55 protein-coding genes (2 of these 55 cut by a window edge) are annotated in these 57,671 nt (G+C 68.5%); 24 read left to right on the forward strand and 31 right to left on the reverse strand.

What is annotated here, in order from left to right; translation table 11 throughout:
• A protein-coding gene (locus G7043_RS30950) for a TetR/AcrR family transcriptional regulator (RefSeq protein ID WP_313888162.1) crosses the window boundary here: on the reverse strand, positions 1-206 show its 5' portion. Its footprint begins 361 nt before the window's first position; 206 of the gene's 567 nt are visible here — the first part of the coding sequence; its start codon is at positions 204-206; its stop codon lies off the left edge, out of view.
• Between the two features lie 38 nt (positions 207-244).
• On the opposite strand from G7043_RS30950, the gene G7043_RS30955 reads away from it, so the two are divergent.
• Positions 245-1,294, forward strand: a complete 1,050-nt coding sequence (locus tag G7043_RS30955; protein ID WP_166051622.1) for a DUF2855 family protein — start codon at positions 245-247, stop codon at positions 1,292-1,294.
• 144 nt (positions 1,295-1,438) lie between these two features.
• Here G7043_RS30955 and G7043_RS30960 read toward each other — a convergent pair whose 3' ends face one another.
• Genes G7043_RS30960 through G7043_RS30990 form a run of 7 tightly spaced genes read right to left on the reverse strand, consistent with a single transcriptional unit; the run spans position 1,439 to position 10,708 of the window.
• Entirely contained in the window at positions 1,439-6,151 is a 4,713-nt protein-coding gene (locus G7043_RS30960; protein WP_166051624.1) for an RHS repeat-associated core domain-containing protein, read from the reverse strand.
• A complete protein-coding gene (locus G7043_RS30965; protein WP_166051626.1) occupies positions 6,148-6,459 on the reverse strand; it encodes a type VII secretion target in 312 nt (103 codons plus the stop codon). Before G7043_RS30965 ends, G7043_RS30960 begins: the two co-directional genes overlap by 4 nt.
• A 20-nt stretch (positions 6,460-6,479) precedes the next feature.
• On the reverse strand, positions 6,480-6,935 hold the full coding sequence (locus tag G7043_RS30970; RefSeq protein WP_166051628.1) for a hypothetical protein: 456 nt from the start codon (positions 6,933-6,935) through the stop codon (positions 6,480-6,482).
• A gap of 50 nt (positions 6,936-6,985) precedes the next feature.
• On the reverse strand, positions 6,986-7,540 hold the full coding sequence (locus tag G7043_RS30975; RefSeq protein ID WP_166051631.1) for a 3'-5' exonuclease: 555 nt from the start codon (positions 7,538-7,540) through the stop codon (positions 6,986-6,988).
• A gap of 57 nt (positions 7,541-7,597) precedes the next feature.
• Positions 7,598-8,356 (reverse strand): SDR family NAD(P)-dependent oxidoreductase, encoded by a 759-nt coding sequence (locus tag G7043_RS30980; RefSeq protein ID WP_166051633.1) that lies wholly within the window; start codon positions 8,354-8,356, stop codon positions 7,598-7,600.
• The gene (locus G7043_RS30985) at positions 8,356-9,552 is read right to left on the reverse strand and encodes an acetyl-CoA C-acetyltransferase (protein ID WP_166051634.1); all 1,197 of its coding nucleotides are present in this window, start codon (positions 9,550-9,552) and stop codon (positions 8,356-8,358) included. The genes G7043_RS30980 and G7043_RS30985 overlap by 1 nt, the downstream gene beginning before the upstream one ends.
• Positions 9,553-9,562: 10 nt before the next feature.
• Positions 9,563-10,708, reverse strand: coding sequence for an acyl-CoA dehydrogenase family protein (locus tag G7043_RS30990; protein WP_166051636.1), 1,146 nt, complete (start codon positions 10,706-10,708; stop codon positions 9,563-9,565).
• A gap of 92 nt (positions 10,709-10,800) precedes the next feature.
• Between G7043_RS30990 and G7043_RS30995 the strand changes: the two genes are divergently transcribed.
• A complete protein-coding gene (locus G7043_RS30995) occupies positions 10,801-11,424 on the forward strand; it encodes a TetR/AcrR family transcriptional regulator (protein ID WP_166051638.1) in 624 nt (207 codons plus the stop codon).
• Between the two features lie 7 nt (positions 11,425-11,431).
• Here G7043_RS30995 and G7043_RS31000 read toward each other — a convergent pair whose 3' ends face one another.
• Positions 11,432-11,707, reverse strand: coding sequence for a GlsB/YeaQ/YmgE family stress response membrane protein (locus G7043_RS31000; RefSeq protein ID WP_166051640.1), 276 nt, complete (start codon positions 11,705-11,707; stop codon positions 11,432-11,434).
• An 85-nt stretch (positions 11,708-11,792) separates the two neighbouring features.
• Positions 11,793-12,572, reverse strand: coding sequence for a sporulation protein (locus G7043_RS31005; protein WP_166051642.1), 780 nt, complete (start codon positions 12,570-12,572; stop codon positions 11,793-11,795).
• Positions 12,573-12,753: 181 nt separating this feature from the next.
• Here G7043_RS31005 and G7043_RS31010 point away from each other — a divergent pair, with 181 nt between their 5' ends.
• From G7043_RS31010 to secA2, 8 genes are all read left to right on the forward strand, one after another.
• Positions 12,754-15,678: a carboxyl transferase domain-containing protein gene (locus tag G7043_RS31010; RefSeq protein WP_313888163.1), complete on the forward strand. Its 2,925-nt coding sequence runs from the start codon at positions 12,754-12,756 to the stop codon at positions 15,676-15,678.
• Positions 15,679-15,733: 55 nt separating this feature from the next.
• Complete coding sequence (locus G7043_RS31015; RefSeq protein ID WP_166051645.1) at positions 15,734-16,990, forward strand: MFS transporter; 1,257 nt, start codon at positions 15,734-15,736, stop codon at positions 16,988-16,990.
• Between the two features lie 59 nt (positions 16,991-17,049).
• Entirely contained in the window at positions 17,050-17,370 is a 321-nt protein-coding gene (locus G7043_RS31020; RefSeq protein ID WP_166051647.1) for a hypothetical protein, read from the forward strand.
• A complete protein-coding gene (locus tag G7043_RS31025; protein ID WP_166051649.1) occupies positions 17,367-17,759 on the forward strand; it encodes a PIN domain-containing protein in 393 nt (130 codons plus the stop codon). The genes G7043_RS31020 and G7043_RS31025 overlap by 4 nt, the downstream gene beginning before the upstream one ends.
• Positions 17,760-17,789: 30 nt before the next feature.
• A complete protein-coding gene (locus G7043_RS31030) occupies positions 17,790-18,302 on the forward strand; it encodes a DUF2716 domain-containing protein (protein WP_166051651.1) in 513 nt (170 codons plus the stop codon).
• A gap of 22 nt (positions 18,303-18,324) precedes the next feature.
• Positions 18,325-18,948, forward strand: a complete 624-nt coding sequence (locus G7043_RS31035) for an XRE family transcriptional regulator (RefSeq protein ID WP_166051653.1) — start codon at positions 18,325-18,327, stop codon at positions 18,946-18,948.
• A 116-nt stretch (positions 18,949-19,064) separates the two neighbouring features.
• Positions 19,065-19,367, forward strand: coding sequence for a hypothetical protein (locus tag G7043_RS31040; protein ID WP_166051655.1), 303 nt, complete (start codon positions 19,065-19,067; stop codon positions 19,365-19,367).
• A gap of 78 nt (positions 19,368-19,445) precedes the next feature.
• Positions 19,446-21,731, forward strand: a complete 2,286-nt coding sequence (gene secA2 / locus G7043_RS31045) for an accessory Sec system translocase SecA2 (RefSeq protein ID WP_313888164.1) — start codon at positions 19,446-19,448, stop codon at positions 21,729-21,731.
• A 3-nt stretch (positions 21,732-21,734) separates the two neighbouring features.
• Here secA2 and G7043_RS31050 read toward each other — a convergent pair whose 3' ends face one another.
• The 5 genes from G7043_RS31050 to G7043_RS31070 all read right to left on the reverse strand — a co-directional run bounded on the left by G7043_RS31050 (position 21,735) and on the right by G7043_RS31070 (position 27,639).
• Positions 21,735-22,004, reverse strand: a complete 270-nt coding sequence (locus G7043_RS31050) for a hypothetical protein (protein ID WP_242642883.1) — start codon at positions 22,002-22,004, stop codon at positions 21,735-21,737.
• 43 nt (positions 22,005-22,047) lie between these two features.
• Positions 22,048-23,160 (reverse strand): aromatic ring-hydroxylating oxygenase subunit alpha, encoded by a 1,113-nt coding sequence (locus tag G7043_RS31055; RefSeq protein ID WP_166051658.1) that lies wholly within the window; start codon positions 23,158-23,160, stop codon positions 22,048-22,050.
• Entirely contained in the window at positions 23,157-24,272 is a 1,116-nt protein-coding gene (solA, locus tag G7043_RS31060; protein ID WP_166051660.1) for an N-methyl-L-tryptophan oxidase, read from the reverse strand. The genes G7043_RS31055 and solA overlap by 4 nt, the downstream gene beginning before the upstream one ends.
• Before the next feature lie 13 nt (positions 24,273-24,285).
• The gene (locus G7043_RS31065) at positions 24,286-26,652 is read right to left on the reverse strand and encodes a GcvT family protein (protein WP_166051662.1); all 2,367 of its coding nucleotides are present in this window, start codon (positions 26,650-26,652) and stop codon (positions 24,286-24,288) included.
• 216 nt (positions 26,653-26,868) lie between these two features.
• Positions 26,869-27,639, reverse strand: coding sequence for an IclR family transcriptional regulator (locus G7043_RS31070; RefSeq protein WP_166051664.1), 771 nt, complete (start codon positions 27,637-27,639; stop codon positions 26,869-26,871).
• Positions 27,640-27,759: 120 nt separating this feature from the next.
• Between G7043_RS31070 and G7043_RS31075 the strand changes: the two genes are divergently transcribed.
• From G7043_RS31075 to G7043_RS31095, 5 genes are all read left to right on the forward strand, one after another.
• A complete protein-coding gene (locus G7043_RS31075; protein WP_166051666.1) occupies positions 27,760-28,080 on the forward strand; it encodes a bifunctional 3-phenylpropionate/cinnamic acid dioxygenase ferredoxin subunit in 321 nt (106 codons plus the stop codon).
• Entirely contained in the window at positions 28,077-29,192 is a 1,116-nt protein-coding gene (locus G7043_RS31080) for an NAD(P)/FAD-dependent oxidoreductase (RefSeq protein ID WP_166051668.1), read from the forward strand. The genes G7043_RS31075 and G7043_RS31080 overlap by 4 nt, the downstream gene beginning before the upstream one ends.
• A gap of 82 nt (positions 29,193-29,274) precedes the next feature.
• Positions 29,275-30,717, forward strand: a complete 1,443-nt coding sequence (locus G7043_RS31085; RefSeq protein WP_390828472.1) for an aldehyde dehydrogenase family protein — start codon at positions 29,275-29,277, stop codon at positions 30,715-30,717.
• Positions 30,714-32,189: a GMC family oxidoreductase gene (locus G7043_RS31090; RefSeq protein ID WP_166051672.1), complete on the forward strand. Its 1,476-nt coding sequence runs from the start codon at positions 30,714-30,716 to the stop codon at positions 32,187-32,189. Before G7043_RS31085 ends, G7043_RS31090 begins: the two co-directional genes overlap by 4 nt.
• Before the next feature lie 7 nt (positions 32,190-32,196).
• On the forward strand, positions 32,197-33,675 hold the full coding sequence (locus G7043_RS31095; protein ID WP_313888165.1) for an APC family permease: 1,479 nt from the start codon (positions 32,197-32,199) through the stop codon (positions 33,673-33,675).
• Here G7043_RS31095 and G7043_RS31100 read toward each other — a convergent pair.
• Complete coding sequence (locus G7043_RS31100; protein WP_166051674.1) at positions 33,661-34,515, reverse strand: PaaX family transcriptional regulator; 855 nt, start codon at positions 34,513-34,515, stop codon at positions 33,661-33,663. The two genes, G7043_RS31095 and G7043_RS31100, sit on opposite strands and share 15 nt — an antisense overlap.
• A gap of 128 nt (positions 34,516-34,643) precedes the next feature.
• On the opposite strand from G7043_RS31100, the gene G7043_RS31105 reads away from it, so the two are divergent.
• Positions 34,644-35,537, forward strand: a complete 894-nt coding sequence (locus G7043_RS31105) for an extracellular catalytic domain type 1 short-chain-length polyhydroxyalkanoate depolymerase (protein WP_207311985.1) — start codon at positions 34,644-34,646, stop codon at positions 35,535-35,537.
• Here G7043_RS31105 and G7043_RS31110 read toward each other — a convergent pair.
• The 11 genes from G7043_RS31110 to G7043_RS31160 form a co-directional block, all read right to left on the reverse strand.
• Positions 35,534-37,084, reverse strand: a complete 1,551-nt coding sequence (locus G7043_RS31110) for a helix-turn-helix domain-containing protein (RefSeq protein ID WP_313888166.1) — start codon at positions 37,082-37,084, stop codon at positions 35,534-35,536. The genes G7043_RS31105 and G7043_RS31110 overlap by 4 nt on opposite strands.
• Positions 37,081-38,391 (reverse strand): MFS transporter, encoded by a 1,311-nt coding sequence (locus G7043_RS31115; protein ID WP_166051677.1) that lies wholly within the window; start codon positions 38,389-38,391, stop codon positions 37,081-37,083. Before G7043_RS31115 ends, G7043_RS31110 begins: the two co-directional genes overlap by 4 nt.
• A gap of 22 nt (positions 38,392-38,413) precedes the next feature.
• Positions 38,414-39,145 carry a 3-hydroxybutyrate dehydrogenase gene (locus tag G7043_RS31120; protein ID WP_166051679.1) on the reverse strand — a complete coding sequence of 244 codons (732 nt, stop codon included), beginning with the start codon at positions 39,143-39,145 and terminating at the stop codon, positions 38,414-38,416.
• A 295-nt stretch (positions 39,146-39,440) separates the two neighbouring features.
• Positions 39,441-40,457 (reverse strand): LCP family protein, encoded by a 1,017-nt coding sequence (locus tag G7043_RS31125; RefSeq protein WP_166051681.1) that lies wholly within the window; start codon positions 40,455-40,457, stop codon positions 39,441-39,443.
• A gap of 75 nt (positions 40,458-40,532) precedes the next feature.
• Positions 40,533-40,919: a DUF3037 domain-containing protein gene (locus tag G7043_RS31130; RefSeq protein WP_166051683.1), complete on the reverse strand. Its 387-nt coding sequence runs from the start codon at positions 40,917-40,919 to the stop codon at positions 40,533-40,535.
• The gene (locus tag G7043_RS31135; protein ID WP_166051685.1) at positions 40,903-41,670 is read right to left on the reverse strand and encodes a HipA family kinase; all 768 of its coding nucleotides are present in this window, start codon (positions 41,668-41,670) and stop codon (positions 40,903-40,905) included. Before G7043_RS31135 ends, G7043_RS31130 begins: the two co-directional genes overlap by 17 nt.
• 10 nt (positions 41,671-41,680) lie before the next feature.
• Complete coding sequence (locus tag G7043_RS31140; protein ID WP_166051687.1) at positions 41,681-42,136, reverse strand: SRPBCC family protein; 456 nt, start codon at positions 42,134-42,136, stop codon at positions 41,681-41,683.
• On the reverse strand, positions 42,133-42,435 hold the full coding sequence (locus G7043_RS31145) for an ArsR/SmtB family transcription factor (protein ID WP_313888167.1): 303 nt from the start codon (positions 42,433-42,435) through the stop codon (positions 42,133-42,135). The genes G7043_RS31140 and G7043_RS31145 overlap by 4 nt, the downstream gene beginning before the upstream one ends.
• Before the next feature lie 25 nt (positions 42,436-42,460).
• Complete coding sequence (locus G7043_RS31150) at positions 42,461-43,183, reverse strand: SGNH/GDSL hydrolase family protein (protein WP_242642832.1); 723 nt, start codon at positions 43,181-43,183, stop codon at positions 42,461-42,463.
• Positions 43,184-43,233: 50 nt separating this feature from the next.
• The gene (locus tag G7043_RS31155) at positions 43,234-44,313 is read right to left on the reverse strand and encodes a lactonase family protein (RefSeq protein ID WP_207311944.1); all 1,080 of its coding nucleotides are present in this window, start codon (positions 44,311-44,313) and stop codon (positions 43,234-43,236) included.
• Positions 44,314-44,436: 123 nt separating this feature from the next.
• Positions 44,437-45,267 carry a PPK2 family polyphosphate kinase gene (locus tag G7043_RS31160; protein ID WP_166051692.1) on the reverse strand — a complete coding sequence of 277 codons (831 nt, stop codon included), beginning with the start codon at positions 45,265-45,267 and terminating at the stop codon, positions 44,437-44,439.
• 140 nt (positions 45,268-45,407) lie between these two features.
• Between G7043_RS31160 and rocD the strand changes: the two genes are divergently transcribed.
• The 3 genes from rocD to G7043_RS31175 all read left to right on the forward strand — a co-directional run bounded on the left by rocD (position 45,408) and on the right by G7043_RS31175 (position 48,582).
• Complete coding sequence (gene rocD, locus G7043_RS31165) at positions 45,408-46,658, forward strand: ornithine--oxo-acid transaminase (protein WP_207311945.1); 1,251 nt, start codon at positions 45,408-45,410, stop codon at positions 46,656-46,658.
• Between the two features lie 86 nt (positions 46,659-46,744).
• On the forward strand, positions 46,745-48,130 hold the full coding sequence (locus G7043_RS31170; RefSeq protein WP_166051694.1) for a DUF2252 domain-containing protein: 1,386 nt from the start codon (positions 46,745-46,747) through the stop codon (positions 48,128-48,130).
• Between the two features lie 44 nt (positions 48,131-48,174).
• Complete coding sequence (locus G7043_RS31175; protein WP_166051696.1) at positions 48,175-48,582, forward strand: GNAT family N-acetyltransferase; 408 nt, start codon at positions 48,175-48,177, stop codon at positions 48,580-48,582.
• On the opposite strand, the gene G7043_RS31180 is transcribed toward G7043_RS31175, so the two are convergent.
• Positions 48,579-50,174: an ABC-F family ATP-binding cassette domain-containing protein gene (locus tag G7043_RS31180; protein WP_166051698.1), complete on the reverse strand. Its 1,596-nt coding sequence runs from the start codon at positions 50,172-50,174 to the stop codon at positions 48,579-48,581. The genes G7043_RS31175 and G7043_RS31180 overlap by 4 nt on opposite strands.
• Before the next feature lie 62 nt (positions 50,175-50,236).
• Positions 50,237-50,482, reverse strand: coding sequence for a DUF3040 domain-containing protein (locus G7043_RS31185; protein ID WP_166051700.1), 246 nt, complete (start codon positions 50,480-50,482; stop codon positions 50,237-50,239).
• Positions 50,483-50,594: 112 nt separating this feature from the next.
• Between G7043_RS31185 and G7043_RS31190 the strand changes: the two genes are divergently transcribed.
• Positions 50,595-51,746, forward strand: coding sequence for a M48 family metallopeptidase (locus tag G7043_RS31190; protein ID WP_166051702.1), 1,152 nt, complete (start codon positions 50,595-50,597; stop codon positions 51,744-51,746).
• Here G7043_RS31190 and zapE read toward each other — a convergent pair.
• Positions 51,735-52,724 (reverse strand): cell division protein ZapE, encoded by a 990-nt coding sequence (gene zapE, locus G7043_RS31195; RefSeq protein WP_166051704.1) that lies wholly within the window; start codon positions 52,722-52,724, stop codon positions 51,735-51,737. The genes G7043_RS31190 and zapE overlap by 12 nt on opposite strands.
• A 66-nt stretch (positions 52,725-52,790) precedes the next feature.
• On the opposite strand from zapE, the gene G7043_RS31200 reads away from it, so the two are divergent.
• Both G7043_RS31200 and G7043_RS31205 read left to right on the forward strand, forming a co-directional pair.
• Positions 52,791-53,444 carry a dihydrofolate reductase family protein gene (locus tag G7043_RS31200; RefSeq protein ID WP_242642833.1) on the forward strand — a complete coding sequence of 218 codons (654 nt, stop codon included), beginning with the start codon at positions 52,791-52,793 and terminating at the stop codon, positions 53,442-53,444.
• Between the two features lie 17 nt (positions 53,445-53,461).
• The gene (locus tag G7043_RS31205; protein WP_166051708.1) at positions 53,462-54,526 is read left to right on the forward strand and encodes an ATP-dependent DNA ligase; all 1,065 of its coding nucleotides are present in this window, start codon (positions 53,462-53,464) and stop codon (positions 54,524-54,526) included.
• Here the strand turns inward: G7043_RS31205 and G7043_RS31210 are convergent.
• On the reverse strand, positions 54,523-55,392 hold the full coding sequence (locus tag G7043_RS31210; RefSeq protein WP_242642834.1) for an EamA family transporter: 870 nt from the start codon (positions 55,390-55,392) through the stop codon (positions 54,523-54,525). The genes G7043_RS31205 and G7043_RS31210 overlap by 4 nt on opposite strands.
• 113 nt (positions 55,393-55,505) lie before the next feature.
• Between G7043_RS31210 and G7043_RS31215 the strand changes: the two genes are divergently transcribed.
• Both G7043_RS31215 and G7043_RS31220 read left to right on the forward strand, forming a co-directional pair.
• Entirely contained in the window at positions 55,506-57,008 is a 1,503-nt protein-coding gene (locus tag G7043_RS31215; RefSeq protein WP_313888168.1) for an alpha/beta hydrolase, read from the forward strand.
• Positions 57,009-57,027: 19 nt separating this feature from the next.
• Positions 57,028-57,671 carry the 5' end (the start) of an ATP-binding protein gene (locus G7043_RS31220; protein WP_166051714.1) on the forward strand. It continues 1,501 nt past the right edge of the window, so the window shows 644 of its 2,145 coding nt (coding positions 1-644); the start codon lies at positions 57,028-57,030; its stop codon lies off the right edge, out of view.

Below are 57,671 nucleotides of genomic sequence, written 5' to 3' on the forward strand. Positions count from 1 at the left end.
GCGATCTTCTCCAGCCGTTCGGTCTGCATCCGCAGCAACCGCCCGTAGATCTCGTGCAGCAGGTCGTCCTTCGACCCGAAGTAGTGGTACATCGCGCCTTTGGTGACACCGGCGCGTTCCACGATCTCCTGCACGGCGACGCGCTCGTACCCCTTGTCCGCGAACAGGCGGGTGGCGGCGTCGATCAGTCTTTCAGGCACGGTCACGACCGGAGCGTACCTCCAGAACAGGGAGAATCCAGGCAATGATCAGTCGCTGGACGGTTGTCGTGGACCGCGACGACCTCACCAAAACCGAAGTCCTGCACGACGAACTGACCGCCGAGCTCGAAGACTGCGAGGTGCTGCTGCGCGTCAGCCACGTCGGCCTCACCGCCAACAACGTCACCTACGGCGTGATCGGTGACCTCATCGGCTACTGGCGCTTCTTCCCCACCACCGCGGAAGGCCGCGGCGTCATCCCGCTGTGGGGCTTCGCCGACGTCGTCGAATCCACTTTGGACGCCCTGCCCGCCGGCACCCGCGTCTACGGCTACCTGCCGATGTCGAGCCACCTCGTCGTGCGCGCCAAGCTGACCTCGGCGGGCTTCGTCGACACGGCCGACCACCGCGCCGATCTGCCCGCCGTCTACAACAGCTACCTCGTCACCACCAACGACCCGGCCTACGACGAGCAACTGGAAGACCTCCAGGTGCTGTACCGGCCGCTGTTCATGACGTCGTTCCTGCTCGCCGACCAGGTGGCGGACAACGACTTCTACGGCGCCCGCACCGTGGTCATCTCGTCCGCCTCCAGCAAGACGGCGTTCGGCACCGCGCAGTGCCTGCGCGACAAGGGTGTGCGACTGGTGGGCCTCACCTCGCCCCGCAACGTGGAATTCACGTCCGGCCTGGGCCTGTACGACACCGTGCTCCCCTATGACGCCGCCGTGGACGTAGAACCCAGCGTGTACCTGGACTTCAGCGGCTCGTCCGACGTGCGCGCGACCCTGCACGACCGCCTCGGCGCCGACCTGGTGAAGGACATCTCGATCGGCCTCACCCACCAGGCCGCCTCGCAGGACCCGCGCTCGCAGTTCTTCTTCGCCCCGGAACAGCTCCGCAAGCGCACCGCCGACTGGGGCTCCGACGGCCTGGCCGAGCGCTTCGGCACCGCCTGGCGGTCGTTCACCGCTCAGGCGGCCGGCTGGGTCGGCATCGCGCGGCACAGCGGCCCGAACGAACTGGTCGACGTGTGGCAGTCCGTGTTGCAGGGCAAGGCGAACCCGGACACGGCCGACGTGATCACCTTCTGATCAGTCCGGCGATGGTGCAGACGTCGTGGCCGCGGTGGTGCGTGCCGTCGAGCTCGTGCTCGGCGAACCGCACCGCCACTGGCCCGCCTGATGCTTCACCTGAGACCGTTCAGCGAAGTCAGGATTGCGTCAGCCTCAACGACATCACTGCGAACGTCGACCCGCCACTCCGTGCTGTCGTCTGCTTCGACGGCGATCACCCGGCCGGCGGCGTCCTGCGCGACGATCAGACAGTCGATCGTCTGTTCCAAGCCGTGCGCGAAATCCTTCAGCTCTGCCCACGAGAACGGGACACCTGTTGCCCGCGCCCGGCGTCCGAACTCGGGAATCCCTTCCGGCACGCTCCCGATCCCGTCGAAGTCGTGCACGCACCAGTCCCAGCCGTTGTCGGGAACTGCCGACAGGATGTCGGCAAGCCCCAGGAGGGGCCGGGCTTCTCGGTGCATCAAGAGCGTCAACGATTTCATCATGTGTAGTCCAGCGGTTCGGCCGGGCCTCGTTTCGGAGTGCCACCGGTCTCGTTGGGGAGCCACCTGTGTTGGTGGGGTTGTCGTGGTTTGCCGGACGGCCGTGGTCGGTGAAGTCGATGTCGCGAACCGGCCTGCCGTCCGCGTCGAACTCACGCGCCTGCGGGTACGGCCCGTGCCGACCGTCTTTCGTCCCGAGCTGGGTGTGAGGGTAACCCTGCGCCTCGGGGTCCGGGACCGGGTTGCCGTGCCTGTCCCTCGGCAGTTCCCGGTCGGGGAAGGCGTCTCCCGGCTTCGGCTCGGCGTCGTCGTCCTTGCACGACATCAAGCCCAGCGGATCAAGCCAGTTCACCGGGTTGGGGACGTAGGCGTGCTGGTTCAGTCCGGCGGTCAGCCCGAGCGGGTCACTGGACTGGTAGCCACCGGACTCCGGGTCGTAGTACCGGTGGTGGTTGTAGTTCTGCCCCGTCTCGACGTCGTGGTACTGGCCGGGGAACCGCAGCGGACAGTACGCGCGTTGCCTCGCCGGGGTGAGCGGCGTTCCCCACACCGTCGTCACCTGCCGCCACGCGAGTTCACCGGAGGAGTCGACCAGCTCCATCGGTGTGCCGACCAGGTCGGTCACGATCGCGTAGAACTGCTGGTCGATCCACTCCTGCGACGCGGTCTGCGTCCGCTCGGCCTGCGTCACCGGCGTGAAACCGCCCGGCTGGTAGTTCCACGTCGTCGTGTGCCCGCCGGACCGCGTCTGTTCGGCCAGCGTTGTGCCGTCCCAGATGAAGTCCACCCGTTCCCGCGGCCCCGTTTTGGTGATTCGACGCCCGAGTGCGTCGTACTGGTACCGCCAGGTCGCACCGTCGGGCGTCGTCACGGACACCAGGCGGTCCTCGGTGTTCCAGGTGTACCGCCAGGCCCTGGTCTGGCCGGACAGCGTCCGGGACACCCGCTCGATCACCCGGCCCTGCGCGTCGTGGGTGTACCGCGTGCGGCCCGCGGCGCGGATCAGGGTCCCCTGGTGGGAACGCGGACCTGGTGCGGGGAGCGGACCGGTCGCGTGGCTGATGTTGCCGCTCGGGTCGTACGCGTACTCCTCGCGATGATCCGGCCCGTGCACGCCGGTGACCCGTCCGAGTGCGTCCAGGTCGAACCGGCGCACGCCCGCGAGTTGGTCCACGATGTTCGTCACCGCGCCGTCTCCGCGGTAGGTGTAGGCACGGCGTTGCACCAGCCGTCGCTGGTCGGTCACCGCCTGGGTGTGCAGGCGGTGGTTGGCGTCGAAGGTCTGGGTCAGCCCGAATTCGCCCATCCGTCGCGACACCTCGCGCCCGGCGCCGTCGTAGCCGAACGTCAGGTGCTGCCCGGCGGCGCGAAGGCCCACGGGTTGTCCCGCGGCGTCGTACTCCCACAACGACTCGGCGCCGCTGGGCGTCACTCGCCGGGTGCGGCGGCCGAGCGGGTCGTGATCCGACGTCGTGGTCCGGCCGTTGACGGTCTCCGCCACGACACGGCCGAGCACGTCACGGCGGAAGCGCACGTCCGCGTCCCGGTTGGTCGCGCTGACCAGGCGACCGGCCTCGTCGTAGCCGAACGCGGTCACGCCGTCTTCGGAGCGCCGCTCGGTCAACCGGCCCGACGCGTCGCGGAGGAACGTCGTGGTCTGGCCCGCGCCGTTGGTGCGGGCGACGAGCTCTCCCGCCGCGTTCCGGGCGTACGCCAGGGTCCGGCCGTTGAAGTCGGTCTCCGTCACGAGATTGCCCGCGGGGTCGTAGTCGTAGCGCCACGTCAGGCCGGCGGCGTTCGTGACACCGACGATCTGGAGGTTGGTGTCGTGGTGGAACTCGAGTCGTGCACCGTCCGGTGTGGTCTTGGCGCTCGGCAGGTCGAAGTGGGTGTACTCGACGCGGGTCGACTGGCCGAGCACGTCCACGTGCTCCACCATGTTGCCCTCGCCGTCGTACCGCCAGCGCTCGCTCGTGCCGTCCGGAAACGTGCGTCGGGCGAGCTGCCCCTCGATCGTCCAGGAGAGGCTGGTCACGCCGCCCACCGGATCGGTGATCGAGACGACCCGGCCGAAGACGTCCCTGCGGTAGTGGGTGGTCGCTCCGTCCACGGTGGTGACCGCGATCGGCAGTCCGACCGCGTCGCACTCGATGCGGCGGGTCCCGCCCATGGCGTCGACGACCTCCGCGAGCCGACCGCGCTCGTCATGTCGGTAACGGGTCAAGCCACCGGCCGGGTCGATCGCCGCTGTCGTGTTTCCACGCTCGTCGTACTCCCACTGCCGAACGGATCCGTCGGGCGCGACGATCTTCGTCGGCTGCCGGAGCTCGTTGAACTCGGCGACCGAGCGACTGCCGTCCGGACGCACGAGCTCGACGAGGTTGCCGGCGTCGTCGTACGTACAACGGGTCGTGCGCCCCAACGGATCGGTGGTCGAGAGCACGCGGTCGTACCGGTCGTGCTCGGTGACGGTGACGTTGCCGAGCGGGTCGACCTCCCGCACGATCTGCTTCAGCTCGTTGAGGTGGTAGGTCGTCGGGTGCCCGAGCGAGTCGGTGAACACCGTCTCGTGGTCGCGATACTCGAAAGTCCCGTCGAGGAATCCTCCCGATCCCACGTTGCGCACGCAGCGGCCCAGCTCGTCGTAGACGTAGCGGTACCAGCTGCCGTTGCGGTCCTGCCAGCCGGTGATGCGTCCGTCGCTGTCGTAGTCGAATCGGACCGGGAGGCCGGAGGAGTTGCGCACCTCGGTCAGTCTGCGTTCAGCGTCGTAGGTGAACCGCACGATCGGCACGTCCGGCTCGGCGTTCGCGAGCCACAGGCCGGTGATCAGGCCGTCGGTGTGCTCGGCCCTGACCCGGTAGCCGCCGGAGTGACGGATCTCGGTGAGCAAGCCGTTGTGGTCGCGGTCGAGGTCGATGCGATCCCCGGTCAGGTGAGTGATCGAGGTCAGCGGCAGGGTCGCGCCGGTGGACGCGGTGAAGTGCCAACTCGTGCCCGCGGCCGGATCGGTGATCGCGTAGCCGTCGTCGATCCGGTGCAGCGGCAGGCGTGGGCCGACCTCCGGCAACACCGGACCGGCGGTCGGCCGCGGGTAGACCAGGCGCATCCCGTCCGCGGCGACGAACACCAGGCCCAGAGCATCGCCCTCGATCCGCTGGTCCACTGTGGACGCCCAAGACGGCCCGAACGACAGGCCTGCGCGATAAGAGGACACGTGGGTGCGGCGCAGCACCAGCGGCAGCACGCCGGGCAGGTCGACGTCGACCTGGCCCAGCACCATCTCACCGCTCGCGACGTCGACGGGGTCGTTCTCGCACCTGCGTTCGCGCTCCGGCGTCCTCGTGTCGTTCGGCTTGTCCGGACGGTTCGGCGAGGTGTTCGTCTTCGTGCTGCCCGGTGTGGTGGTGTCGGTCTTGGCGGTGTTCGGCCGGCTGGTGTCCGGTGAGCTGGTGCTGGACGGGGCCGTCGAGCTCGACGGGGACGTGGAGTCCGGCGAGCCCTTCACGTCCGGCGGAGGACGGGTGTCCGGCGCGGAGGACGTGGTGGTCGTGTCAGAACTCGACGTCGTGGTGCTGTCGCTGGGTTTGTCGGTCTTCGGCGAGTTCGTGTCGACCCGCGGCTTCGTCGACGGCAGGCCGGCCTTCGCACCGCGCGGGGGCTTGAGGCGCTTGGCCACCTCGGTGAGCAGCTTGATCAGCTCGGGCAGCTTCTTGGCCAGCTTGGACAGCGAGCGCACCAGTTTGCCGATCAGCTTCACGACCTTCTGCAGGACGTTGCGGATCAGCTTCACCGCCGCGCGGGCGGTGCCGGGGCCCGGCGGGAGCACCGCCTCGATCAGACCGGAGACCAGTGCGGCGATCAGGTCGCGCACCATGATGCGCACGGCAGCCACGACTTCACCGGCCATCATCACCGCGGACGACACACCGGCACAGGTCTCGGCGGCGGTGCGCAGGGCATCGGCGCGATCAGCGGCGGCGGCACGGTAGGCGTCGGCGGCGGCACCGGTCCAGTCGGCCAGGTCGTTGTTGACGTCGGCGGTGTAGTCCTCGGCGACGGCGGTGAGCCGGCCGGCGACGTTCTGCCAGGTCTGACCGAAGGACTTGACGACCTCGGGGTTGCCGGCGAGCTTGTCCAGCGCCTCCTTCAAAGGCTCCAGGTGCTCCATGATCCAGCCGACCGCGGCCTCGATCACCATGCCCAGCGCGGCGGTGGGGTCGGTCAGGCACGCAGCCACGTCCGCGCCCAGGGTCACCGCACCGATGCCCGCTTCCAGCCAGTCGCCGCTCTCGACGGCGTCCTTGACCTCCTTGGCGTCCTCGAGCTGTGAGATGCCGCTGTACCACTTGGTCTCGTCGACCGGCTGTGCGACCAGATCCCCTGTCATCGAGTCATCCCCTCGCGGAACCCGGCGGCGTTGGACTCGTCAGAAGCGCGGTAGGCGGCGGCAGTGGAACGGATGTCCTGCGCGTCCTCCTGAAGGCACTCGACGGCGGCCTTCAACGCGTTGATGCCTTCGTCCTCCACCGGGTTGATGCACGGTGGCAGAAACTGGCAGATGATCCCGTAGGCGTCCTCGGAGACGCTCACCGACGTGGCGGCGGCCAGTGCCTCCGACACCGCGGACGCCCGGTCGTCCAGATTGCGCGCGTGCTTGTCCAATGCCTCGACGGCGACGTCGTACCCGCTGGCCATGCTGTCCCCCCGGACCTCGGTCAGTCGTCTTCCAGCTGTCCCAGCTTCAACGTCCGAGTGCCGTCCGGCTTCGGAGTTTCAGGCTCGGGCGCGGGATAGCGCTGCCGGTAGGACTCGATGACGTGCCGTGTCATGTCGTCGTCGCTGCCGGTCTGCTCGGCGGCCTCGCGATACCTGTCCGCGATGCGCGACTGCGCGCGCACAATGCAGGCCAGGATGGTCGGACCGATCTGCTCGGCCGGCAGCCGGGTGATCTGCGGCGTGGTCATCAGCTCCGTCACCTGGCCGTCGACGTTCACCGTGGCCGTCACACCGGCGGGGTCCACCTCGGTGATCCGCATGCCCTCAGCGACCTGCTCGAGCTGCTCGTAGCTGGCCTGCGCCTGTTCCATCTTGCGGTCCAGCTCGTCGAGCCGCCGCGCCATCTCCTCCGGATCCCCCAGATCGAGAATCCGGCTCAGGTCTTCACCGAACACAGCGTCTCCCCTCCGCTTCAGAGGGTAACCAGATGATCAGCGGCGCCGGGTCAGTTCGGTGAAATCCGATTCAGCAGCCCGGCCAGCAGCCCGGCGATGTTGTAGGCGTCGTCGTGGCCGCGGTGATGTGTCCCGTCGAGCTTCCGCCCGGCGATCCGCACCGCCTCGGCCATGCCGACCTCACGCGGCAACGCGTGCGCCAGCGCGAACAAGGTCTTGACGTTCACGTGCCTCGGCCCGAACGGATAACCCACGCCCAGGTCCTTGCACTGCCGTTCGAACATCTTGCGGTCGTAGTCGCCGTACGAGGCCCAGACCCGGCGATCCGACCGGAACTCCTTGCGCAGCACCGCGCACGCCTCGGCGAACGAGACGCCGGCGGAGACCTGCTCCTGCGTCAACGTCGTCAGCCGAGTGCAGAATGGACTGACGGACGATCGCGTTGGCCGCACCAGCACACTGCGCCGCTCGCCCCGGACCCCGGAACCCACCTCGAGCGGGCAGATCCCGATCTCGATGATCTCCGAGACCTCGCCGGGCGGCGGCGATCCTTCCCAACACGTCGATTCCACGTCGACGACCAGCACCTGATCCAGCGATATCACGTGCTGATCGTCCCTGACGTGTCCAACGACTAAACCCAGATGATCAAACCCAGATGATCAGACGATGACCGCGCCGCCGTCGACCACGAGCGTCTCACCGGTCACGTACCCACCAGCAGGGGAAGCCAGGAAGACGACGGCCGCGGCCAGCTCCTCCGGGTCGCCGATGCGCCCGGCGGGCAGCACGGCCTGCATCTTCTCCATGTACCCCGGCGGGTACTGGTCGGTCATCTCCGAGCTGAAGAAGCCGGGGCAGATCGCGTTGACCCGGATGCCCTTGCGTCCGGTCCACTGCTGCGCCAGGTCACGCGTGAGGCCCAGCAGACCGGCTTTCGACGCTGAGTAGGCGGCCTGCGGGATCCCGCCGGTCACCAGCCCGAGCACCGAAGAGATGTTGATGATCGACCCACCGGACTTCATGACCGACGCGGCGGCCTGCGCCATCCAGTACGCGCCGTTCAGGTTCACGTCCATGACGCCGAGGAACTCCTCGGGCGTCTCCCGCGAAGCCGGCACCGCCGAAGCCACACCGGCGTTGTTCACCAGCACCGAAACGACACCGAACTCGGCGGCCGCCCGCGCCACCTCACGGCAGTCGTCGGGCTGCGAGACGTCGGCCTGCACCACGAGCGCACGACGACCTACGGACTCGACCAAAGCCGCCGTGTCCTTCAGCTTGTCCGCACGACGAGCGGCGAGAACAACATCCGCGCCGGCCTCCGCCAAACCCTTGGCGAACGCCACACCGAGACCAGAGGACGCGCCGGTGACGATCGCGACCTTCCCGTCGAGCCGGAACTTGTCCAGGATGCCCACTACGAAAGCCTTTCCAGGATGATCGCCATGCCCTGACCGCCGCCGACGCACATCGTCTCGAGACCAAACTGCGCGTCGCGGGCCTGCATGCCGTTGATCAGCGTCGTCATGATCCGTGCGCCCGTCGATCCGAACGGGTGCCCCAAAGCGATCGCACCGCCGTGCACGTTCAGCTTGTCGATGTCGATGCCCAGCGCACGCTGGCTGCCGATCACCTGCACCGCGAACGCCTCGTTGATCTCCACCAGGTCGATGTCCGAAATGGACAGACCGGCGTGACCGAGAGCCTGGCGGGTCGCGTCGACCGGCCCGAGCCCCATGATCTCCGGCGACAGCCCGGAAACACCGGTCGACACGATGCGCGCCAACGGGGTCAGCCCGAGCTCGCGAGCCCGCACATCGCTCATGATCACGACAGCGGCCGCGCCGTCGTTGAGCGGGCAGCAGTTGCCCGCCGTGATCGTGCCCTCGGGCCGGAACGACGGCTTCAGCGCCGAAACAGCCTCGTAAGTAACACCGGCACGCGGTCCGTCATCGGTGGAAACGACCGTACCGTCGGCCAGCACCACCGGAGTGATCTCGCGGGCGAAGAACCCGTCCGCGATCGCCTTCTCCGCGAGGTTCTGCGACCGCACGCCGAACTCGTCCTGGTCGTGCCGCGAGATGCCCATCTGCTTCGCGACGTTCTCGGCTGTCTGGCCCATCGCGATGTAGTAGTCGGGCAGCTTGCCGTCCAGCCGCGGGTCGGTCCACGGAGCATTGGACGCCGCCGTGTCCTGAGTCCGTTGCTGTGCCTCGTCGAACAACGGGTTGAACGACGGCGCACCGGAGTGCATGTACCGCGAGACGCACTCGACGCCGGCGGAGATGAACCCGTGCCCCTCCCCCGCCTTGATCGCGTGGAAGGCCATCCGCGCGGTCTGCACGGAGGACGCGCAGAACCGGTTGACGGTCGTGCCGGGCAGGTTGTCGTAGCCGAGCTGCACGGCCACGCGGCGCGCGATGTTCTGGCCGTGCTCGTCCTGCGGCTCGGCGCAACCGAGGTGCAGGTCGGTGATCTCGGACGCCGGGATGTCGCCCAGCGCCGCGGAGATCACCTGTGCGGCCAGGTCGTCCGGCCGCAGCGACACGAGAGAACCCTTGCGGGCACGGCCGATCGGCGACCGGGCGGTGGAGACGATGACTGCTTCAGCCACAAAACACCCCTTACAGGCCCAGGTCGCGGCCGATGAGTTCCTTCATGATCTCGTTGGAGCCCGCCCAGATCTTCGTGACGCGGGCGTCCATCCACGCGCGAGCGACGCGGTACTCGGTCATGTAGCCGTAGCCGCCGTGCAGCTGCACACAGGCGTCGATGACCTCGTTCTCGACGTCGGCGCTCCAGTACTTCGCCTGCGCCGCCTCGACCGAGCTCAGTTCGCCGCGAACGTGCTGCATGGTCAGGGTGTCGATGAACGCCTGCGAGACGTCCAGCTTGGTGCGCAGCTCGGCGAGCTGGAACTTGTTGTGCTGGAACTTGCCGATCGCCTGACCGAACGCCTTGCGCTCCTTGACGTACTCCAGCGTCTCGTCGAAAACGCCCTGCGCGTGCGCCAGGTTGGAGATCGCGCCGCCGATCCGCTCCTGCGGCAGGCGTTCCATCATGTAGATGAAGCCCTGACCCTCCTCGCCGATGACGTGCTCCTGCGAGAGCCGCACGTCGGAGAAGAACAGCTCCGCGGTGTCGGACGGGTGCTGGCCGACCTTGTCGAGCTTGCGGCCGCGCTCGAAGCCCGGCATACCGGTCTCGACGGCGAACAGCGTGATGCCGCGCGCGCCCTTCGAGGGGTCGGTCCGGGCCGCCACGACGATCATGTCGGCGGTGTAGCCGTTGGTGATGAACGTCTTGGAGCCGTTGAGGATCCAGTCGGCACCGTCGCGCACGGCGTTGGTCTTCAACGCGGCGAGGTCGGAGCCACCGGAGGGCTCGGTCATCGCGATGCCGGTCTTGATCTCACCGGTGCACATGCCGGGCAGCCAGCGCTGCTTCTGCTCCTCGGTGCACAGGTCGACGATGTAGGGCGCCACGACGTCACCGTGGATGCCCAGCGACGACGCCACCGCGGCGTTGACCCGGCACAGCTCCTCGGCGAACACCGTGTTGAACCGGTAGTCGTTCGCGCCGCTGCCGCCGTACTCCTCGGGGATCTCCAGACCGAGCAGACCCTGACGGCCCGCCTCCAGCCACACGTCCCGGTCGATCACCCGCTGCTCGATGAACTTCTCGACGTTCGGCGTGATCGTGCGCTCGACGAACGCCTTCGCCGACTCCCGGAACGCGGCGTGATCCTCGTTGAACAGCGTCCGCTGCACGACTACCTCCATACTAAGCGGTTGCTTAGCGCTAAGCGCCCGCTTAGCGTGCAGTACGATCCATCACCTGTCAACACGCGAGGAGCAGCCCGATGACCACTGTCGGCCTGGACGAGTTCGCCCTGCTCGACGAGACGTGGCGCTCGGTCACCCCGGACGCCGCCCGCCGCATGCTCATCGCCGCCGCCCACGCGTTCGCAGGCAAGGGATATCACGCCACGACGACCCGTGACATCGCTTCTCTCGCGGGAATGTCACCCGCGGCCGTGTACATCCACTACCGGTCCAAAGAGGAACTTCTGTTCAACATCTCGTACATCGGCCACGAGACCTCGCTGACCATGCTGTCCGGCGTCCAGGGCGCCGACGCGGTGGAGCGGCTGAGGAACGCGGTGGCGGCGTTCGCGGGGTGGCACGCGGAGTTCCACACGACGGCGCGGGTGGTGCAGTACGAGCTCGGCGCACTCACCCCCGAACACCACGCGGAGGTGGCGGAGCTGCGCCGGCAGATCGACCAGCGGATGCGGTCGTTCATCGCGGACGGGGTCGCGGAAGGCGTGTTCGACGTTCCGGACCTGAAGGGCGCGACCCTGGCCGTGCTGTCGTTGTGCATCGACGTCGCGCGCTGGTACCGGCCGGACGGGAAGCGGACCCCGGACGAGATCGGCGCGTTGTACGCCGATCTCGTCCTGAGGATGGTTCGCCCGGCTGCCTAGCCCGGGATCAACGGACCGATTTCCGCCCGTACACCCCTGCCACGATCGAGACGCCGACCGCGGCCAGCACGATCTGGAAGAGCAGCTCCCACCAGTCGAACCAGCCGGTGGTCTCCTGCACGCCGAACCAGCCGGCGACGAGGGAGCCCAGGAACGCCGCCACGATGCCGACCACGATCGTCAGCCACAGCGGGATGGCCTGCTTGCCAGGCGCCACCAGCTTGCCGAGCAGGCCGATGATCAGGCCGATGATGAGCGCGCCGAGAATGCTCTCGATGGTCACGGACGCCTCCTCCGCTACTCCCCGATGCGCACGGGGATCTCGCAGAAAATCATCCCGTCACTCGGCATGATCCGCAGCTCGGGAGCTACCAGCGGCTACCGGAGACCTGGCTCATCCACTGGTTGATGGTCGCGGTCCAGTCCGTGCCGACCGCCTGCTGGTGCGACACCGCGAACCGGCCGTAGGCGTCGCCACCCGCCCGGAGCAGCCCGGCGCGCTTGTCGGCCTCCAGGATCACGTGCAGCTCACCCGGCGTCGTCACGAACGTCAGCTCGACCTGCTTGACGCGGCCCGCGAACTGCGGCGGCGGGTAGAACTCGATCTCCTGGTAGAACGGCAGCTGCTGCGGCACGCCGTGGATGCGCCCCTGCTCGTTGTCCGCCTTGGTGAAGCGGAAGCCCATCTGCCCGAACGCCTGCAGCACCGCGTCCTGCGACGGCAGCGGGTGCACCCAGATCGGGTCGAGGTCACCGGGGTCGACGGCGCCGCGGACCTCGAGCTCGGTGCGCAGGCCCAGCTGCATGCCGGAGAGCTGCATGCCGCCCACGACGTTGAGCGGGCACTCGAACGGGACCGGGATCTGGAACGGCAGCGAGAGGTTCTGGTGCGGCTGGGCGACGATCCGCTGTCCCACGGAGAACTTGTGGAACTCCATGTTGGTGTTGTACTCGTTGTCGCCGCTCTCGATCTCGACACGGGTGAGCAGCGCCAGCGTGACGTGGTCGATCTCGGCGGGGTGGTCACCGCCGGCGATCCTGACCTCGCCGGAGAGGACCTCGCCGGGACGCACGTTCGGGTTGGTCAGCACCGTGTCGACAGTCGGCCCGCCCACGCCGAACGCGCGCATCATCCTCTTGAACACCACTGCGGCCTCCTGGAGCCCTTCGCAAGTTTGCGGGGAAGTCTGCCAACTGAATCGCCCGAATGCGGCGAAGCGTTCCGTTGACGCCTCAGCCCCACGATCGGTTCCGTATGGACTTCCGTTCACTTCAGATGGCAACATGCGACCGCCGTCACATACTAAGCGGTCGCTCAGGAGGATTGCCGTGCTGCTCGTCGCCAACCGGGGTGAGGTCGCCGTCCGCGTGCTGGGCGCGGCCGCTGACCTGGGCATACGCACCGTGGCGGTGTACGCGGAGGACGACGCTTCCGCCCTGCACGTGACGCTCGCGGACCGCGCGGTCGCCCTGCGTGGACCTGCTCCGTACCTCGACGTCGAGCAGATCCTGGACGCCGCCGAGGGGTGTCAGGCCGTGCATCCGGGATGGGGCTTCCTGTCCGAGAACGCTTCGTTCGCTCGGGCGTGTTCGGAGCGCGGGCTGGCGTTCGTCGGGCCGTCCGCTGACGTTCTGGAACTGCTCGGCGACAAGCGGCGAGCACGGGACTTGGCGGCGTCGCTGGGAATCCCGGTGCTGGACGCGGCGCCGGGCGAGTTCCCCTTGATGGTCAAGGCGGTCGCCGGTGGTGGCGGCAAGGGCATGCGGGCGGTGTTCGCGCCCGAGGACCTCGACGGCGCGGTCGAGGCGTGCCGGGCGGAGGCGCTGGCGGCGTTCGGGGTCGGGGACGTCTACTTCGAACGGTTGCTGCCCTCCGCCCGGCACATCGAGGTACAGCTCGTCGGCACCTCGGTGATCGGCGACCGCGACTGCTCGCTGCAGCTGCGGCACCAGAAGGTCGTGGAGATCGCTCCGGCGCCGTTGCTGGATCCGTCACTGCGCAAGGCTTTGCACGAGGCAGCCGAGGCCATCGCGGTGGCTGTCGGCTACACCGGCGTAGGCACGGTGGAGTTCCTGGTGGCCGGGGACTCGTTCGCGTTCCTGGAGGTCAACCCGCGGCTGCAGGTCGAGCACACGGTGACCGAGATGGTGTCCGGTGTGGACCTCGTGCGCACGCAACTGCTGTTGGCCTGGGGCGGCGACGTCGACTACACGCCCGTTGACCGCGGTGCGGCCGTGCAGGTGCGTGTGAACCAGACCTCGGGCGGCACGCTGTCGTCGTTCGCGCTGCCTTCCGGACCCGGCGTTCGCGTCGACACGCACGGGTACGTGGGCTACCGGGTCGGCACGCGGTACGACGGGCTGCTCGCGAAGCTCGTGGTGCACGGCGAGGACCTGGACGTGGCGCTGAACCGGGCGCGGCGGGCGTTGCGCGAGTTCCGGATCGAGGGCGTCTCGACGAACCTGGAGTTCCTCCGCTCGCTGCTGGCCCGCGACATCGTGGGCGCGACGACCGATTTCGTGCTCGAGGAACCCGCCGACGGCATGCGGGCTCCGCTGGCCGGCACCGTGGTCGCGGTGTCGCCGGACGCCGTGGTGCTGGAAGCGATGAAGATGCAGCACGAGGTGCGGGTGTCCGGCGACGTGCTGGTGTCGGTGGGCGACACGGTGTCCGAGGGCCAGGTGCTGGCCTCCGGCGCCGGTGAGTCCACCGAGGACTCGGCCGAGGTCGATCCTTCGGTGGTGCGCCCGGATCTGGCCGAGGTGCTCGAACGGCATCAGTTCGACCGCCCCGAGGCAGCGGCGCGACGGCATGCGGCCGGCGGACGGACCGCGCGCGAGAACATCGCGGACCTCTGCTCGTCGTTCGTCGAGTACGGCGGCCTCGCGATCGCCGCACAACGCCAGCGCCGCTCGCTCGACGAACTGATCGAACGCACGCCCGCCGACGGCATGGTGGCGGGCATCGGCGTCGTCAACGGCCAACGGATCGTGGCGATGTCCTACGACTACGCCGTGCTCGCCGGCACACAGGGTCTGCGCAACCATCAGAAGAAAGACAGGTTGTTCGCGCTGGCCCAGCAGGAGAACCTGCCCGTGGTGCTGTTCGCGGAGGGCGGCGGCGGACGGCCAGGCGACACCGACCACAGCATGGTCAGCGGCCTCGACTGCGGCTCGTTCCACGCGTTCGCCCAGCTCAGCGGCCAGGTGCCGCTGATCGGCGTGGTCGCGGGCCGGTGCTTCGCGGGCAACGCGGTGCTGCTCGGCACGTGCGACGTGATCATCGCGGTCGAGGGCGCGAACATCGGCATGGGCGGCCCGGCGATGATCGAGGGCGGCGGCCTGGGCACGTTCCGTCCCGAGGACATCGGCCCGTTGGACGTCCAGGTGCCCAACGGCGTAGTGGACATCGCGGTGGCGACCGAAGAAGAAGCCATCGCCGTCGCGAAGAAGTACCTCTCCTACTTTCAAGGCCCTACAACCGATTGGTCGTGTGAGGATCAGCGCCTCCTCCGCCACGCCATCCCGGAGAACCGCCTCCGCGCCTACAACATCCGCACCGTCATCGACACCCTCGCCGACACCGGCTCAGTCCTCGAACTCCGCCAGGGCTTCGGCAAGGCCATCGTCACCGCGCTGATCCGCGTCGAAGGCCGCCCCATCGCCCTGATCGCCAACGACCCCAACGTCCTGGGCGGCGCGATCGACGCGGACGCCGCCGACAAGTGCGCCCGTTTCCTCCAGCTGGCGGACGCGTTCGACCTCCCGGTCGTCTCCCTCACCGACACCCCGGGCTTCATGGTGGGCCCGGATGCCGAGCGCACCGCCACCGTCCGCCACCTCACCCGCATGGTCGTGACGGGCGCCAACCTGACCGTCCCCTTCGGACTCGTCGTGCTGCGCAAGGCGTACGGCCTCGGCGCCCAGGCGATGGCCGCGGGCTCCCTCAAGGTCCCCCAGTTCGCCATCTCCTGGCCCACCGGCGAGTTCGGCCCGATGGGCCTCGAAGGCGCCGTGAAGCTCGGCTTCAAACGGGAACTGGACGCGATCGAAGACGAGGCAGAACGCAAGCAGCGCTACGACCAGATGGTCGCGAGCGCGTACGAACACGGCAAAGCGCTGAACGTCGCGAGTGTCTTCGAGATCGACGACGTGATCGACCCGGCCGACACGCGCCGTTGGATCGCCACGGCGCTGGCCCCCGCAACTTCCCGCCCAGCAGGGAAGAAACGCCCGTTCATCGACACCTGGTGAAGGAGAAGCCGTGGTCAGTGTTGCCCCGACTGAACAGAAGACCTTACGCAGGCTGATGGCAGCCGGACTCGTTGGTTCGTCTCTCGAGTGGTACGACTTCTTCATCTACGCAACGGCCGCGGCCCTGGTGTTCCCCAAACTGTTCTTCCCCGAGGCAACGCCGATCGTCGCGCTGCTCCTGTCGTTCAGCACGTTCTGGGCGGGCTTCATCGCGCGCCCCATCGGCGGCCTGGTCTTCGGCCACGTCGGCGACAAGTTCGGCCGCAAGCCCGCCCTCGTCATCTGCCTCGCGCTGATGGCCGCGGCGACGTTCCTCATCGGCCTGCTGCCCACCACGGCGTCCATCGGCGTCGGCGCGCCGCTGCTGCTGGTCCTGCTGCGGTTCCTGCAGGGCATCGCGGTCGGCGGCCAGTGGGGCGGCGTCGTCCTGCTGCTCACCGAGTCCGCGGGCCCGAAGAAACGCGGCTTCGCGGGCACGTTCGGCCAGGCCGGCGTCCCGATCGGCGTGCTGCTGGGCAACATCGCGTTCATCAGCGCCACCACCTCTCTCTCGCCGGCGGCGTTCGCCTCGTGGGGCTGGCGCGTGCCGTTCCTGGCGTCGGCGCTCCTGTTCCCCGTGGTGCTGTTCATCCAGCTGAAGGTCGAGGACAGCCCGGTCTTCCGCGAACTGCAGGAGCGGCGCGCCTCAGGACCCGTCGTGGCACACGCACCGCTGAAGGAGGCCCTGCGCACCCACCGCAAGCCGATCCTGCTCGGCGCGGGCCTGATGTTCGCCTCCAACGCGATCTTCTACGTGTCGATCGCGGGCGTCCTCTCCTACGCCACCACCACGCTCGGTCTCAGCCGCGAGTCGGTCCTGGTCGTGAGCCTGCTGTCGTCGATCGTGAGCATCCCGGTGATCCTCTACGCGGGACACCTGTCCGACCGCCTGGGCCGGCGTCCGCTGATCATCGCGGGCACCGTCGGTCTGATCGTGTGGGCGTTCCCGTACTTCCTGCTCGTGGACACGGGTTCACTGCTGTTGCTGTTCGTGGCGTCCACGGTCGGAGGCATCGCGTCCTCTCTCGTGTACGGCCCGATCGCCGCGTACCTGGGTGAGCTGTTCGAGCCGCACGTGCGGTACTCGGGCGCCTCTCTCGCCTACCAGCTGGCGTCGATCCTGGTCAGCGGTGGCACGCCGTTCGTGATGACAGCGCTGCTCGGGGCGACGGGGACGTCGATGTCGGTGTCGGCGTTCCTGCTGGTCATGGGCCTGTGCACGCTGGTGTCGGTGATCAAGCTGCCGGAGACGCACCAGCCGGAACGGGTCTGATCAACAAGCAACGGGATTGGTGCTACCGTAGTAGCACCAATCCCGTTAGCATCAGGAACATGGCGGTGGAGAAGTTGAGCGTGTCCATGCCAGGCGTCGTTGTCGCCAGGGCACGGCGCGCTGCGGACCGGGCAGGAGTGCCGCTGTCCACCTGGCTCGCCGAAGCAGCGGAAGCGGCCGCGGACCTCGCCGAAGCCCAGGCGGCCGCGCAGGACTACGCCGACCGGTTCGGCGAGCCGGACCAGGCCGAACTGGAGCAGATCCGAGCCGAACTCGCGGAGGCGGGTGTCGGCGCTCCCGAGTCGTCGGCGGACGCCGCGGCTCGCACCGCCGCGCTGGCCCGGCTCCTGGGTCTGCCGGAAGAAAGGCAAGCCGGTTGAGCGCACGAGGCCTCGTCCTGGACGCGGGCGCGCTGATCCACGTCGAAGGAAACCCGCGAGGACGGGTCTACGGAGCGTGCCGCGACGCGTTGGACTCGGGTACCCGTGCTCTACTGCCTGCCGTCGTCCTGGCACAGGTGTGGCGAGGAACAGCCCGGCAGGCACCTGTGGCGATGCTGCGCCGGATGTGCAAGCCCGTCCCGTTCACCGAGGACGTGGCGGAGGCTGTCGGCAGGCTGCTCGCCGTCGCCGGAACGTCCGACGTCGTCGACGCGGCGGTGGTCATCGCCGCAGTCAGCCACAACTGCGCCGTGCTGACCTCAGACCCCGGCGACCTGGGCAAACTCGCCGATGCCGTCGGGGTGCGGGTTCCACTGATCGTCGTCTGACCAGGCCGCGGGGCGGATAGCGTGCTGGCCATGCCGGAGTACGCATGGGTGGAGTTGGACACTGGACTGTGGCGTGCGTCATGGCAGGACTTCGTCAACGAGTTCGGGTTTCGCCGCGCCACCTCGCCGGTGATCAACGAGCCTGTCCCCTCGGTCGTGTGGGCGCTGCCGCCCTGCGGGACACCAGGCGCCCCATTCCCGGAAGCCGCTCGCCCCTTGGCTCAGTTGGTGTGTGACGTCCTGCGGGAATGCGTCGAGTACTGGGACTCGGTGTTCCATCACGACGCCGTCCATCCCTCCTCGCAGTACCGACCCCACCGAGTGACGGACGTCGACGAGCTCGAGGATTGGGAGTACTCGCACCACCCCAACGGCAACTACATGATCTTCGTGTCGAAGGACCACTCGTTCGGCGTTCTCGGCGACCCCTTCGAGAAGACCATCTGTTTCTTCGGCGCACCGGCGGTCACCGCGGCCATCGCGCTCAACGACGGCGTGCTGACCAGGATGATCCGCCGCGACGGAAAGCCCCCGGCCGCGTGACCGCCATCGCTAGGCTCCGGAGATGAGCCCTGCCGGCCGCACCTTGAGCGCAGACGTGATCGCGGCACTGACCTATTGGCCGGGCAGCATCGGCCCGGGCCGGAAGTTTCCACCAGACCCGGTCGATCTCACCGTCCTGCCTTCCTTCTTCACCGGCCTGTTGCAGGATCTGCCGTGGTGGAACCGCGACTGGAAGGTCACCGACGTCGAGCCAGGTCTCCCCGTGGAAGTCGCAAGCGATCACGTCAGTTCGGTCACCAGGTTCACCGAGGTGTCCGTGCCAGGCACTGTCTGCTCCGACAGCGGTGAGACGTTGCCGTTCGTCGCGAAGGTCAGGTTTGCCGGCGACCAACTGATCCGATTCCAAGCCAAGATCGGCGACGTGGTCGTGGGGCCCGCGCAGACACCCGCCGGCCGGCTGGAACCACATCCCTTCGCGGGGGTGTTCACCAGGCTGATGACTCTGCGCGGGATCCAGGTCAGGGACATGGCGATGGAAACCGGTCGGGCGATGTCGACCATCCACATGCTTCGCAGCGGGCGTCTGAATCCGCATCCTGTGCTCGTCAAGGACGTCGCCGCGGTCCTGCACATGTCCCAGGCGGACGTCACGGCGATCGCCGGACTCGACGACAACACCCGCTGATCCGGCTCGGTGAGACATCGCTCCGACCAGGTCCCGGTGAGGGATTCCCCCGGCACCGGCCGGACAGCTGCGCTCCGGGCATGCCTGATCACACTCCGTGCCTCACTGTGAGGTCCATGGCGAACAACCTCCTGCGCAGCGGCGTGACCGCGAGCGTCCTGGCCGCGGCGATCCTCAGCCTGGCGGCCGCCCCCGCCTCCGCGGCGGCCTACCGGGAATTCAAGGGGCCCATCCGTTCGGGCAGCGACACCAAGCTCGCGTTCTACGACAAGCGCGGGTTCGAGGAGAGCTGCCGCCAGGCCCACGGCCAGGTCGCGAGCAGCGGGATCTACGCGGTCCGCCAGACCGATCCGGACGAGCAGGAGCCCGGCCACCTCGCCGGTTACCAGGCACGGGTGAAGTGCAAGCTCCGCGACTGACGAGCTGAACCCGGCATTTCCGGCTTCACTGTCAAGACCTCTGCGGAACCTGCGGCCGATGCCGTACGTTGCTGCGTCGTGACCACTCTCATGGCGCGCTTCAAGCAGCGGATGCGCAGGTTCGCGCAGAAACCGGGCTCAGTCGACCTCGCCCCGTTCCAGGCACTGCTCAAGGACGTGGAGAAACACGCTGACGCGTTCAAAGCGTTCAGCGACGAGGAGCTGACGGCACACGCCGCGAAGCTGCGCGAAGAGAGCGACGACACCGAGCTGGTGGCCCTCACCCGTGAGGCGGCCGAGCGCGCCATCGGGCAGCGGCCGTTCGACGTGCAGGTGCTGGGTGCGCTGGGCATGCTCAGCGGGCTCGTCGTCGAGATGGCCACCGGTGAGGGCAAGACGCTCGCGGGCGCCATGGCCGCGGCCGGGTTCGCGATCAAGGGCAAGCGCGTCCACGTGGTCAGCGTCAACGACTACCTCGCCCAGCGCGACGCGGAGTGGATGGGGCCGCTGTACCGGCTGCTCGGCGTCACCGTGGGCTGGATCAACGGCAGCTCGAAGGCCGAGGAGCGCCGCGAGGCGTACCAGTGCGAGGTCACCTACGCGCCGGTCAGCGAGATCGGGTTCGACATCCTGCGCGACCGGATCGCGACCCGTCCCGAGGACCTGATCGTGCCCGAGCAGGAGGTCGCGCTGATCGACGAGGCCGACTCGGTGCTCGTCGACGAGGCCCGCGTGCCGCTCGTGCTGGCCGGCTCGACCAGCGCCGAAGCCGCCGACCCCGTCATCGCGGACCTCGTGAAGCGCCTGCGGCAGAACCTGCACTACGAGATCGACGACGAAGAGCGCAACGTCTTCCTCACCGGCGCGGGCTCCGAGGCCGTCGAGCGCGCGCTCGGCGAGATCGACCTCTACTCGCAGGAGCACGTCACCTCCACGCTGTCGAAGGTGAACGTCGCACTGCACGCGCAGGTGCTGCTGCACCGCGACGTCGACTACATCGTGCGCGACGGCAAGGTGCACCTGATCAACGACTCCCGCGGCCGCATCGCGAAGCTGCAGCGGTGGCCGGACGGCCTGCAGGCCGCGGTCGAGGCCAAGGAGAACGTCCAGACGACCGAGTCGGGCGAGATCCTCGACTCGATGACGGTCCAGGCGCTGCTCGGCCGCTACCCGACGCGCTGCGGCATGACCGGTACCGCGGTCGCCGTCGCGGAGACCCTGCGCGAGTTCTACGAGCTCGAGGTGCTCGTGATCCCGCCGAACAAGGAGAACATCCGCGAGGACGAGCACTTCCGCCTCTACGCGACGCTGGAGCAGAAGGAAGACGCGATCGTCGAGGAGATCAAGACCGCGCACGAGACCGGGCGGCCGATCCTCGTCGGCACGCTGGACGTCGCCGAGTCCGAGCGGATCTCCTCCAAGCTGCGCGAGGCCGGGCTCGAGTGCGTCGTGCTGAACGCGAAGAACGACGCCGAGGAAGCGTCGATCATCGCCGACGCCGGTTCGTACCAGCGGATCACCGTCTCCACGCAGATGGCCGGTCGCGGTACGGACATCCGGCTCGGTGGGCACGAGGGTGAGGACCACGACCGGATCGCCGAGCTCGGCGGCCTCTACGTGATCGGCACCGGCCGGCACTCGTCGTCACGGCTGGACGACCAGCTGCGCGGCCGCGCCGGACGCCAGGGCGACCCCGGTGGTTCGGTGTTCTTCTCGTCGATGCAGGACGAGCTGATCACCCAGTACGCGCCGGACGCCGAGGATCCGTCCGATGTGGACGCCGACGGCCGGGTCAACGACAAGGGCCTGCTGCACACCTTCGAGCACGCGCAGCGCGTGGCCGAAGGCGTGAACCTGGAGATCCACCGCAACACCTGGCGCTACAACAAGCTGATCGAGCACCAGCGGCAGCTGCTGCTCCAGCACCGCGACGTCGTCCTGCGCACGGACGCGGCACTGGAGAAGCTCGGCAAGAAGGAAGGCGTGTCCGACGAGGTGGCCGGCGAGGCCGCCCGCAAGATCACGCTCTTCTTCCTCGACGACCTGTGGACGCACCACCTGACGTTCCTGTCGGACCTGCGCGAGGGCATCCACCTGCGCGCGCTGGCACGGCAGAACCCGCTGGACGAGTTCCACCGCGAGGCCATCCCGGCGTTCAACAAGATCGTGCCGGAGTCGTGGGAACTGGCGGGTGACTCCTACGAGGCCGCCAAGATCACCGACGACGGCTTCGACCTCACCGACGCCGGGGTGAAACGCCCGAGCTCCACGTGGACGTACCTGGTGCACGACAACCCGTTCGGCTCCGGGCTGGAGGAGACGATGAAGGGTCTCGTCAAGATGGTGCGCGGCCAGCGCCGCTGACCGTCACAACTTCCCGGGGACGACGAGATCGTCCGCGGGTCTGGCGGGCCGGGGCAACGCCTCGGCCCGCTCGTCTGCGAAGTGCCTGCCTGTCGTCATCTCCTCGGAGAGCATTCTGATCTCCGCGAGGATGTCCAGGTGTTCCTGCGACGGCGGTGGTCCCACGAAGTTGGACCGGTTGTGCGCCGTCCGTTCCGCTCGCTCGGCCAGTTGGCGGATGCGGCGGAGGAGATCGTGCTCCCCGTCCGGGAGCAAGAAGTCCGTCTGCTCCATCACCCGTGCCAGCTTTCGCGTGCACGGGTGACGCGTCGATCCCCTAGTCGGCTGATTCCAGTTTCTGGACGAGCCACTCGTGGAACCCGCCGATGTGATGCTCTGAGGGCACCAGCACTCCGCCGCGCGCGTAAGCACGCGAAGCCATCGCCGGCTGACAACGCTCACAGGCTTCGAAGTCCTGCTCGTTCACCCGGTGGAACAGCTCGACCGAGCGAGAGACGTCACGCCCGGTGTCGACCACTTCCTTTGCGTACAGCCAATCGCACTCGACGATCGTCCGGTCGACCGCCACCGGGTACATGCGGTGCAGGATCACGTGGTCCGGCACGAGGTTGATGAAAACCTGCGGCTTGATGGTGATGGCGTAGTACTTTCTGTCTCTCTCCTCCTCCAACGCCGCGAGTTTTTCGAAGCCCTCGCTGCCGTCGACCGTGAAACCCTTGATGTCGTCACCGAACTCCGCACCGTGCCCGACGTAGTACTGCGCCGCGTAGCCGTCGGCGAACTCGGGCAGCACCTCCGTGAGCTCGGGGTGGATCGTCGCGCAGTGGTAGCACTCCATGAAGTTCTCGATGATCAGCTTCCAGTTGGCCTTGACGTCGTAGACGATTCGTCGGCCCACGGACAACTGGTCGATCTCGTACCCGTCGATGCCCTCCAGCGAGCCGAGGCGTTCCGTCACGGCGCTCAGCACGTCGTCGGAGAAGCTGGGCGGATCGTCGGCGAGGTTCACCCAGGCGTAGCCGAGCCATTCGCGCAGATGCACCTTCGTCAGCCCGTACTCGACCCGGTCGACGTCCGGCATCGAGGTGAGGTTCGGCGCGGCGATCAGCTTGCCGTCCAACGCGTAGGTCCACGCGTGGTACGGGCACTGGAACGCGCGCTTCACGCTGCCCGCCTCGTCGACGCAGATGCGCGCGCCGCGGTGCCGGCAGACGTTGAGGAACGCGTTGAGGTTGCCGTGGCGGTCCCGCGCGATGAGCACGCTTTCCCGCCCCACCTGCACGGTGCGGAAGTCGCCGGGGGCCGCGAGGTCGCCGGACTTCACCGCGCAGAACCACATCTTCTCGAAGATGTTCGCCTGTTCCCGCGCGAAGATCGCGGGGTCGGTGTAGTAGCGGCCCTCGAGGGTGGAGATCAGGCTGCCGGTCATGCTTGGCCTCTCAGGCGAGCAGGGTCGAAAAGTGCGATCGGGTGCCGCGTGGCCCCGTCGATCGTGAGGTCGGCCAGGATCTCGCCGACGACGGGCACGAACTTGAAGCCGTGCCCCGAGAAGCCGCACGCCACCGTGACGTGGTCGTGGTCCGGGTGGCGGGCGATGACGAAGTGCTCGTCCGCGGTGGTGGTGTACATGCAGGTGGCGGCCCGTTCGAACCGACCGGTGACGCCCGGCATCACCGGTCTGGTGGCGGCGGTGATCGCCTCGACCTCGTGGGGGTGCACGGTGCGGTCGATGGTCACGGGCGTACAGGGCTGACCACCGGTGTGGAACGCGACCTTCACCTCGCCGTCGATCTCCGGGAACCCGTAGAAGTGGCTGCCTTCGCGTTGCCAGATGTAGACGGGATGGTCCTGGAAGCTCTCGGCCGGCGTGAAGTAGTACTGGACCTGCCGTTCGATCTCAAACGTGATTTCCAGGTCCCGCAACAGTTCCGGCGCCCACGGACCGGGGCACACGACGACGTGCCCGGCCTCGTAGGTCGCCTCGGCCGTGGTGACCCGGCCGGCCTCCCAGTGCGTCACCGGCTCCTCGAAGTGCAGCTCGGCGCCCGCCCTGGCGGCCAGGGCGAGGTGCGCCCGCACGGCCGTCTCCGGCACCACGAAGCCCGCACCCGGCTCGTACAGCGCGACCTCGTCCGGTGACGGCCTCATCGTCGGGAAGCGCTCGCGGATCTGCTGCGCGTCGAGCAGTTCGTGCCCGATGCCGAACTGCTCGGCGCTCGCCCGGCTGCCTGTGATCGTCCGGCTGCCGGGCGCGCCGACCAGCACGCCGCCGACGCGGTGGAAGATGCGTTCGCCGCTGTCGCGCTCGATCTGGTCCCACATCTCGTGGGCCCTGAGCAACAACGGCACGTACGCGGGGTCCTCGAAGTAGGCCTGCCGCGTGATGCGCGACCCGCCGTGGCTGGACCCGAGCGCGTGCGCGGGCGTGAACTTCTCCAGTCCCAGCACCCTCTTGCCGCGCTGGGCGAGCCGGTAGGCGGCGGCGCTGCCCATGCCGCCGAGCCCGATGACGATGGCGTCGTAGACCGTGCCTGAAGACATGCCTGAAGACATGTCAGCCTCTGAGGCGCTTCATCTCGGGGTCGAACAACGGCTCCTGCGCCGGCCGGGCCGTGACCCTGCGGCCGAAGTACTCGATCTCCACCTCGCCGTCGACGTCAGCGGGCAGCCACGCGTAGGCAATGTTGAGCCCGGTCGTGTACCCGTACGCCGCACTCGTGACGTAGCCGGCCGGCTCGCCCTGGTGGAAGACGGGTTCGCTGCCCAGCACCACCTCGTGCGGGTCGTCGATCGTGAGGCAGGTGAGCTTCCTGCGCGGTTCCCGTCGATGCAGCGCTTCCATGCCGACGTACCGCTTGTTCTGGGCGAGCGCGAAGGCGAGGCCCGCCTCGTGCGGATCGTGTTCGGTCGTCATGTCCACGCCCCACGACCGGTAGCCCTTCTCCAGCCGCAGGCTGTTGAACGCCCCGCGCCCGGCCGCGATGACCCCGTGCTCCTGGCCCGCCTCCCACAGCGTGTCCCAGAGCCTGCCCCCGAGATCGGCCGTCGTGTACAGCTCCCAGCCCAGTTCGCCCACATAGGACAGTCGCAGTGCGGTGACCGGCACGTTGCCGACATGGGCCTGCTGACTGGTGAAGTAGCCCTTCCTGGTGTCCAGGGTGGACACCGGCGCGATGAGGTCCCGTGCCTTCGGCCCCCACAGCCCGATGCAGCACGTGCCGGCGGTGATGTCCCTGACCTGGACGCCCCGCCACGCGGCGGCGGCCCTGGTGAGCCAGTCGAGGTCCAGGTTGCCATTCGCGCCGACCTGGAACGTCTCCGGTCCGAGCCGTGCGATGGTGAGATCGCTCCTGATTCCGCCCCGGTTGTCGAGCAACAGCGTGTACACCACCGCGCCGGGTTTGCGGTCGAGGTTGTTGGTCGTCCTGCGCTGCAGGAACTCCAGCGCTTCCGGCCCGCTGACCTCGAGCCGCTTCAACGGCGTCATGTCGAACATCGCGACCCGCCTGCGCGTCACCAGCGCCTCGGCCCCGCAGATCGGCGACCAGTACCGGGATGCCCACTCGCCGCGGCCCGGCACCTCCGCGACCTCCGGCAGGTCCGCGTTGGCCTCGTACCAGTGCGGCCTCTCCCAGCCCGACGCCTCCAGGAAGAACGCGCCGAGCTGCTTCTGCCGCTCGTAGAACGGACTCGTCCGCAGCGGCCGCGGGCTGTCCATCGGCTGCAGGGGGTGCAGCACGTCGTAGACCTCGACGAAGTTCTGACAGCTGCGCTCCAGCACGTAGTCCGGCGCCAGCTGCACCTGCTCGAACCGGTTGAGGTCACTCGAATGCAGGTCGAGCTTCGGCTGCCCGTCGACGATCCACTCGGCCATCGCCCTGGCCACGCCGGCGGAGTGCGTGATCCACACCGCCTCCGCGACCCAGAACCCCTCCAGCCCGGGATGCTCTCCCAGCAACGGCATGCCGTCGCTCGTGAACGAGAACAGCCCGTTGAAGCCGCGATCCACCCCGGCCTCGGCCAGCGCGGGAATCAGCTCGACGGCCGCGTCCCACGACTGTTCGAAGTCCTCCTTGGTGAACGGCAGCTCCGACGAGGTGATGTCCTTGGCCGCGATCGGCATCGGCCGGTGCCCGTACGCTCCGATGCCCAGCGCCTGACCGTGGGACCGGAAGTAGAGATCCGCTTCCTGGTGCCGCAGGATCGGCTGCCGCGCCAGCGCTTCGGCGTCAGCTCCGACGTTCCCGGTGAACACGTACTGGTGCGCCATCGGCACCAGCGGAACGGTCAGCCCGACCATCTCCCCCAGCACCGGCCCCCACATCCCGGCGCACGACACCACGATGTCGGCGGGGAAGACGTCGGTCTCGGTCCGCACGCCGGTGACCCGTCCGCCGGAGGTCTCGACCGCGACGACCTTCTGCCCGAACGCGAACCGCGCACCACGCTCGATCGCGCGCCGCGCCTGCACCTCCGCCGCGGCGACCGGCTTCGCGAGGCCGTCACTCGGGATCAGGAACCCGCCGAGGATCTGCTCGCGGTCCAGCAACGGGTGCAACCGCGCGACCTCGTCCGCGTCGATCAGGCGGCTCTCCACGCCCCACGACGTGGCCCAGCCGTGCCGCCGGGACAGGTCGGCCAGGCGGGCGGGCGTGGTGGCGATCTCCAGGCCGCCGATCTGGTCGAAGCAGCCGAGCGCGGTGTACTTCTCGACCGTGTAGCGGGCGAAGGCGGTCATGCTGCGGCAGGAGTTCGTCTGGAACACCAGGCCCGGCGCGTGGCTGCTCGACCCGCCGACGGCGAGACCCGGCGCCTGGTCCAGGACCGTGACGGTGCAGCCGCGCTCGGAGAGCTCGTCGGCCAGTGCACACCCGACGATCCCGGCCCCCACGAGCACCACGCGAGGCATTTCCCCAGGCATCTGGACACCCCTTCGCCGCCGTTGCGCGAAACGGAACCCGTTCCGCGATCAGCAACAAATTGCGGCCAGCACGACCCGCTGTCAATACCGCGTTCGGCCGCCACCCCCTGCTGCCGCCCGGCACGCGGGGGCCCCGCGTTTCCCAGAAGGAAACGCGGGGCCCCCGCGTGCCGAAAAATGGGGCTGGTGGGGTGCCTGTGGGTGAACAGGCAGCAGCTAGCCCGCGAAGTACCCCAGTTGCGCCGAGAGATCCGCTGCCGCCGCCGCCATCGTCGGCACGATCTGCTCGACCCGTTCCCGGGACAACCGGTACGACGGACCGGAAGCGCTCATCGCCGCGACCACCTCCCCGCGATGCCCGCGGACCGGGACGGCGACCGCGTGCAGGCCGAGTTCCAGCTCCTCGAAGCACGCCGCGAAACCCTGCCTGGCCACGCCCTCCAGTTCGGACAGCAGGCGTGAGGCGTCCACGACGGTGTTCTCGGTGTAGGAGTCGAGCGGCAGCGAGACCAGGCGCTTGCGCTCGGCCAGGTCGAGGTACGCGAGCAGGATCTTGCCGGACGAGGTGGCGTGCAGGGGCGTGCGCTGGCCGATCCAGTTCACGGCGGAGACGGCCGCGGAGCCGCGCGCTTGGGTGATGTTGATGGCGACGCCGGCGTCGTGCACGGCGATGTTGACGGTCTCTCCGAACTCGTCGGCGAGGGTCTGGCAGACGGGCTGACCGAGCTTGGTGAGGTCCATGCGACCGGTGGCGGCACCGGCCAGCCGGACGACCCCGAAACCGATGGCGTACTTGCCTCTTTCCCCGAGCTGCTCGACCAGGCCACGCGCCTCCAGCACGGAGACGAGTCTGGACACCGTTGACTTGTGCACACCCAGCTCACCAGCGATTTCGGTGATACCGGCCTCGCCTTGCGCCAGTAGTTCGAGCACGCTGATGGCTCTGTCGACGGACTGCACCTGAGCTGCCGAGTCGGAGTTGCTCATCGCGCAACAGTAACCGGCAGGCAAAACAACCCGCTCGAACTCTTGACGGCGCGTCATTCGAGCCGCACATTGTGTTGCGTCATTCGGAACGCGTGCCGCGTAACGCAACGGAGGCCGACGATGATCCGCGCCTGCGCTCTCATGGACCTGCCCCCGGGAGAGGCGGTGCGCATCGTCGGCCCTCATGCACCGATCGCGGTGTTCAACGCCGACGACGTGCTGTACGCCATCGACGACACCTGCACCCACCAGGACGCCTCCCTGAGCGAGGGATGGCTGGAGGGCTGCTTCGTGGAGTGCCCGCTGCACGCCGCGAGCTTCGACCTTCGCACCGGCGAGCCAACTTGTCTGCCCGCCAAAAGACCGGTGAAGACCTACCCCGTCTTTGTGAAAGATGGAGTGGTCTATGTCGATGTCGAAGTGAACAAGGACGTGGCGTGAGGACGATCGCGATCATCGGCGCATCACTGGCCGGTTTGAGGTCGGCGCAGGCACTGCGCCAGCAGGGGTTCGACGGACGGCTCGTCGTCGTGGGCGACGAGATCCATCTCCCCTACGACCGGCCTCCCCTCTCGAAGGACTTCCTCCTCGGCAAGGTCGAGGCCGTGCCGCTCGCGGACCAGGAGGACCTCGACGCGCTCGCCGCGGACTGGCGCCTCGGCGTCCAGGCGACCGGGCTGCTCTCCGCGCGGGAGGTCGCGCTCAGCGACGGCACGACGGTCGAGGCCGACGGCTTCGTCATCGCGACCGGTGGTGTTCCGCGCACGATCCCCAACACACACGTCCTGCGCACGCTCGACGACGCGATCAAGCTCCGCGACGCGTTCGGCGCCGCACAGCACGTCGGTGTCATCGGCGCGGGGTTCATCGGCGCCGAGATCGCCTCCAGTGCGCGCGCACTGGGCAAGGACGTCACCGTCGTCGAGGCTCTTCCCACACCGCTCACGCGCGTTCTGGGCGCGGAGATGGGCACGGCATGTGGACATCTGCACGGCGACCACGGATCAACGTTGATTACGGGAGTCAATGTTGATTCAGTCAACGTCGATGCCGGAATCAACACCAGAATCAACCTCGCGGATGGACGCAGGGTTGACGCCGACGTCGTCGTCGCGGGCATCGGCACGCGCCCGGCGACGGGCTGGCTCGCCGGTGGACCCGTCAAGGTCGACAACGGCGTCGTGTGCGACGCGGGCGGCGTGACCAACCTGAAGAACGTCGTCGCGGTCGGCGACGTCGCGAACTGCGCCGGGCACCGCGCCGAACACTGGACGTCCGCGACCGAACAGGCACAAATCGCCACCCGCAACCTGCTCGCGGGCGAGACGGTCGCTACGCACACCAACGGCGGCTACGTCTGGTCAGATCAGTACGGCGTGCGAATCCAGTTCATCGGACGGGCGACGAACGACGTTCGCGTCGAAGATGGGTCCATCGAGGACCGGAAGTTCGTGGCGACCTATCGAGACGGTGACAATCCGGAAGACGTCGTCGGCATTGTGGCCATGAGCAATGCTCGGCTTTTCACCCGACTGCGCAGGAATTTGAAGTAGAGACGGTCGTCACGGTTTATCGCTCGCGGCGACCGGCTACACCCCAGTGTCCTTCGTGGACACACGAAACAGGGAGGCGTCCGTGTCGCCGGTGCGGCAGATCATCAACCCCTTCGATCAGAGTGTTCTCACCGAGGTCGAGGACCAAACCCGCGAGCAGGCGATCGCTGCGATCGCGAGAGCCCGCCACGCCTTCGACCACGGCGATTGGCAGCACGCGGCGCCCGAGCACCGGGCCGCCGTCCTGAACCGCGTCGCGGACCTCCTGGAGCGCGACAAGGAGGAGATCGCCCGCACCGAGACGCTCGACACCGGCAAGACGCTGGTCGAGAGCCGCATCGACGTGGACGACGTCGTCTCCGTGTTCCGCTACTACGGCAACCTCGCCGGGCTGTTGCACCCGAAGATCGTCCAGGGTGCGCCGGCGGACGTCGTCAGCCGCGTCGACTACGAACCCGTCGGCGTCTGCGGCCTGATCGCGCCCTGGAACTACCCGCTGCTGCAGGTCTCGTGGAAGATCGCGCCGGCTCTGCTCGCGGGCAACACCCTGGTGGCGAAGCCGAGCGAGATCACCCCGCTGACCACCATCAAGCTGTTCGAACTGCTGCAGGAGGCCGGCCTGCCCGACGGCGTCGCGAACCTCGTCCTCGGCACCGGCCCCGAGGTGGGCGCACCGCTGAGCGAGCACCCCGACGTCGACCTGATCTCGTTCACCGGCAGCCTCGCCACCGGCCAGCGGATCATGGCGGCGGCGGCGAAGACCGTGAAGAAGGTCGCCCTCGAACTCGGCGGCAAGAACCCGAACATCGTCTTCGCGGACACCGACTTCGACACCGCCGTCGACTACGCGCTCACGGCGGCGTTCTTCCACGCGGGCCAGGTCTGCTCGTCCGGCACGAGGCTCATCGTGCACTCGAGCATCTACGACGACTTCGTCGACGAGGTCGCGCGCAGGGCGGATCTCATCAAGCTGGGCAACGGTTTCGACGAGGACACCGAGTCCGGGCCACTGGTGAGCGCCGAGCACCGCGCCAAGGTCGAGAGCTACGTCGAAATCGCCGCGCAGGAAGGCGCGACCCTCAAGGCGGGTGGCAAGCGACCGGACGAGCCCGAGCTGCAGAACGGTTTCTTCTTCCGCCCCACCGTCTACGCGGACTGCACCAGGGACATGAAGCTGGTCCAGGACGAGACGTTCGGCCCGATCATCACCGCCGAGCGGTTCGAGACCGAGGAAGACGCGATCAGGCTCGGCAACGACACCGAGTACGGCCTCGCGGGCGGTGTCTGGAGCCAGGACCTCGACAAGGCCCAGCGCGTCGCGAAGAAGCTCCGCCACGGCACGGTCTGGATCAACGAGTTCGGCCCGTACCTGCCGCAGGCCGAATGGGGCGGCTTCAAGCGCAGTGGCGTCGGACGCGAACTCGGCACGGCGGGCCTGCACGAGTACACGGAGCCCAAGCACGTCTACCAGAACCTCAAGCCCCAAGCCCAGAACTGGTTCGCGCGAAAGGACTCCGACAAGTGACCGCATATGACTACGTGATCGTCGGCGGCGGTACGGCGGGCTGCGTGCTCGCGGCGAGACTGACCGAAGACGAGAACGTGACGGTCGCGGTCATCGAGGGCGGCCCGTCCGACGTCGGTGACGAGAAGATCCTCAACCTGCGCAACTGGATCAACCTGCTGGAGACCGAGTACGACTACGACTACCCCACGGTCGAACAGCCCCGCGGCAACTCGCACATCCGGCACAGCCGCGCGAAGGTGCTCGGCGGGTGTTCCAGCCACAACACGCTGATCTGCTTCAAGCCGTTGCCGCAGGACCTCGACGACTGGGGCCACGGCTGGACGTGGGACGCGGTCGGCCCGTACTACGACAAGGTCCAGCTCAACATCATCCCGGTGGTGGAGAAGGACCGGAACCCGATCGCCAAGGACTTCGTGGCCGCCGCGCAGAAGGCCGTCGACGTCCCGGAGATCGACAACTTCAACGCGACGCCGTTCGAGGACGGCGTCGGCTTCTTCTCCATCGCCTACCACCCGGAGAAGAACAACCAGCGTTCCAGCGCCTCCACCGCCTACCTGCACCCGATCCTCGACAGCCGGAAGAACCTGACCCTGCTGCTCGACACCTGGGCGAGCAGGATCGAGTTCGACGGCAACCGCGCGATCGGCGTGCACACCGACAAGGGCTACGTCGAGGCCGGCAAAGAGGTTCTGCTCTGCGCGGGCGCCATCGACACCCCGCGGTTGATGATGCTCTCGGGCATCGGCGACGCCGAACACCTCAGCAAGATCGGCATCGAGGTCAAGCACGACCTGCCCGGCGTCGGCGAGAACCTGCTCGACCACCCCGAGTCGGTCATCGTCTGGGAGACCACGAAACCGTTGCCGGAGAACTCGGTGATGGACTCCGACGCCGGCCTGTTCATCCGGCGCGATGAGTCAGACCCGCGACCGGACCTGATGTTCCACTTCTACCAGATCCCGTTCACCACCAACACGGAACGCCTCGGCTACCCGAAGGTGGAGCACGGGGTCTGCATGACGCCGAACATCCCCAGGCCGCACAGCAAGGGCAAGCTGTGGCTGAAGTCCAGCGACCCCACCGAGAAGCCCGCGCTCGACTTCGGGTACTTCACCGACCCCGACGGCTACGACGAGCAGACCCTGGTCGACGGCTTCAAGATCGCCCGCCAGATCGCCGAGCAGGAACCGCTGAAGTCGTGGCTCAAGCGGGAGATCGCCCCCGGACCGGACGTCACGAGCGACGAGGCCCTGTCCGAGTACGGACGCAGAGCAGCCCACACCGTCTACCACCCGGCCGGCACGTGCGCGATCGGGTCCGTTGTGGACGGTGACCTCAAGGTCATCGGGCTGGAAGGCCTGCGAGTGGTCGACGCGTCCGTGTTCCCCACCATGCCGACCGTGAACCCGATGGTCACGGTTCTCATGATTGGAGAGCGCGCCGCCGACCTGATCAGGGAGACTTGGTGATTTCGCTGTGACCGCCACTGCCCCGAAACCGGTGCTGACGGAGGAAGACCGGCTCAAGGACCTCGGGTACACGTCGGAGTTCAAGCGGGACATGAGCCCGTGGGCGAACTTCTCGCTCGGCTTCACGTACCTCTCCCCCGTGGTCAGCACGTACACGTTGTTCGGCACCGCCCTCGCCCTGGGCGGTCCGCCGATGATCTGGAGCTTCGTCGTCGCGGGCGTCGGCCAGTTCCTGGTCGCGCTCGTGTTCGGCGAGCTCGTGGCGCAGTACCCGGTCGCGGGCGGCGTGTACCCCTGGGCACGCCGCCTGTGGGGCAAGCGCTGGGCGTGGATGACCGGCTGGGTCTACATGATCGCCCTGCTGGTCACCATCGCGTCCGTCAGCTACGGCGCCGGCCCTTATCTGGCAACGCTTCTCGGCTACACCGCCACCGTCGGCAACACCGTGCTGTGCGCGATCGCGATCATCGTGGTGTCCACGCTGATCAACTACGCGGGCACGAAGGTGCTGTCCTGGGCCGCCATCTTCGGGTTCGCCGCGGAGATCGTCGGCGCGCTCGCGGTCGGCATCTGGCTGCTGGTGGACAACCGGATCCACGGCCTGGGCGTGCTGTTCGACAGCTTCGGCGCCGGCGGGTCCGGCAGCTACCTGCCGGCGTTCTTCGCGGCGGGCATCATCGGCCTCTACCAGTACTACGGCTTCGAGGCGTGCGGTGACACCGCGGAAGAGGTCAAGGACCCCGGCCGCGTCATCCCGAAGGCCATGCGCCGCACCATCTACATCGGCGGCGCGGCGGCCACGTTCGCGTGCCTGTCGCTGCTGCTCGCGGTGCCGGACTTCGGCAAGGTCATCAGCGGTGAGGACGCCGACCCGGTCACGAACGTCCTGACAGGCGCGTTCGGCCCGGTCGGCTACAAGATCGTGATCGCGGTCGTGCTGATCTCGTTCCTGTCCTGCACGATGTCGCTGCAGGCCGCCGCGTCCCGCCTGACCTACTCCTACGCCCGCGACAAGATGTTGTTCGGGCACAAGGCACTCGCGAAGTTCAACCAGAAGCGGCACATCCCGCCGTACGCGCTCGCGCTCGCCGGTCTCATCCCGGTGGTCATCGTGTTCGCGTCGATGCTGTCCACGAACGCGCTGGACAAGATCGTGTCGTTCGCGACGCTCGGCATCTACCTGGGCTTCCAGATGGTCGTGTTCGCGGCGCTGCGGGCAAGGCTCAAGGGCTGGACGCCGTCCGGCGAGTTCACGCTCGGCCGCTGGGGCCTGGTCATCAACGTCCTGGCGCTCGCGTACGGCGTCGCGGCGATGGTGAACATGGTCTGGCCGCGCACCCCGGACGCGCCCTGGTACGACAACTACGTCGTGATCCTCAGCGGCGCGCTCGTGGTCGGCATCGGCCTGGTCTACATGCTGATCGCCAAACCGTTCGGCAACTCCGATGCCCCGGCCGGAGACGCGGTCAGCTCAGTCCGGGCGTGAACCTCGTTCGTCCACAACGGATTCGAGCACGTCCGCGGCCAGTTCCACCGCACGTTGCGCCCACCCGTGGCGCAACGTGCGGAACCGTTCCGCGGCCCGCGTTCCCGGCCAGCCCTCCGGCAGCAGCACGGACGGCAGCACCGGGTCACGGCGGATCAGCAGCAACCACTCCGCGTCCAGCAGGATCCGCCTGGACAGTTCGTCGAGGTGCTCGAATCCCCCGTCCTCCCAGCGCAGCAGGAAGCTCTCGTATCCCGCGGCGATCGCCGGCAGGTCCCAGGCCTCCGCGGCGATCCGCACGGGGTCGGTCCACCTGAACGCCTCCGCCCGGAACACCTCGGCGTGCTCGAGAAGGTCGAGCTCCGCCAGCGTCGCCGAGACGTCCGCGTCCGACGTCGAAACCCACAGGCCGCTGCGCAACGGCCCGAACCCGAACCAGCCCAAGCGGGTGCGCAGCGCGTGCCGGTCCGCGCGCCTGCTCTCCGGCACCGAGAACGTCAGCAGCGTCCACCGGCCGTCCCAGTGCCGGTCGACGATCTCGCCGTCGAGCTTGCGCTGACCGTCGCGCAACACCGCGATCCCGTGCTCGGTGAGCCCCAGGAACGCCTGCCGCCCTTGACGGACCGTGCGGAGCAGGCCGCGACGCCCCATCCGGGTCAGGGCCGTCCTGATGGCCGCCTCACCGAGACCGAGCCGCCCGAGCGCGGCGACGACGCCGCCCGTCGACACAGCCACCCGCCGGTCGAGCACGTGGTCACCGAACAGGGCGAGGGCCGCGGCTTCCGGGCGCACGGGCGACCCGGCCACGCCACCGTCCGGAGGAGTCACAGCTGCTGACATCGGCCCATTATTCGTCGAACGCCGCCCCGCGTCATTCGGCAAAATATTGACGGCCGTCACCGATCTGAATACTTTTGGTGCCCCGGAACCCTGACCGGAGGTCCACGATGACCACACGCAAAACACTCATGACGCTCGTCAGCACCCTGCTCACCATCGCCGGCGTCCTGCTCGCACCGCAGGCATCCGCGGCGTCCCTCGTGGAGGTGACCGGCTTCGGTGACAACCCCGGCCGGATGCGCATGCACGTCTACGTGCCGGACACCCGCCCGGCCAAGCCCGCGATCGTGGTCGCCATGCACGGCTGCGGCGGCTCAGGTCCCGGCTTCTACTCGGGCAGCGAGTTCGCCTCGCTCGCCAACAGGTACGGGTTCATCGTCATCTACCCGAGCGCACAACAGCAGGCCGGGTTCGGCAAGTGCTTCGACACCTGGTCCGACGCCGCGAAACGTCGTGGCGGCGGCAGCGACCCGGTGTCGATCATCTCGATGGTGACCTACTCCCAGCAGCGCTACGGAGGCGACCCGACTCGCGTCTTCGCCACTGGATCGTCGTCCGGCGGCATGATGACCCAGCACATGCTCGCCCTCTACCCGGACGTGTTCAAGGCGGGCGCGGCGTTCATGGGCGTGCCCTTCAACTGCTTCGCCAACGCCGCCGACTTCCCGCCGCCCGGCAGCAAGTGCACCAACGGAACCATGAACCGCACCCCGCAGCAGTGGGGTGACGCGGTCCGGCAGGCCTACCCCGGCTACACCGGTCCCCGGCCGCGAGTCCAGCTGTGGCACGGCACCGCCGACACCCTCGTGCCGTACTCCCTGCTGCAGGAATCGATCGAGCAGTGGACCAACGTGTTCGGCCTGAGCCAGACACCGACGTCCAGCGACACCCCGCGCGCCAACTGGAACCGCCGCCGCTACGCCGACAAGGTCGAGGCCTACAGCATCCAGGGCGCCGGCCACAGCCTGCCGTCGACCGGCATGGCCGCCGTCGCACTGGAGTTCTTCGGCCTCACCCACTAGCGCTGCAAACGCAGTAGCCGCAAGGCGAGCTGCACCTCCAGCACACGGTCCGGCGACTGCCAGTCGCCGAGCAACGACGACACCCGGTCGAGCCGTTGCGTGACCGTGTTGACGTGGAGGTGCAGCTCCGCCTTGGCACGACTCAGGTTCGCGCCGCAGCGGAAGTAGATCTCCAGCGTGTGCACCAGTTCCGTGCCGCGCTCGGCGTCGTAGTCCAGCACCGGTCCCAGCACCGACCGCACGTACCCGGACACGTCCGCGCGATCCCCCAGCAGCACCCCGACGAACCCGAGGTCCGACATCGTCGCGGCGTCCTTCTCCCGCCCCAGTTGCAGCAACGCCCGCAGGCACCGCCGCGCTTCCTCGTAGGCCGCCGCGATGGCCACCGGCCCCACGACCGGCCCGCACGCACCCACCGTCGCGTCCAACGCCTTCGCCACCTCACGCGCGACGCTCGTGGACGACGAAGGCAGCGCCAGCACGACATCACGGTCGCGCGATCCGGCAAGTCCTCCGTAGACGGACGCGTAATGCGTTGCGGCGGAAAGGTTCCCGTCCGCCACCAGCACCACGTGCGGTTCCGACAGCTCGACGCCGACCCGCCGCGCCCGAGCCGCCAGCCCCACCGGGTCACGTCCGTCCAGGATGTCGGTGATCAGCTCGCCGCGGACCTTGTTCTCCGCCTCCGCCACGGTTCTTCGCAGCAGCAACAACAACGCGGTCACTGCCGCCGACCGTTCGAACACCCGCCGGTCCGCGTCCGAGAGGTCCGGTCGTCCGGCCAGCGCGAGGCCACCCAGCAACTCCGAGCCGGCGAGCACCGCGCACACCCACACGTCGTCGATCAGCACGGCCCGCCCGTTGGCCCGCACGACCAGCGACGGCACGGTTTCCAGCACCTCGACCGGTCCGCCGAGCAACTCCCCCACGGCCGCCGCCACCTCGGCCGACGAACCGCCGCGCAGCACCAGGTCGGTGAGCCGGTCGTGCGCCTCCTCGGCCCGTTTCATGGCCTCGTTGTGCGACTGGATCGTCGCGAACAACGACGCCGTGTCGATCGCGATGGCCGCGTGGTCGGCCAGCGACTGCAGCAGCGCGACCTGCTCCGGCGGGAACTCCCGCGAGGTCCGGTCGGCCGCGTACAGCACGCCGATGACCGTCGAGTCGAGCTTCAGCGGCACACCCAGGATCGCGACCAGGCCCTCGTCGTGCACCGCGGAGTCGATCGGCCGAGTGTGGTTGAACCGGGCGTCGGCGAAGTAGTCGGACGTCGCGTACGGCCGCGCGGTCTGCGCCACCAGCCCGCCCAGCCCCTCGCCGAGGCCGAGCCGGACCTTCTGGAACAACGGCGAGAACGACCCGTCCGTCACCCGCATGTAGGTGCCGTCCGGGTCGTCGTTCATCGACAGGTACGAAACGTCCGTCCCGAGCAACGTCCGGGCCCTGCGCACGATCGAGCGGAGCACCGCGTCCGGGTCGCGCATGCCCGCGAGCTCGGACGCGGTCTCGAACAACGCCGCCAGTTCGGCCTCACGCCGTCGTGTCACACCCCAACCCTGTCACGTTCCTCCAGATCCGCACCACGGGTCTCCCGCGCCATCAGCACCGCGACCACGGTGATCACGCACGTGATCACGACGTACACCGCGATGGGGAACGACGATCCGTAGGCCTTCAGCAACGCCGTCGCGATCAACGGTGCCAGCGCACCTGCCGCGATCGACGCCAACTGGTAGCCGACCGACGCGCCCGAGTACCGCACCCGCGTCCCGAACAGCTCCGAGAAGAACGCCGCCTGCGGCCCGTACATCGCGCCGTGCAGCACGAGTCCGACGGTGGTGGCCAACGTGATCAGCACCGGGTCCTTCGTGTCGAGCAACGCGAAGAACGCGAAGATCCACGCGCCCATGCCGACCGCACCGACCAGGTAGACCGACCGCCGCCCGAACCTGTCCGACAGGTGACCCCACACCGGAATCGTCACCAGGTGCACGGCCGAGGCGATCAGCACCGCGTTGAGTCCCACCGACTTCGACAGCCCCAGCCCGGTCACCACGTAGACCAGGATGAACGCCGTGATCACGTAGTACGACACGTTCTCGGCGAACCGCGCACCCATCGCGATCAGGACCTCGCGCCAGTTGTGCTTCAGCAGCTCCAGCACCGGCGCCTTCTCGCGCACGTCCGACTTCTGCTGAGCCTTCTCCTGGGCCACCTTCTCCTGGGCCGCCAGGAAGATCGGCGACTCGGACACCGACAGCCGGATCCACAGGCCGATCACCACGAGCACACCGGAGAGCAGGAACGGGATCCGCCAGCCCCACGCCAGGAAGTCCGCGTCCGACTGCACCGACGCCAGCACCGCGAGCACCGCCGTGGCCAGCAGGTTCCCGCACGGCACACCGGCTTGCGGCCACGACGCCCAGAACCCTCGCCGCGCCGGATCACCGTGCTCCGACACGATGAGCACGGCCCCGCCCCACTCGCCGCCCAGAGCGAAGCCCTGCACGAGGCGCAGCAACGTCAGCAGCAACGGCGCGAGGACACCCACCGACGCGTACGTCGGCAGCACACCCATCAACATCGTCGCGCCGCCCATCAGCAGCAGCGACAGCACGAGCAACTTCTTGCGCCCCAAGCGATCCCCGAAGTGGCCGAAGACCACACCGCCCAGCGGCCGCGCCAGGAAGCCGATCGCGTACGTGGTGAACGCGAGCAGCGTGCCGGTCAGCGGATCAGCGGTCGGGAAGAACAGCTTGTTGAACACCAGCGCCGCGGCAGACCCGTAGAGGAAGAAGTCGTACCACTCGACAGTTGTCCCGATGAGTGAAGCGCCCACTACCTTTTTGATCATCGACAACTCCTCCGAGAAATGCTCACTGAGCAGTCCAGCCGCCGTCGACGGCCAACGACGTGCCGGTCACAAAACTGTTCTCGCACAACCACAACACGGCGTCCGCCACCTCAGAGGGTTCGATCAGCCGTTTGACCGCGCTGCGCTGCAAGAAGATCTGCGAGGAGACATCGTCCTCGGAAATGCCGTGCACGCGTGCCTGGTCCGCGATCTGCTTCTCCACCAACGGAGTTCGCACGTACCCAGGAGCCACGCAGTTCGACGTCACGCCGTGCGGCGCGCCCTCGAGAGCCGCGACCTTGGAAAAGCCTTCCAGGCCGTGCTTCGCGGCGACGTAGGCGGACTTGAACGCGGACGCGCGCAACCCGTGCACGCTGGAGATGTGGACCAACCGGCCCCACCCGCGCGAGTACATGTGCGGCAACACGTGCCGGGACAGCCTGAACGCCGCTCCCAGCATGAGCTCGACCATCGCCGAGAAGCGCTCGGCGGGGAACTCGTGGATCGGTGCGACGTGCTGGACACCTGCGTTGTTGACCAGCACGTCGACCTCGGCGGGCAACGCGGAGACCGAGGAGGTCAGATCGAGCACGTGCCCGATCCCACCGACCTCGGAGGCGATGTCCCGCACGCCGGGGTCGAGGTCGACCAGATGGACCTTGGCGCCGGCGGAGGCCAGCGCGCGGGCGCAGGCCAGGCCGATGCCGCTCGCGGCTCCGGTGACCAGCGCGGTGTGACCCGTGACACTCGACATGACCGGAAACGGTAGGCGTCACGCGGCGTGATCAACATGTGGCGGATCCACATAACGCCTGGTCACAAGATGGTGTTAGCCACCATTTAGCGTTGTGGAGGCATATCGCGCCAGAAGAACGGGTACAGGGGCGTAAGCTCCCGTCACCTGAACGGGGGAAGATCCAGACAGAGGGGGACGACGATGTCCACGACGCCCATTTACGACGACCTCCTGCGCGAGCTCGACGAGATCGCACAGGAGGCCGGGTTGACCAGCTCGGAGCCCACTTCCGAGCCCGTCAAGCAATAGGGAACTACTTCGGAGGGGCGATCAGCTCCGCGGGCACCGGCTCGTCCTTGCTGATCAGGTCGAAGAGCTGCGACGCCTTTTCCTTGTTCCACTGCACGACCGACTGGCCGCCGATCGTCGGAGTCCCTCCGACCGGCACGGTGCCGGAAGTCGCGTCGCTCATGTTCAGCGCGACGCTCGCCAGGTGCCACACGTGGTCGTCGGTGTTCACCGAGACCGACCCGGACGCCGCGTTCATCAGCGGGATGACGCGGAACGGGTTCGCGAGCGTGGCCGGGCTCTTGACCTTCTCGAACAACGCCGACAGGAACTTGCGCTGGTTCTGCACGCGCTGCAGGTCAGCGGTCGCGAACGCGCGGGTCCGCACGAACCCGAGCGCCTTCGGGCCGTCGAGCTCCTGGCAGCCCGCGGGCAGGTCGATGCCGGCCAGCGGGTCCTTGATCGGCTCGTCGATGCAGATGTCGACCCCACCGACCGCGTCGACCATGTCGGAGAACCCGCCGAAGCCGATCTCCATGTAGTGGTCGATCCGCACGCCGGTCGCGCCCTCGACGGTCTTCGCGAGCAACTGCGGCCCTCCGAACGCGTAAGCCGCGTTCACCTTGCCGCGGCCGTTGCCCTCGATCGCGACGTACGAGTCACGCGGGATCGACAGCAGCACCGGCTTGGCCGCACTGTTGTCCGGCAGGTGCAGCATCATGATGGTGTCGGTGCGCCGACCGGCCGCGTCGCCGGTGGCGAGCGCGTCCTTCTGCTCCTGCGTCAGGCCCTCTCGCGCGTCCGAACCGACGAGCAGCCACGTGGTGCCCGGCGTGTCCGCGGGCCGGCCCTCGTAGTCCGGCAGCGCGTCGATCCGCTTCAGCGTCGAGTCGACGTAGAAGAAGAAACCGACGGCACCCAGCACGATGACGAGCAGCAGCACCAAGATGACGCGCCCAGGACGCCTCTTCTTCTTCATCGGCCGCTGCGGCGGCATGGGACGCCGCGGCTGCTGGTAGCCGTGGTGATACCCAGCGCTCATGTGTCGCCAACCCCGATCGCTTTAGATTCGCTTTGCAACTAGGGACGCAATGCGCCCGTTCAGGTTGCGACGAACCTACCGGGGCGGCAGCACCAGTGCTTCGAAAAGGCGCGTGACCTCGGCCGACGGGTTTTCGGTGAATCCGGTATGCGCAGGTGAGGTCTGCACGATCGTGCTGCGCGGTGCGGTCAGCCAGCGGAACCGTTGTCCAACCGTTGTCCGGCTCACCGGACCGGCGTCGGGAGTGCCGTCGCACGAGTTGGCGAGGTGCTTCAGCGACGTTTCCAGCGTCTCGACGTCGAGCTGCGGGTCCAGCGCCCGCAGCCGCTCACCGTCCACATAGGTCTTGGCGCACAGGAAATCCAGTTCACGGCAGTAGACGATGACGCCCACGTTCATGAACTCGCCCCGCTCCTGCCGCGGCACCGCCCGCAGCAGCGCGTACTCAAACACGTGCGGCACGCGCGGCCTCCAGCGAGTCGACCCAGCCGCGGTTGGCGAGGCGGTAGGTGAAGAAGTCCTTGTAGCGCTGCCGCAGTTCGGCCGGATCGCCTTCCAGCCACTCGTCCGGCACCAACGCCAGGACCTCGTCGAGCAGCTCCGGCGTGATCCGCTCCGCCATCTCAGCGTCTACTTCGGACACCGAGGCCGCGTTGGGCAGCATCGCGTGGTCGGACGAGTCGTACCGGTAGTCCTTGGTGGCGGGCCGCTCCTCGCTCCACGAGTAGTGGAAGTACAGCGCGGCGCCGTGGTCGATCAGCCACGGTTCCCGGTGCCACAGCAGCATGTTCGGGTTGCGCCAGCTGCGGTCCACGTTGAGCACCAAGGCATCGAACCACAGCAGCTTCGTCGCGAGCTCGACGCCGGGGTCGCGCACGATCGGGTTGAAGTCGAACGAGCCGGGCAGGTAGTCGAGGCCGAGGTTGAGGCCGCCGCTGGCCCGCAGCAGCTCCTGGACCTCCTGGTCGGGTTCCGCGCGCGCCAGTTCCGGGTCGAGGTGGACCAGGACGATCTCGGGTATCCGGAAGCCCAGCCGCCGGGCGAGCTCGCCGACGACGATCTCGGCGACCAGCACCTTCACGCCCTGTCCGGCGCCGCGGAACTTCACCACGTACATACCCAGGTCGTCGGCCTCGACCAGCCCCGGCATCGACCCGCCCTCGCGGAACGGCGTCACATACCGGGTGGCCGTGACCTCCCTCAACGAATTCACTGGCGCATGATCACACGAACGCTTGCTGGAAGCCGAGCAGAATTCCGCCCCAGCCGCCCTCTCCACCGACGCCCTCGCGGACCCGTTCCGGCTTCGTGAAGTGCCGCTCGAAACCACGATGCACCAGCTCAACTCGGGTGCCGTCGCCCTCGGACGTGAAGGTGATCTCCACCTCGGACGCCCGCGCCGGGTCTGGGTCGTAATCCCAGTCACCGTTGAGGTGCCAGGCGAGCAGCAACCGCGCCGGCGGCTCCCAGGCCTTGACCTCACCCCACTCGCACTCGGCGCCGTCGGTGCCGATCTCGTACCAGCGACCGCCCTCGCGCGGTTCGACGACGACGTCCTTCAGGTCCGCCTCGCCGATGTGGTGCGCCGCCGGCCACCACGTCACGAACTTCTCCGTGAACACCTTGAACGCGTGGTCCGCACCGGCGTTCACCAGTACCGATCTCCGAACCCCAGTCATTGCTCCTCCATCACCGCAGCAAAGTTCGCGAGTGCCTGACCCCACACGTCGTCGAGGTAGTCGCGCATCGCGGCCACCCCCACGTGGTCGACGGAGTACCGCCGCCGGGTGCCTTCCGCTTCCACGCGGACCAGCCGTGCCTCCTTGAGCACCTTGAGGTGCTGGGACACGGCCGGCCGCGACACGGGCAGCTCGGCGGCGATCTCCCCCACCGCTCGTGGCCTGGCCACGAGCAGCGTGAAGATCTCGCGGCGGGTCGGGTCGCCGAGCGCCGCGAACGCCGTTTGGTAAGTCTCCACGAACGGTAAGCTAGAACTTACCAAGTCACGCTGTCAACGCCGTGAAGTAAGCGGCCTGTCCGGCCCTGTTCGGGTGGTAGGAGTCTCCGGTCGGGTTGACCAGCGCGTTGATCCACGGCTCACGGGAGCAGACGCCGTGGTCCGCAAACGCTTCCCGCACGTCCACGTACCGCGCTCCCGCTCGGCCGGCCGCCTCGCTGATCACTCCGGACAGCTCGTCCGCCGCGTCGTTGAGGGAGACGCGCTTCATCGTGGACAGCGCGCGGCACCCGTCGACGTGCGTGAACAGCCGCGGATAGCCGAGCACGACCAGTTCCGCGTTCGGCGCAGCTTCCCTGATCGCGGTGTAGGTGGCGTCGAGCCGGCCCGGCAACTGGTCACGGGCAAACTGCCGAGCTTTCTCCACCCGCTTGTGACACGCGTGGTCGCTCTTGAGCACGCAGGTCGTCAGGACGTCGACGAACCCGAGGTCGTTGCCACCGATGGTGATCGTGACCAGCGTGGTCGCCGGGGTCAGCGCCCGGAACTGCGACCTCAGCGACTTCGTGGTCGCCCCGCTGCACGCCGCGAACTTGAACGACGGGAAGTCCTTGCCCCGCAATGCTGGATAGGCGTTCGCACTGCGGCGGCAGGCCCCGTCCACATAGGAACCGGCGCCCGCCCCGGACGCGTAGGAGTCGCCGAGTGCGACGTACTCCGGCGCGAACGGAGCGGGCGCCAGCAGAGCTGCAACCAGTACCCCAGCCATGAGACCCATAGAGGCCGGAGTACCACTGTGGACGATCGACTAGAAGGGCATTAACCCAGTCGGGTGGGCAGCACGCAGACCGGGATCGCGGTCTGCAGCGGCGTGCCGGACGGGGTCAGCTTCCCGGTCGCCCGGTCCACCGCGAACGACGTCACGTTGTTCGAGTTCTGGTTGGCCGCGAACAGGAACGCCCCGGACGGGTCGAGCGTGACGTGCCGCGGGTACTTGCCGCCCACCGGGGTGTGTCCGACGAGCGACAGCTCCGAGCCGTTGACCGCGAAGTGCGCCACGCTGTCGTGCCCGCGGTTCGACAGGTAGACGTTCTTGCCGTCACCCGACACCAGCACCTCGGCCGGGTAGTTGCGCACCCCACCGGACGGCGCGGTCTTGAGCACCTGGCCCGGCGTGAGCTTCCCGTCGGCGTACGCGCAGGCCACGATCGTCGAGTCGAGCTCGTTCGCGACGTACGCGGTCCGGCCGTTCGGGTGGAACGCGATGTGCCGGGGTCCGGCGCCGGGCTTGAACTTCGCCGTCGAGACCAGCTTGAGCTGACCCGCGACGAACGAGTAGACGAACACCGAGTCCGCGCCCAGGTCGACCGCCAGCGCGTACCGGCCGGCCGGGTCGAACACGATGTGGTGCGCGTGCGGGCCTTCCTGACGTTCCTTGTCCGGCCCCGACCCCTTGTGCTGCACCTTCTGCGTGCGCGCGCCGAGGCTGCCGTCGGGCTTGACCGGGAACACGCTGAGCGAGCCCGACGAGTAGTCCGCGGTGATCAGGAACTTCCCGGACGGGTCAAGCGTCAGGTGGCACGGGTCCGCGCCGCCGGTCGCCTGCTTGTTGATCACCTTGAGCGTGCCCGCGTTGATCGCGGTGACCTCGCCCTTGGTGTTCTCGTTGACCGCGTACAGGAACCGGCCGTCACGCGACTCGATCACGAACGACGGGTTGACCACACCCGCGATCACGCCAGTTGTCTTCAGCTGGCCGTTCGCCGTGTCGTAGGTGCCGATGCCGATGCCCTTGGCTCCCCCGTTCCACGTCGTGTAGGTGCCGAAGAAGACTCTCCGGGTCACAGGTGCCGCCTCGGCGGTTCCTCCGGTCATCAGCAGTCCAGCTCCCACACCCATGGCTCCGAGAAAACGTCGCCGGTCCACACCCACCGTCAGCACCTCCGGATAATCTCGTCGGCGGCGCAGCCCACAGTGGCCTAGACCGTTACAGTCAGGCAATAGGTGCAATGAAGATTGCGTCTAGCGCAACGGGTCGTTCGAGATCAGCCGGGCCTTCTCGGCCTCGATGTCGTAGGCGGGCGGCGGGAACTTCGGGTCCATCGCGCGCATGGTCTCCAGCAGCAACCGGCTCACCGCCCAGTTGCGGTACCACTTGCGGTCAGCGGGAACGGCGTACCAGGGAGTGTCCGCGCAGTTCTTCAACGCCTGGGTGTACGCGTCCTGGTACTTGGACCACTTCGAGCGTACGTCGATGTCGGCCGGGTTGTACTTCCAGTGCTTCTTCGGGTCGTCCAGGCGGGCGATCAGCCGTTCCTTCTGGACCTCGGGCGAGATGTGCAGAAAGCACTTGATCACCGTGACGCCGGAGTCCGCGAGCTCCTGCTCGAACGCGTTGATCTCCCGGTAGCGCGCCCGGATCTCGGAGGCCGTCAGCAGCTTCTCGACCTTCGGAACGAGCACGTCCTCGTAGTGCGAGCGGTCGAACGCGCCGATGCGGCCCTTCTCGGGCAGCACCTTCCTGATGCGGGTCAGGAAGTGCTGGCGGCGTTCGGCGGGAGTCGGTTTCTTGAACGACGCGATGCGCACGCCCTGCGGGTTCACCAGGCCGACGACGTGGCTGACCACGCCACCCTTGCCCGAGGTGTCCATGCCTTGCAGCACGAGCAGCACCGCGCGAGAGTTCTCCGCGTAGAGCGCTTCCTGCAGGCCGTCCAGTTCGGCCCCGGTGACGGCGAGGTCCGCGGCCGCCTCCTTCTTGTTCCTGGGGCCGATCGGACGGCCGGCCGGGTCGAGGGTGGAGAGATCCACCTCATCGAGTCGCAGAGCTTCACGAACCGACTTCTTCGCCATCATCTGACCGTAGCGATTCGCCGTCGATTCCGCCCGCTGTGCAAAGATCACGCACTGACTGGTGAATCTACGCAACGAATTGCTCCAGTGCGCAACAGTTCACGGTCGAAATCGCTTGTCCACGCCCTTAGCCTTGGAGGATGACCGCCATCGCTGACCACCACACCGCGGGAACCATGAATCTGGCTAGCGCTGACTACGTCGCTCTGGACGAGGAGTGGAGCACGCACAACTACCACCCGCTGCCGGTGGTCCTCTCGCACGGCGAAGGCGCGTGGGTCACCGACGTCGAAGGCCGCCGGTACCTGGACTTCCTGTCCGGCTACTCGTCGCTGAACTTCGGCCACCGCCACCCCGCCCTGGTGGCCGCCGCCGTCGAGCAGCTCGGCCGCGTCACGCTGACCAGCCGCGCGTTCCACCACGACCAGTTCGGCCTGTTCTGCCGTGAGCTCGCCTCCCTGACCGGCACCGAGATGGTGCTCGCGATGAACTCCGGCGCCGAGGCCGTGGAGTCCGCGATCAAGGTCGCGCGCAAGTGGGCGTACCAGGTCAAGCGCGTGCCGGAGGGCACCGCCGAGATCATCGTGGCCGGGTCGAACTTCCACGGCCGCACCACGACGATCGTGTCGTTCTCCACCGACGAGACCGCGCGCAACGACTTCGGGCCGTTCACGCCGGGCTTCAAGGTCGTCAAGTACGGCAACCTCGACGAGATCGAGGCCGCGATCTCGCCGCGCACCGCGGCGGTGCTGATCGAGCCGATCCAGGGCGAAGCCGGCGTCGTCGTACCGCCCGCCGGGTACCTGGCCGGGATCCGCCGCATGTGCGACGAGCACAACGTGCTGATGATCGCCGACGAGATCCAGTCCGGGCTCGGCCGCACCGGCGAGCTGTTCGCCCTCGACCACGAGGGTGTGCGCGCCGACCTCTACACGCTGGGCAAGGCGCTCGGCGGCGGCATCCTGCCGGTGTCCGCCGTGGTCGGTTCGCGCGCGGTGCTGGGCGTGCTGAAGCCCGGTGAGCACGGGTCGACGTTCGGCGGCAACCCGCTCGCGTGCGCCGTGGGCCGCGCGGTCGTGCGCCTGCTGGCAACCGGTGAGTTCCAGGAGCGCTCGCGCTCGTTGGGCGCGTACCTGCACGCCGAACTGAACAAGCTGGTCGGCTCCGGCGTGGCCGAGGTGCGCGGACGCGGCCTGTGGGCCGGCGTCGAGATCGCGCCTGGAGGCCCGATCGGCCGTGCGGCCTCCGAGGCCCTGTCCACGCGAGGCGTGCTCTGCAAGGAGACGCACGCGTCCACGTTGCGCGTAGCACCACCCCTGGTGATCACCCGTGACGAGATCGACCTGGGCGTCCAAGCAATCGCCGAGGTAGTTCGCCCCACTTTGGGGTGATTTTCGCTCTTGATGAGGGGAGCTTTCATAAACCTGAGGTTGATGAAAGCTCCCCTCATCAATTTTCCCTGAGGCATGATGCTCGTATGGGTGAACGGGTTCGGGCTGAGGCGGCTGCGGCGCTGGGCACGTGGACTGAGCCGGAAGAGGTTTATGCGCGGGGTCGCGCTTTGCGGTCCTCTGTGGACTTCAAGGCGCATCGGGCCGCGACGCTCGCCGCCCGCCGGCCGTCCGTGCTGGAGTTCATGAACGCCAGCAACGCGGGACGGCTCGAGCACCTCATCCCGTTGCGGATCGGGCGGATGCTCGCCAACCCGTTCGCGTTCTTCCGCGGCGCCGCCGGGCTCCAGGCGGGCGATCTCGCCAGCGGGTGCGCGACCGGCCTGCACGCTCAGTTGTGCGGTGATGCACACGCAGCGAACTTCGGCCTCTACGGCACGCCCGAGGGCCAGATCGTCATGGACATCAACGACTTCGACGAGACGCTGCCCGGCCCGTGGGAGTGGGACCTCAAGCGGCTCGTCGCCTCGCTGGTGCTGGCGGGCCGGGTCGGTGGCGTGTCGGACAAGGGCTGCCGCGACGCCGCCGAGGACGCGGTGAGCGCCTACCGCGCCGTGATCACGCACCTCGCCGAGATCCCGTTCCTGGACTCGTGGACGGCGCTCGGCGACGAGTCCACGCTGTCCAAGGTCAAGGCCGACGACCTGGTCAACGACTTCTCCAAGGCCGCGGAGAAGTCCCGCAAGAACACCAGCGCCCGGTTCGCCGCCAAGTGGACCGCGCACGACGGCGAGCGGTGGCGGTTCATCACGAACCCGCCGACCTTCACCGACGTCTCACCTTCGACGGAAGAAGCGGTGATCGCCGCGCTGCCGTCCTACGTGGACACTCTGCGCGAGTCGCGGACGAACCTGATCATGCGCTACGGCGTGTCCGACGTGGCGTTCCGCGTCGTCGGGACCGGCAGCGTCGGCCTGCGCAACTACCTGATCCTGTTGCACGGCAACGGCTCTGAGGCGTTGGTCTTGCAGGCCAAGGAAGCCAGGCCGTCCGCGCTGCAGCCGTTCCTGGACGTCGAGCCCGCCAAGCACGAGGGCAAGCGGATCGTGCACGGCGCGCGGCTCGTGCAGGCGGAGTCGGACATCCTGCTGGGCTGGACCACGATCGAGGGCCGGCCGTTCATCGTGCGCCAGTTCCGCAACCGCAAGGGCGAGATCGACGCGACCACGTTGAAACGCGACGACCTCGACGACTACGGCCGGTTCGCGGGTGCCCTGCTGGCCCGCGCGCACACGCGTTCGCTCGACCCGCGCCTGCTCGCCGGGTACTTCCAGAACGGTGGCGGCGAGGACCTGGACGAGGCGTTCGCGAAGTACGCGTTCGACTACGCCGACCAGACCGAGGCCGACCACGCCTCGTTGGTCGAGCTGGTCAAGAACGGGAAGCTGCCCGCTGTGGTCGAGGACCGCTGACGCGCCTTCGGGCTTCTCCAGGAAAGTTCACCTAGCCTGGCGGTATGAAGATCCGCCGCGCCGCCTCCCCCGACGACGTGTTCGCCGCCGGGCACCTGTTCGACGCGCCTCCCGTGCCCGAGGCGACCGCGCGGTTCCTGGCGCAGGATCACAGCCATCTGCTGATCGCCTACGTCGACGACCAGCCCGCCGGGTTCGTGTCCGGTGTGGAGACGACACATCCGGACAAAGGCACCGAGATGTTCCTCTACGAGCTCGGCGTGGACGAGGCGTTCCTGCGCCGCGGCATCGGCACCGCCCTGGTGGAGGCGTTGAAAGCCCTTGCGGCGGAACGGGGTTGCTACGCGATGTGGACCGGCACCGCCGCGGGTGACGCGGCGGCGCAGGCCACCTACAAGAAGGCGGGCGGGGCGATCGACGACGGCGCCTTCGTCTCCTGGGACCTGGCTTAAGTCCAGACCGGCTCGTCCACTTCGGACACCTTGCCGTCCGCCCGGAAGTGCAGGAACCGGTCGAACGACTTGGCGAACCACCTGTCGTGCGTGACCGCGACGACCGTGCCCTCGAAGTCGTTCAACGCGTGCTGCAACGCCTCCGCCGACGCGAGGTCGAGGTTGTCCGTCGGTTCGTCGAGCAGCAGCAACGTCGCCCCGGACAGCTCCAGCAGCAGGATCTGGAACCGCGCCTGCTGCCCGCCCGAAAGGTTTTCGAACCGCTGGTCACCCGCCTTGTCGAGGCCGTAGCGGCTGAGCACCGACATCGCGGCACCCCGGTCCTTGCCGGCCCGCTGGCCCTCGCCGTGCCAGAGGATGTCCACGAGCGTGCGGCCGATCCACTCCGGGTGCTCGTGCGTCTGCGCGAACAGTCCGGGCACAACGCGCGCGCCGAGCTTCCACGCGCCGTTGGTGCGAACTTGATCGCCGCCCAACAACCTGAGGAAGTGGCTCTTGCCTGACCCGTTCGAGCCCAGCACCGCCACCCGGTCGCCGAAGAAGATCTCCTGCGAGAACGGCTTCATCAGCCCGGTCAGCTCCAGCTCTTCGCACGTGATCGCGCGCACGCCGGTGCGGCCGCCCTTGAGCCTCGGGCTGACCTTCTCGTCGGAGGGAATCTCCGGCGGCGGTCCGGCTTCCTCGAACCGTTCGAGCCGTCCGCACATGACCCGGTACTTGGGCGCCATCGACTCGTAGTACTTCGCCTGTTGTTGGAGGGTTCTGACGAGTTCCTTGAGCCGTTCGTGCTCCTCGTTCCAACGGCGGTGATCTTCTTTGAGCTTCTCGATGCGTTTGTGGCGCGCGGCGTGCCAGGTGCCGAATGAACCCGCATGAGTCCACGCGGAGTGCGCTTCGATCGTGACGACGTGCGTGGCGGCGTTGGCCAGCAGCTCGCGGTCGTGGCTGACGACGAACACGGCCTTGTCGGTGGCCTTGAGCCTGTCCTCCAGCCAGCGTTTGCCGGGAACGTCGAGGTAGTTGTCCGGCTCGTCGAGCAGCAGCACCTGCTCGTGCCCGCGCAACAACGTTTCGAGGACCAGGCGTTTCTGCTCGCCACCGGACAGCGTGCGCACCTCGCGGAACCGGGCCCGGTCGTAGGGCAGCCCGAGCGCGGCGACGGTGACGGTGTCCCAGAGGACCTCGATGTCGTACCCGCCGGCCTCGCCGTAGCTGGTGAGAGCGTTTGCATACCGCATCTGGGCGGCTTCGTCGTCGGTGTCCATCAGCGCGAGCTCGGCGTCGTCGAGCTCCTGGGCGGCCTTGCGCAGCGCTTCAGGTGCGACGGACAGCAGCAGGTCGCGCACCAGTGACTCATCGCGGACCGAGCCGATGAACTGCGGCATCACCGCGAGCCCGCCCTGCACGTGCACGCTGCCCTGCTTGGGCACCAGCTCGCCGGACAGGATCCGCTGCAGCGTCGTCTTGCCCACGCCGTTCGCCCCGACCAGCGCCACCACGGTGCCGCCGCTCACCTTGAACGAGACGTCGCGGAACAACTCCCTGCCGTCCGGCAAGGCGTACGCGAGCCCGTTCGCTTCCAGATAACCCACACCGGAGATCGTCGGACCTCACCGGGTCCGGACGCCAGCGAGTTTCCGTCAGCGAGTTTCCGTCAGCGAAGTCTGAGCGGGTACCTGCGCAGCACCAGCGCGCCGGCCGTCACCAGGAGGCACTGGAAGGCGGGGCCGAACGCGCCGATCACCGTCAGCAGCACCGTGAGGCCACCGAAGACGAACAGGCAGGCGTAGAACAACCACGGCCGGACCCCGCGGTTCATCGTCCGGGCGAGTCTCGGCTCATCGGCTAACAACCGCTGCTCGATCTCCTCGAGCGAGCGGCGTTCGGCTTCACTCAGCATGGGTGCCTCCGGAAGACGTCGGGACGTCATCATTCCCGCTCGTCATCCAGTGGATACTCGAACGCCGCCGGAGTCAAACTCGTCGCCCGCCCAATCCTGCATACTCCCGCGCATGCCAGGGGGATATTCCAAGAAGCTCGCGCTCAGACTCGACGCTCAGCAGTACGCCGCGTATGAAGGCACCCCGCCCACGCGCCCGGAGTGGACGGCCGCCCGTGCCGCGCTGATCGCGTTGTCCGCGGCGCTGGTCGCGATGGTGGCCGGCCTCGCCGTGCTGGGCGGATGGCTGACGCTGCGGGACTTCCCGTCGTTCTCGATCCTCGCCGGGGTGCCGGTGCTGCTGGTGGCCTGGGCGCTGCGGCCCCGGCTCAACCCGGAGCGGGAGGCGTGGCACGAGATCCGCCGCGACAACGCGCCGACCCTGTTCGCGTTGCTCGACCGCATCGCGTCGGCCGCCGACGCGCCGATGCCGCACCGGGTGGCGCTCGATCCCGAGTTCAACGCCTCGGCCGAGATCTGCGGACTGCGCCGGCGGCGGACGATGACGATCGGGCTCTCGATGTTCGGGGTGATCGCGCCCCGGCAGCGGGTCGAGTTGCTGAGCCACGAGTTCGGGCACTTCGTGAACGGCGATCCGGCACGCGGCCTGTTGACCCAGCCCGCGCTGAGGACGCCACTGATCTTGGCGGACCTGATGCGCCCGGCGGGGTCGATCGGCACGGAGGGGCCGTTGATGCAGATCACCTCGCTGCTCATGCGCCCGTTCCAGCTGTTGCTGGTGCGGTTGTTCTGGCTGATGGCACTGGGCGTGCGGGCCGTGGCGGCGCGGGACCACCAGCGGGCGGAGTACTGCGCCGACGCGCTCGCCGTGCGACTGGCCGGCACCGACGCCGTGGTCGCGGGCATGGTCGACTCCGCAGTCACCGAGCGGTTGGTGGCAGCGATCGCGGCCGCCGAGCGCGGAACCCAGTCGAACCCCGAGACGGCGCGGCGCAACCACCCCGGTGCGGCCCGGTGGCGGGAGGCTGCGGACGCGGTGCGGGCGACGCTGAACATGGACGAGGAGCTGGACAAGTCCGTCACCGAGGACGCGTCGCTGTGGAACTCCCACCCGCCGTCGGGACTGCGGGCGCGCATCGCCCAGTCGTGGCCGCACACCGATCCGTCCGTCGTGCTCAGCGACACCGACTCCGCGGAGATCGACGCAGAGCTGCACCGGTTCTACGCCCGTGCGGGCCGGGACATCGCCTGGTCAGCGGCTTAGCGCGACCAGCCGGGAGACCGCGCGGAGGTACTTCTTGCGGTACCCGCCGCGCAGCATCTCGTCGGTGAACAGCTCCGAGAGCGGCTGCCCCGACACCGCCACCGGGATGTCGCGGTCGTAGAGCCGGTCGCCGAACGCCACGAGCCGCAGCCCGACGTTCTGGTCCGGCGCCGGCTTGACGTCCTTGAGGTGGACGGCGCTCACCCCGTCCAGGAGCCGCCCGTACTTCGACGGATGGATGCGGGCGAGCGCCTTGCAGAGGTCGTCGAAGTCGTCGATGGTCGACCCCTGCCGCGCGGCGGCCTTGGCCTCCAGCTCGTCGGAGGACATCGGCGGCGGGGCGTCGGGCAGGCCGCGGTGGCGGTAGTCCGGGCCGTCGACGCGCACGACGTCGAACTTCGAGGACATCGACTGGATCTCGCGCAGGAAGTCGGCGGCGGCGAACCGGCCCTCGCCGAGCTTGTCGGGCAGCGTGTTCGAGGTGGCGGCGACGAACACGCCCGCCGCGACCAGCTCCTTGATCAGGCGCGTGACCAGCATGGTGTCGCCGGGGTCGTCGAGCTCGAACTCGTCGATGGCGAGCAGCTTGTGGGCGCTCAGCCGGTTGACGGCCTCGGGGAAGGTCAGGACGCCGACGAGGTTCGTGAGCTCGACGAACGTGCCGTACGCCTTGGGGCCGGGGACCGCGTGCCACAGCGACGCGAGCAGGTGGGTCTTGCCGACGCCGAAGCCGCCGTCGAGGTAGAGGCCCCGCTTGCCCTCGTCCTCGCCCCTCGACCCGAACAGCGACCACTTCTTCGGCTTCACGCTGACCCGCGCCGCGAACAGGCGGCCGGCCTCGACCGCGGCGGCCTGGCTGGGCTCGTCCGGGTTGGGAAGGTAACTGTCGAAGCTGACGGTGTCGAACCTCGGCGGGGGCACCAGGCCCTCGATCAGTTCGTCAGCCCCGATCTGGGGATCCCGGTCGGACAAGCGCATGCCCGCAGCCTATCCGCGTGATGGGATGTGTCCGTGCAGATGTTGTGGCCCTCACCGGGCGTTGAGATGACCGACACAGCCCTCGCGTCGCTCTACGCGTATCCCGAGGACCGCACCTGGGTGACCGCGAACTTCGTGTCCAGCGTGGACGGTGCGGTGTCGGTCGACGGACGCTCCGCCGGACTCGGTTCGCCCGCCGACAAGCAGATCTACGGGCTCGGGCGCGAACTCTCCGACGTGGTGCTGGTGGGCGCCGGGACCGTGCTGATCGAGGGGTACCGGGGCGCGCGGCGGGAGCGGCCGTTGCCGATCGCCGTGGTGACGGCACGGGGCACGCTGACGCCGGATCTGCCGCTGTTCACCGACACCGCGGTGCCGCCGATCGTGATCACCTGCGCGTCCGCCCGGCTCCCGGCGCTGCCCGCCGAGGTGATCGTCGCCGGGGACGAGGAGGTCGACCTTGGAGTGGCTGTCGCGGAACTCGCGGCGCGCGGCCTGCACAAGATCAACCTCGAGGGCGGGCCCCGGCTGTTCGGGACGATGGTCGCCGAGGGGCTGGTGGACGCGCTGAACCTGACGGTGTCGCCGTTGCTGGCGGTCGGTGACTCCTCGCGGATCGCGCACGGCGCGGTGATCCCGCCCGTGGACCTGACGCTGGCGTCGGTGCTGCGGGCGGACGACGTGTTGTTGTTGCGGTATCAGCGGCGCGATTCCAGCTGAAGAGGCAGGATGTCCGCGTGGACCTACCGCTGACGCCACCTCTGCAGCCGATGCTCGCCACCGCGGTCGACGGCATCCCCGACGACGCGAACCTGTTCTTCGAACCCAAGTGGGACGGTTTCCGCTGCGTGGTGTTCCGCGCCGGCGACGAGGTGCTCCTGCAGTCGCGCAGTGGCAAGCCGCTCAACCGGTACTTCCCCGAGGTCGCCGCCTCGATGCTGGACGTGCTGCCGGACCGCGTGGTCGTCGACGGCGAACTGGTGGTGGCGAAGAACGACGAGCTGGACTTCGACGCGTTGTCCGAGCGCATCCACCCGGCGGCGTCGCGGGTCGCGCTGCTGTCGGAGTCGACGCCGGCCACGTTCGTCGCGTTCGACCTGCTGGCGCTGGGTTCCGAGGTGCTGCTGGAGTCGCCGACGATCGCCCGGCGCGAGGCGTTGCTCAAGCTGCCCGGTCTCAATGTCACGCCCGCGACGACGTCCGTCGAGACGGCGCGGCAGTGGTTCACGCTGTTCGAGGGCGCCGGTCTGGACGGCGTGATGGGCAAGCCGTCGGACGGCCCGTACACGCCGGGCAAGCGTTCGATGATCAAGGTGAAGCACGCCCGCACCGCCGACGTGGTGCTGGCGGGCCTGCGCTGGCACAAGGACACCGAACCCGGCACCGCCGTCGGCTCGCTGCTGCTCGGCGTCTACGACTCGAACGACCTGCTGCACCACATCGGGGTCTGCGGCTCGTTCAAGGCCGCCGAACGCCGCGAGCTGGCCGCGGAGCTGGCACCGCTGATCACCGAGTCGCCTGCGCACCCGTGGGCGAATCCTCAGCCTGGCCAACGGATTCCGGGCGAGATCAACCGGTGGCGCGGCAAGCAGGCGGAGTACGTGGCGCTGCGGCCCGAACGGGTGCTGGAGATCCACTACACCCAGACCGAGGGCGAACACCCCGTGCGGCTGCGGCACAACGGCCAGTTCGCGCGGTGGCGGCCCGACCGCGAGCCGCTGTCGTGCCGCTACGACCAGCTGGAGATCCCGGCCCGTTACGACGTGGCGTCGGTGCTGAAAGGCGAGCTCCGAGCACGTTAGACGTCCGGTTTCGCCGACCGGGTGGCCCCGACCGACGCGATCACGACACAGCAGACGGCGACCCACTGGGCCGGTTTGAGCTGCTCACCCAGCAGCACCAGACCGGCCAGCGCGGCCACCGCCGGTTCCATCGACATCAGGATCCCGAACACGCGCGGCGGCATCCGGCGCAGCGCCTCCAGCTCCAGCGAGTACGGGATCACCGACGACATCAGCGCGACCGCGAACCCCGCCGCGAGCACCACCGGGTCCAGCATCGCGGTACCCGCCGACGAGATGCCGAACGGCAGCGCGACCGCCGCGCCCACGACCATCGCGAGCGCGAGGCCCTTGCCGTCGCTCGTCTTGCTGCCGAGCTTGGCCGTCAGCAGGATGTACGCCGCCCAGCACGCGCCCGCGGCCAGCGCGAACAGCACGCCCGTCCACAACAGACCGCCCTGCACGCCCGTGAGCAGCACTACGCCGATGCCCGCGAGGAGCACCCACAGTCCGTCGAGCCACCGCCGTGAACCAGCTACGGCCACCGCCAGCGGACCGAGGAACTCGATGGTCACGGCCGCGCCCAGCGGAATGCGTTCGAGCGCCGCGTAGAAGCACAGGTTCATCGCGCCGAGGACCACGCCGTAACCCACGACGACCGCGAGCGTGTGGCGGTCCATCCGCAGCGACGGACGCCAGATCGCGACCAGCACGAGCGCGGCGACGACCAGCCGCAACGTCACGGTGCCTGCCGAGCCCGCGATCGTGAACAGCTGCTTCGCGACGGCCGCGCCGACCTGCACGCTCACGATGCCGAGCAGCACGAGCGCCGTCGGCGGGATGCCGCCCATCAGACGCGCGACGGGGAGCCGATCAGCGTGAGCCATGTCCCCCATCCTGACTCACCTTCAATTCACCTGGCGCATGCCAGGCTCAACGTTCCGGAGTGTGAACGAGAGTGAGGAAATCTGTGCGTCGCGCTGCCTTGGCCCTACTGGCAGTGAGCGTGCTGACGGCGTGCAGCGCGGGGCCCTCGAACCGGCCGGTGATCGCGGTCAAGGGCGAGGAGAACCAGCCCGTCGACCAGAGCGCGCTCGCGGGACCGCAGCCCGTGCCCCCGCTCAGCGAGTACAAGAAGGACTCGCTGGCGTGGTCGCCGTGCAACGAGCAGATGAAGGACCGCTTCGGCAGCAACCCGCCCCAGGGCGAGCAGACGTACGAATGCGCACGCATGACCGTCGTGCTGGACCCGCCGGGCCGTCCCGGCCGCGGCACGCTCGGCATCGCACTGATGCGCGTCGGCACGGGCAAGAGCGCGCTGGTCGTCGTCAACGAACCCGGTGGCGAGCCCGGCACGATCAAGGCCGCGCGGCTGGCGGCGACGTTGCCCAAGGATCTCCTCAGCACCTACACGATCATCGGCGTGGACCGGCGCGGCACCGGCCGTTCGGACGGCATGTCGTGCGTCCCGCAGGCAACGCGCGCGCAGCTCGTCGAGTACGACCCCACCGAGACCGAGCAGTCGAACCTGGTCGTCGCCGCGGGCGACGCGGCGCAGGAATGCGTGCTCGACCTCGAAGGCAGGCTGACCGCGTTCGACTCGTGGCGCGCGGCCGCCGACCTCGAACGTCTCCGCGACTACCTCGGCACCGACCGCCTCAACGCCATCGGCCTGGGCGAGGGCTCGCGCGTCATCACGACCTACGCCCAGCGCTACCCGAACCGCATCGGCCGCACCGTCCTCGACGGCGCCCCGGACCCGACGCTCGACCAGGTCGGCGTCCTGGAGTCCCGGGCCGCGGCGGCGGAAGCGACGTTCGCCGCGTTCGCCACCGACTGCAAGACCCGCGGCTGCGCCTTGGCGAACCCGCGCGAGGACGTGCAGGCCCTCCTGGGCCAACTGCGGACGAACCGGGTCCGCGGCGAGTACGTCGACCTGACGGCAGGCTCGGCCCTGAACGCGATCCTCACCGGCCTGGAGGACCGTTCGCGCTGGCCCCAGCTGGCCGACGCCCTGGTCAAGGCCCGCGCGGGCGACACCAGCGGCCTGTTCGCCCTGCTCGACCCGATCGTGAACGACCTCGACGACAACCCGCCCCGCTTCGACGCGGGCCTGGTGATCGGCTGCAACGACACCGCCACCCGCATCCCGCCGGACCGGGTGAAGGCCCTGACCGCGGACTGGCAGAGCAAGCACGCCCTGTTCGGCGCCGTGTTCGCCCGCCAGCTGCTGCACTGCAACCCGTTCCCGCCCCCCAAGGCCGAGAAGGTCGACGCGCTGAAGAGCGCGCCCCCGATCGTGGTCCTCAGCACGGCCAACGACCTCTCCACCCCCGCGGCCGGCACCGAGCACGCGGCGCAGCGGCTGCCGGGGTCGGCGTTGGTCGGCTGGCAGGGCAGCGGGCACGGCGCCCTGGGCCTGTCCGGGTGCGCGACCACGGCGGTGCGCGACTACCTGATCGACGCGAAGGTGCCGTCGAACGGCACCGTCTGCCCGCCCTGATCGCCGTAGCCTTGCGGGAATGGACGGCGAGGCGACGAACCAGCTTCACGGCACTGCGAGCAACGTCGTCCAGGTCCGGGACGTCCACGGCGATCTGCACCTGAACCAGCCTCGGCCGACGATCCGTCCGGTGGTGCCGCACCAGCTTCCGGCGGACGTCCGGCAGTTCAGCGGCAGGGACGACGAGCTCCGGCAACTCGACGCGCTGCTGGCCGAAAAGCCTTCCGCGGTGGTGATCTGCGCGATCGCCGGAACCGCCGGTGTCGGCAAGACGGCGTTGGCGGTGCGCTGGGCACATCGGGCACGCGACCGCTTCCCCGACGGCCAGTTGTACGTCGACCTGCTCGGGTACTCGCCCGACGCACCGGTCCAGCCCGCCCAGGCCCTGGAAGGCTTTCTGCACGCGCTCGGTGTGTCCGGTGACGCGGTTCCGCCGAGGCTGGACGACCAGGCCGCGCTCTACCGGTCGCTCCTGGACGGCCGCCGGATGCTCGTCGTGCTCGACAACGCGAGCTCCCCGGACCAGGTGCGCCCGCTCCTGCCAGGTTCGGCCAGCTGCTTCGCCCTCGTCACCAGCCGCAGTGGCCTGGCCGGCCTCGTCGCCCGCAACGGCGCCCAGCGCCTCACCCTGGACCTCTTGTCCCACAACGAATCCCTGCGCCT

Origin of the sequence: Lentzea alba (assembly GCF_011067745.1) — a bacterium.
Taxonomy (GTDB): domain Bacteria; phylum Actinomycetota; class Actinomycetes; order Mycobacteriales; family Pseudonocardiaceae; genus Lentzea; species Lentzea alba.

Excerpts from the sequence above, each read along its gene's own strand:
- G7043_RS30955 (WP_166051622.1), top strand. The coding sequence starts at position 245 with ATGATCAGTCGCTGGACGGTTGTCGTGGACCGCGACGACCTCACCAAA.
- G7043_RS30960 (WP_166051624.1), bottom strand. The coding sequence starts at position 6,151 with ATGACAGGGGATCTGGTCGCACAGCCGGTCGACGAGACCAAGTGGTAC.
- G7043_RS30965 (WP_166051626.1), bottom strand. The coding sequence starts at position 6,459 with ATGGCCAGCGGGTACGACGTCGCCGTCGAGGCATTGGACAAGCACGCG.
- G7043_RS30995 (WP_166051638.1), top strand. The coding sequence starts at position 10,801 with ATGACCACTGTCGGCCTGGACGAGTTCGCCCTGCTCGACGAGACGTGG.
- G7043_RS31015 (WP_166051645.1), top strand. The coding sequence starts at position 15,734 with ATGGCAGCCGGACTCGTTGGTTCGTCTCTCGAGTGGTACGACTTCTTC.
- G7043_RS31020 (WP_166051647.1), top strand. The coding sequence starts at position 17,050 with ATGGCGGTGGAGAAGTTGAGCGTGTCCATGCCAGGCGTCGTTGTCGCC.
- G7043_RS31030 (WP_166051651.1), top strand. The coding sequence starts at position 17,790 with ATGCCGGAGTACGCATGGGTGGAGTTGGACACTGGACTGTGGCGTGCG.
- G7043_RS31035 (WP_166051653.1), top strand. The coding sequence starts at position 18,325 with ATGAGCCCTGCCGGCCGCACCTTGAGCGCAGACGTGATCGCGGCACTG.
- G7043_RS31040 (WP_166051655.1), top strand. The coding sequence starts at position 19,065 with ATGGCGAACAACCTCCTGCGCAGCGGCGTGACCGCGAGCGTCCTGGCC.
- G7043_RS31050 (WP_242642883.1), bottom strand. The coding sequence starts at position 22,004 with ATGGAGCAGACGGACTTCTTGCTCCCGGACGGGGAGCACGATCTCCTC.
- G7043_RS31055 (WP_166051658.1), bottom strand. The coding sequence starts at position 23,160 with ATGACCGGCAGCCTGATCTCCACCCTCGAGGGCCGCTACTACACCGAC.
- solA (WP_166051660.1), bottom strand. The coding sequence starts at position 24,272 with ATGTCTTCAGGCACGGTCTACGACGCCATCGTCATCGGGCTCGGCGGC.
- G7043_RS31065 (WP_166051662.1), bottom strand. The coding sequence starts at position 26,652 with ATGCCTGGGGAAATGCCTCGCGTGGTGCTCGTGGGGGCCGGGATCGTC.
- G7043_RS31070 (WP_166051664.1), bottom strand. The coding sequence starts at position 27,639 with ATGAGCAACTCCGACTCGGCAGCTCAGGTGCAGTCCGTCGACAGAGCC.
- G7043_RS31075 (WP_166051666.1), top strand. The coding sequence starts at position 27,760 with ATGATCCGCGCCTGCGCTCTCATGGACCTGCCCCCGGGAGAGGCGGTG.
- G7043_RS31100 (WP_166051674.1), bottom strand. The coding sequence starts at position 34,515 with ATGTCAGCAGCTGTGACTCCTCCGGACGGTGGCGTGGCCGGGTCGCCC.
- G7043_RS31105 (WP_207311985.1), top strand. The coding sequence starts at position 34,644 with ATGACGCTCGTCAGCACCCTGCTCACCATCGCCGGCGTCCTGCTCGCA.
- G7043_RS31115 (WP_166051677.1), bottom strand. The coding sequence starts at position 38,391 with ATGATCAAAAAGGTAGTGGGCGCTTCACTCATCGGGACAACTGTCGAG.
- G7043_RS31120 (WP_166051679.1), bottom strand. The coding sequence starts at position 39,145 with ATGTCGAGTGTCACGGGTCACACCGCGCTGGTCACCGGAGCCGCGAGC.
- G7043_RS31125 (WP_166051681.1), bottom strand. The coding sequence starts at position 40,457 with ATGAGCGCTGGGTATCACCACGGCTACCAGCAGCCGCGGCGTCCCATG.
- G7043_RS31140 (WP_166051687.1), bottom strand. The coding sequence starts at position 42,136 with ATGACTGGGGTTCGGAGATCGGTACTGGTGAACGCCGGTGCGGACCAC.
- G7043_RS31150 (WP_242642832.1), bottom strand. The coding sequence starts at position 43,183 with ATGGCTGGGGTACTGGTTGCAGCTCTGCTGGCGCCCGCTCCGTTCGCG.
- G7043_RS31155 (WP_207311944.1), bottom strand. The coding sequence starts at position 44,313 with ATGGGTGTGGGAGCTGGACTGCTGATGACCGGAGGAACCGCCGAGGCG.
- G7043_RS31160 (WP_166051692.1), bottom strand. The coding sequence starts at position 45,267 with ATGGCGAAGAAGTCGGTTCGTGAAGCTCTGCGACTCGATGAGGTGGAT.
- rocD (WP_207311945.1), top strand. The coding sequence starts at position 45,408 with ATGACCGCCATCGCTGACCACCACACCGCGGGAACCATGAATCTGGCT.
- G7043_RS31170 (WP_166051694.1), top strand. The coding sequence starts at position 46,745 with ATGGGTGAACGGGTTCGGGCTGAGGCGGCTGCGGCGCTGGGCACGTGG.
- G7043_RS31175 (WP_166051696.1), top strand. The coding sequence starts at position 48,175 with ATGAAGATCCGCCGCGCCGCCTCCCCCGACGACGTGTTCGCCGCCGGG.
- G7043_RS31185 (WP_166051700.1), bottom strand. The coding sequence starts at position 50,482 with ATGCTGAGTGAAGCCGAACGCCGCTCGCTCGAGGAGATCGAGCAGCGG.
- G7043_RS31190 (WP_166051702.1), top strand. The coding sequence starts at position 50,595 with ATGCCAGGGGGATATTCCAAGAAGCTCGCGCTCAGACTCGACGCTCAG.
- zapE (WP_166051704.1), bottom strand. The coding sequence starts at position 52,724 with ATGCGCTTGTCCGACCGGGATCCCCAGATCGGGGCTGACGAACTGATC.
- G7043_RS31200 (WP_242642833.1), top strand. The coding sequence starts at position 52,791 with ATGACCGACACAGCCCTCGCGTCGCTCTACGCGTATCCCGAGGACCGC.
- G7043_RS31210 (WP_242642834.1), bottom strand. The coding sequence starts at position 55,392 with ATGGCTCACGCTGATCGGCTCCCCGTCGCGCGTCTGATGGGCGGCATC.